The sequence below is a fragment of the Microbacterium cremeum genome (assembly GCF_015277855.1).
GTDB classification, from domain to species: domain Bacteria; phylum Actinomycetota; class Actinomycetes; order Actinomycetales; family Microbacteriaceae; genus Microbacterium; species Microbacterium cremeum.
This window is the reverse complement of sequence record NZ_CP063812.1, coordinates 343051-400721: the sequence shown is the minus strand read 5'-3', so window position 1 is coordinate 400721 and position 57671 is coordinate 343051. Positions and strand designations below refer to the sequence as shown.

At 70.4% G+C, this 57671-nt stretch carries 43 protein-coding genes (2 of these 43 only partly in view); 17 read left to right on the top strand and 26 right to left on the bottom strand.

Annotation, left to right across the window (positions count from 1 at the left end; all coding sequences use genetic code 11):
- Positions 1–1116 carry the 5' portion of an ABC transporter substrate-binding protein gene (locus IM778_RS01735; RefSeq protein ID WP_194410382.1) on the bottom strand. Its footprint begins 213 nt before the window's first position, so 1116 of the gene's 1329 nt are visible here — the first part of the coding sequence; the start codon lies at positions 1114–1116; its stop codon lies beyond the left edge, outside the window.
- Between the two features lie 156 nt (positions 1117–1272).
- On the opposite strand from IM778_RS01735, the gene IM778_RS01730 reads away from it, so the two are divergent.
- From IM778_RS01730 to IM778_RS01705, 6 genes are all read left to right on the top strand, one after another.
- Positions 1273–3282, top strand: coding sequence for a glycoside hydrolase family 127 protein (locus tag IM778_RS01730; RefSeq protein WP_194410381.1), 2010 nt, complete (start codon positions 1273–1275; stop codon positions 3280–3282).
- Positions 3283–3286: 4 nt separating this feature from the next.
- On the top strand, positions 3287–4543 hold the full coding sequence (locus tag IM778_RS01725) for a RuBisCO large subunit C-terminal-like domain-containing protein (protein WP_194410380.1): 1257 nt from the start codon (positions 3287–3289) through the stop codon (positions 4541–4543).
- 7 nt (positions 4544–4550) lie between these two features.
- On the top strand, positions 4551–5810 hold the full coding sequence (locus IM778_RS01720; protein WP_194410379.1) for a four-carbon acid sugar kinase family protein: 1260 nt from the start codon (positions 4551–4553) through the stop codon (positions 5808–5810).
- A gap of 38 nt (positions 5811–5848) precedes the next feature.
- Positions 5849–6301: an NUDIX hydrolase gene (locus tag IM778_RS01715; RefSeq protein ID WP_194410378.1), complete on the top strand. Its 453-nt coding sequence runs from the start codon at positions 5849–5851 to the stop codon at positions 6299–6301.
- A 48-nt stretch (positions 6302–6349) separates the two neighbouring features.
- On the top strand, positions 6350–7183 hold the full coding sequence (locus tag IM778_RS01710) for a MerR family transcriptional regulator (RefSeq protein WP_228484694.1): 834 nt from the start codon (positions 6350–6352) through the stop codon (positions 7181–7183).
- A gap of 540 nt (positions 7184–7723) precedes the next feature.
- A complete protein-coding gene (locus tag IM778_RS01705; RefSeq protein WP_194410376.1) occupies positions 7724–9895 on the top strand; it encodes an alpha/beta hydrolase-fold protein in 2172 nt (723 codons plus the stop codon).
- A gap of 125 nt (positions 9896–10020) precedes the next feature.
- Here the strand turns inward: IM778_RS01705 and IM778_RS01700 are convergent, their stop codons facing one another.
- Positions 10021–13134, bottom strand: a complete 3114-nt coding sequence (locus IM778_RS01700) for a glycoside hydrolase family 2 TIM barrel-domain containing protein (RefSeq protein ID WP_228484693.1) — start codon at positions 13132–13134, stop codon at positions 10021–10023.
- 115 nt (positions 13135–13249) lie between these two features.
- Here IM778_RS01700 and IM778_RS01695 point away from each other — a divergent pair, with 115 nt between their 5' ends.
- On the top strand, positions 13250–16123 hold the full coding sequence (locus IM778_RS01695) for an FAD-binding and (Fe-S)-binding domain-containing protein (RefSeq protein ID WP_194410374.1): 2874 nt from the start codon (positions 13250–13252) through the stop codon (positions 16121–16123).
- A gap of 314 nt (positions 16124–16437) precedes the next feature.
- On the opposite strand, the gene IM778_RS01690 is transcribed toward IM778_RS01695, so the two are convergent.
- Both IM778_RS01690 and IM778_RS01685 read right to left on the bottom strand, forming a co-directional pair.
- Entirely contained in the window at positions 16438–19251 is a 2814-nt protein-coding gene (locus IM778_RS01690; protein ID WP_194410372.1) for a family 78 glycoside hydrolase catalytic domain, read from the bottom strand.
- 71 nt (positions 19252–19322) lie between these two features.
- On the bottom strand, positions 19323–21995 hold the full coding sequence (locus tag IM778_RS01685) for an alpha-L-rhamnosidase (protein ID WP_194410370.1): 2673 nt from the start codon (positions 21993–21995) through the stop codon (positions 19323–19325).
- A 253-nt stretch (positions 21996–22248) separates the two neighbouring features.
- On the opposite strand from IM778_RS01685, the gene IM778_RS01680 reads away from it, so the two are divergent.
- The 3 genes from IM778_RS01680 to IM778_RS01670 all read left to right on the top strand — a co-directional run bounded on the left by IM778_RS01680 (position 22249) and on the right by IM778_RS01670 (position 25462).
- On the top strand, positions 22249–23553 hold the full coding sequence (locus IM778_RS01680; RefSeq protein WP_194410368.1) for an ABC transporter substrate-binding protein: 1305 nt from the start codon (positions 22249–22251) through the stop codon (positions 23551–23553).
- An 80-nt stretch (positions 23554–23633) separates the two neighbouring features.
- The gene (locus IM778_RS01675) at positions 23634–24557 is read left to right on the top strand and encodes a carbohydrate ABC transporter permease (RefSeq protein WP_194410367.1); all 924 of its coding nucleotides are present in this window, start codon (positions 23634–23636) and stop codon (positions 24555–24557) included.
- The gene (locus IM778_RS01670; RefSeq protein WP_194410366.1) at positions 24554–25462 is read left to right on the top strand and encodes a carbohydrate ABC transporter permease; all 909 of its coding nucleotides are present in this window, start codon (positions 24554–24556) and stop codon (positions 25460–25462) included. Before IM778_RS01675 ends, IM778_RS01670 begins: the two co-directional genes overlap by 4 nt.
- Before the next feature lie 15 nt (positions 25463–25477).
- On the opposite strand, the gene IM778_RS01665 is transcribed toward IM778_RS01670, so the two are convergent.
- Both IM778_RS01665 and IM778_RS01660 read right to left on the bottom strand, forming a co-directional pair.
- A complete protein-coding gene (locus IM778_RS01665; RefSeq protein ID WP_194410365.1) occupies positions 25478–26260 on the bottom strand; it encodes a nucleotidyltransferase domain-containing protein in 783 nt (260 codons plus the stop codon).
- 71 nt (positions 26261–26331) lie between these two features.
- Positions 26332–27342, bottom strand: a complete 1011-nt coding sequence (locus tag IM778_RS01660) for a LacI family DNA-binding transcriptional regulator (protein ID WP_194410364.1) — start codon at positions 27340–27342, stop codon at positions 26332–26334.
- A 166-nt stretch (positions 27343–27508) separates the two neighbouring features.
- Between IM778_RS01660 and IM778_RS01655 the strand changes: the two genes are divergently transcribed.
- Positions 27509–27655: a hypothetical protein gene (locus tag IM778_RS01655; RefSeq protein WP_194410363.1), complete on the top strand. Its 147-nt coding sequence runs from the start codon at positions 27509–27511 to the stop codon at positions 27653–27655.
- 18 nt (positions 27656–27673) lie between these two features.
- Here the strand turns inward: IM778_RS01655 and IM778_RS01650 are convergent, their stop codons facing one another.
- Genes IM778_RS01650 through IM778_RS01640 form a run of 3 tightly spaced genes read right to left on the bottom strand, consistent with a single transcriptional unit; the run spans position 27674 to position 30948 of the window.
- The gene (locus IM778_RS01650; RefSeq protein WP_228484691.1) at positions 27674–29053 is read right to left on the bottom strand and encodes a Gfo/Idh/MocA family protein; all 1380 of its coding nucleotides are present in this window, start codon (positions 29051–29053) and stop codon (positions 27674–27676) included.
- Positions 29050–29958 (bottom strand): carbohydrate ABC transporter permease, encoded by a 909-nt coding sequence (locus IM778_RS01645; protein ID WP_194410362.1) that lies wholly within the window; start codon positions 29956–29958, stop codon positions 29050–29052. Before IM778_RS01645 ends, IM778_RS01650 begins: the two co-directional genes overlap by 4 nt.
- Positions 29959–30003: 45 nt before the next feature.
- Complete coding sequence (locus tag IM778_RS01640; protein ID WP_420488841.1) at positions 30004–30948, bottom strand: carbohydrate ABC transporter permease; 945 nt, start codon at positions 30946–30948, stop codon at positions 30004–30006.
- Between the two features lie 303 nt (positions 30949–31251).
- Between IM778_RS01640 and IM778_RS01635 the strand changes: the two genes are divergently transcribed.
- Together IM778_RS01635 and IM778_RS01630 are read left to right on the top strand one after the other, a co-directional pair.
- A complete protein-coding gene (locus IM778_RS01635) occupies positions 31252–32568 on the top strand; it encodes an ABC transporter substrate-binding protein (protein WP_194410361.1) in 1317 nt (438 codons plus the stop codon).
- 84 nt (positions 32569–32652) lie between these two features.
- Positions 32653–34275: an MGH1-like glycoside hydrolase domain-containing protein gene (locus IM778_RS01630; protein WP_194410360.1), complete on the top strand. Its 1623-nt coding sequence runs from the start codon at positions 32653–32655 to the stop codon at positions 34273–34275.
- Positions 34276–34277: 2 nt separating this feature from the next.
- Here the strand turns inward: IM778_RS01630 and IM778_RS01625 are convergent, their stop codons facing one another.
- Positions 34278–35678 (bottom strand): glycoside hydrolase family 5 protein, encoded by a 1401-nt coding sequence (locus IM778_RS01625; protein WP_228484690.1) that lies wholly within the window; start codon positions 35676–35678, stop codon positions 34278–34280.
- Between the two features lie 161 nt (positions 35679–35839).
- On the opposite strand from IM778_RS01625, the gene IM778_RS01620 reads away from it, so the two are divergent.
- On the top strand, positions 35840–36844 hold the full coding sequence (locus tag IM778_RS01620; protein ID WP_228484689.1) for a LacI family DNA-binding transcriptional regulator: 1005 nt from the start codon (positions 35840–35842) through the stop codon (positions 36842–36844).
- A 302-nt stretch (positions 36845–37146) separates the two neighbouring features.
- Here IM778_RS01620 and IM778_RS01615 read toward each other — a convergent pair whose 3' ends face one another.
- The 3 genes from IM778_RS01615 to IM778_RS01605 form a co-directional block, all read right to left on the bottom strand.
- Positions 37147–37992 carry a transglutaminase family protein gene (locus IM778_RS01615; RefSeq protein ID WP_194410358.1) on the bottom strand — a complete coding sequence of 282 codons (846 nt, stop codon included), beginning with the start codon at positions 37990–37992 and terminating at the stop codon, positions 37147–37149.
- Between the two features lie 34 nt (positions 37993–38026).
- Positions 38027–38959 carry an alpha-E domain-containing protein gene (locus IM778_RS01610; RefSeq protein ID WP_194410357.1) on the bottom strand — a complete coding sequence of 311 codons (933 nt, stop codon included), beginning with the start codon at positions 38957–38959 and terminating at the stop codon, positions 38027–38029.
- Positions 38960–39035: 76 nt separating this feature from the next.
- A complete protein-coding gene (locus IM778_RS01605) occupies positions 39036–40793 on the bottom strand; it encodes a circularly permuted type 2 ATP-grasp protein (protein WP_228484688.1) in 1758 nt (585 codons plus the stop codon).
- Positions 40794–40930: 137 nt separating this feature from the next.
- On the opposite strand from IM778_RS01605, the gene IM778_RS01600 reads away from it, so the two are divergent.
- Together IM778_RS01600 and IM778_RS01595 are read left to right on the top strand one after the other, a co-directional pair.
- Positions 40931–42544: a molybdopterin-dependent oxidoreductase gene (locus IM778_RS01600; RefSeq protein ID WP_194410356.1), complete on the top strand. Its 1614-nt coding sequence runs from the start codon at positions 40931–40933 to the stop codon at positions 42542–42544.
- Between the two features lie 91 nt (positions 42545–42635).
- Complete coding sequence (locus IM778_RS01595; protein WP_228484687.1) at positions 42636–43325, top strand: FadR/GntR family transcriptional regulator; 690 nt, start codon at positions 42636–42638, stop codon at positions 43323–43325.
- A 45-nt stretch (positions 43326–43370) separates the two neighbouring features.
- Here the strand turns inward: IM778_RS01595 and IM778_RS01590 are convergent, their stop codons facing one another.
- From IM778_RS01590 to IM778_RS01545, 10 genes are all read right to left on the bottom strand, one after another.
- Positions 43371–44240 carry a PfkB family carbohydrate kinase gene (locus IM778_RS01590; protein ID WP_194410355.1) on the bottom strand — a complete coding sequence of 290 codons (870 nt, stop codon included), beginning with the start codon at positions 44238–44240 and terminating at the stop codon, positions 43371–43373.
- The gene (locus IM778_RS01585; RefSeq protein WP_194410354.1) at positions 44237–45067 is read right to left on the bottom strand and encodes a DeoR/GlpR family DNA-binding transcription regulator; all 831 of its coding nucleotides are present in this window, start codon (positions 45065–45067) and stop codon (positions 44237–44239) included. The genes IM778_RS01590 and IM778_RS01585 overlap by 4 nt, the downstream gene beginning before the upstream one ends.
- Positions 45068–45081: 14 nt before the next feature.
- Complete coding sequence (locus IM778_RS01580; RefSeq protein ID WP_194410353.1) at positions 45082–45873, bottom strand: triose-phosphate isomerase family protein; 792 nt, start codon at positions 45871–45873, stop codon at positions 45082–45084.
- Complete coding sequence (locus IM778_RS01575) at positions 45866–46339, bottom strand: ribose-5-phosphate isomerase (protein ID WP_194410352.1); 474 nt, start codon at positions 46337–46339, stop codon at positions 45866–45868. Before IM778_RS01575 ends, IM778_RS01580 begins: the two co-directional genes overlap by 8 nt.
- A gap of 15 nt (positions 46340–46354) precedes the next feature.
- The gene (locus IM778_RS01570) at positions 46355–48076 is read right to left on the bottom strand and encodes a dihydroxyacetone kinase family protein (RefSeq protein ID WP_194410351.1); all 1722 of its coding nucleotides are present in this window, start codon (positions 48074–48076) and stop codon (positions 46355–46357) included.
- A 92-nt stretch (positions 48077–48168) separates the two neighbouring features.
- Entirely contained in the window at positions 48169–49161 is a 993-nt protein-coding gene (locus tag IM778_RS01565; protein WP_194410350.1) for a D-ribose ABC transporter substrate-binding protein, read from the bottom strand.
- Between the two features lie 75 nt (positions 49162–49236).
- On the bottom strand, positions 49237–50349 hold the full coding sequence (locus IM778_RS01560; RefSeq protein WP_194410349.1) for an ABC transporter permease: 1113 nt from the start codon (positions 50347–50349) through the stop codon (positions 49237–49239).
- A gap of 20 nt (positions 50350–50369) precedes the next feature.
- Positions 50370–51899: a sugar ABC transporter ATP-binding protein gene (locus tag IM778_RS01555; RefSeq protein WP_194410348.1), complete on the bottom strand. Its 1530-nt coding sequence runs from the start codon at positions 51897–51899 to the stop codon at positions 50370–50372.
- Positions 51896–52561, bottom strand: coding sequence for a DUF2291 family protein (locus IM778_RS01550; protein ID WP_194410347.1), 666 nt, complete (start codon positions 52559–52561; stop codon positions 51896–51898). Before IM778_RS01550 ends, IM778_RS01555 begins: the two co-directional genes overlap by 4 nt.
- Positions 52558–53589: a zinc-dependent alcohol dehydrogenase family protein gene (locus IM778_RS01545; RefSeq protein WP_194410346.1), complete on the bottom strand. Its 1032-nt coding sequence runs from the start codon at positions 53587–53589 to the stop codon at positions 52558–52560. Before IM778_RS01545 ends, IM778_RS01550 begins: the two co-directional genes overlap by 4 nt.
- 221 nt (positions 53590–53810) lie before the next feature.
- Between IM778_RS01545 and IM778_RS01540 the strand changes: the two genes are divergently transcribed.
- Positions 53811–54863: an NAD(P)-dependent alcohol dehydrogenase gene (locus IM778_RS01540; RefSeq protein WP_228484686.1), complete on the top strand. Its 1053-nt coding sequence runs from the start codon at positions 53811–53813 to the stop codon at positions 54861–54863.
- Between the two features lie 68 nt (positions 54864–54931).
- On the opposite strand, the gene rocD is transcribed toward IM778_RS01540, so the two are convergent.
- The 3 genes from rocD to IM778_RS01525 form a co-directional block, all read right to left on the bottom strand.
- Complete coding sequence (gene rocD, locus IM778_RS01535) at positions 54932–56173, bottom strand: ornithine--oxo-acid transaminase (protein ID WP_194410345.1); 1242 nt, start codon at positions 56171–56173, stop codon at positions 54932–54934.
- 12 nt (positions 56174–56185) lie between these two features.
- A complete protein-coding gene (gene ddaH, locus IM778_RS01530) occupies positions 56186–57088 on the bottom strand; it encodes a dimethylargininase (protein ID WP_194410344.1) in 903 nt (300 codons plus the stop codon).
- 308 nt (positions 57089–57396) lie between these two features.
- A protein-coding gene (locus IM778_RS01525) for an NAD(P)-dependent alcohol dehydrogenase (protein WP_194410343.1) crosses the window boundary here: on the bottom strand, positions 57397–57671 show its 3' end. The gene runs 766 nt beyond the window's last position; 275 of the gene's 1041 nt are visible here — the last part of the coding sequence; the start codon falls outside the window, past its right edge; its stop codon occupies positions 57397–57399.

Below are 57671 nucleotides of genomic sequence, written 5' to 3'. Positions count from 1 at the left end.
CTTGAAGCCCGAGATGACGCCCGCGTCCTGCAGGGCCTGCTGGCCGTAGTTCTCGGCGATGCAGCTGATCCAGTCCACGACCTTGGGGCCGAACTGCTTGGCGTTGACGATCATCGGCGCGCCGGCGTTGGCCGGGTACTGGTCGATCGAACCGGCGCCGCCCTCGACCGCGGGGAACGGCATGAAGCCGATGTTCTCGCCGCCGACCTGGTTGCGCTCGGGGTCGTTGATCGCGCTCAGCAGCCACGTGCCGTCGTAGGTCATGGCGGCCTGGCCGGTGAGGAACATGTTCGACGACGTGTCGCCGTCGCGCGTCGAGAAGCCCTCGCCGAAGTAGCCGGCCCCGGCGTACTCGGCCAGCGCTTCGGCGCCCGCGACGTAGTCGGGGTCGGTGAGCTGAGCCTCGCCGTCGCGGATGGCGGCCATCGCGTCGGGTCCGACGTTGCGGAAGATGTACATGCCCATGATGCGGGTGAGCGGCCAGCCGTTTGCGCCCGCCTCGGTCATCGGGGTGATGCCGGCGTCGAGCAGCGTCGCCGAGGCGTCGAGCAGCTCGTCCCACGTCTGCGGCTCCTCGAGACCGTTGTCGGCGAAGATCTGCTTGTTGTAGAAGATGCCCTCGATGTTGTACTGGTACGGCATCGAGTACATGCCGCCGTAGACCTGCTCGACGGTGGACGCGGCTGCGGGCAGCACGTTGTCCCACGTACCGGCCTCTTCGAGGGCGGCCTGCAGGTCGCCGACGAGGCCGGCGGCGTTGAGGTCGCCGTCCGGGCGGATGAGGGCCGTGCCCGCGATCGTGTGGGTGGGCAGCGCGTCCTGGCTCGCGAGCAGCGTCACCTTCTGCACGGTGTCGGCCTGTGCGACCTTCTGGTGCTCGATGGGCAGCGCCTCGTTCTCGGCCTCGCAGGCGCCTGCGGCGAGCGCGTCGAGCTGCGCCTCGAGGACGGCGTTCTCGTTGGCCGTCATGACCGTGAAGGTGTCGGGATCGGTGCCGGCGGCACCGTCGTCACCGGAGGGCGCGCCGCTTCCGCCGGCGCATGCGGCCAGCGGCAGCACGGCCGCCAGGGTCAGTCCCAGGGCCGCGAAAGCGCGGCTGCGGGGTCGGGTGTTCATAGCGTCCTCCTTGACGAAGACCATGCGGGTGAAGGGTACGACCACGACAGTAGGCACGAAAGCGAAGTGTGTCAACACTCAGTGTTGAAATTCTATTCACTTCGTGCTCAAATCGTGGTTACAGTCAGGTGCACGCCCTCCGGAAGGACCCATCGCATGACCGCCACGACAGCGACCCGCGCCCATGCGCGGCTGCGCCCCCTCGGAGCCGAGAGCGCGCGGTGGAGCAGCGGCTTCTGGGGCGGCGTCCACGAACGCACCCGCGACGTCACCATCCCGCAGATCTGGTCGTCGCTGAGCGACCCCGCCGTCAGCCCGGGCCTGGCGAACTTCCGCATCGCCGCCGGCCTCGAAGAGGGCTCGCACCTCGGCCCGCCGTTCATGGACGGCGACTTCTACAAGTGGCTCGAGGCCGCGATCGCCCGCCTCGAGACCGACCCCGACCCCGAGCTCGCCGCCCGCGTCGAAGACCTCGCGGGGCTCATCGCGTCGGTGCAGCGCGAGGACGGGTACCTGCACACCCCGACCATCATCTCGACCCGCCACCAGGCCCTCCGAGAGACCCAGGGACCAGTGGAGGCGCTCGCCGACCGCTTCCACTTCGAGACGTACAACCTCGGCCACCTCATCACGGCGGGCGTCAAGCACTACGAGGTGACGGGTTCGACGACGCTGCTGGATGCCGCGAAGAAGGCGGCCGGATTCCTCGAGGACCTCGCGACCAACAAGCCGCTCGAGCTCGCGCGCAGCGCCATCTGCCCCTCGCACTACATGGCCGTCGTCGACCTGTACCGCGCCACGGGCGACGAGCGGTATCTGCGCCTGTCGGAGGCGTTCGTGCGTGTGCGCGACGACTTCCAGGGCGGCGACGACAACCAGGACCGCCTTCCGGTACGCGAGCAGACCGTGGTCGCCGGGCACGCCGTGCGCGCCAACTACCTGTACGCGGGTCTCGCCGACCTCGTCGCCGAGACGGGCGACGACGAACTCACCGCGGTGCTCGAGCGGCTGTGGCAGGACGTCGTCGACACGAAGCTCTACATCACCGGCGGCGCCGGCGCGCTCTACGACGGCGCCTCGCCCGACGGCTCGCCCTGGCAGGACCAGATCAGCCGCGTGCACCAGGCCTACGGCCGCGCCTACCAGCTGCCCCACACGACGGCGCACAACGAGTCGTGCGCGAACATCGGGCTCATCCTGTGGGGCGAGCGGATGCTGTCGCTCACGGGTGACGCGCGCTACGCCGACGTCATCGAACAGGTGGCCTTCAACAGCCTGCTGTCGAGCATCAGTCTCGCCGGGTCGGAGTACCTCTACACCAACCCGCTGCGCCAGGTGCGCGATCTGCCGTACCCGCTGCGCCGGCCGGGCGACACCGCGATCCACCCGACTCCCCCGCCGCCGCCCTCCGACGAGCGCCTGCGAGAGTCGTACCTCAGCTGCTTCTGCTGTCCGCCGAACATCGCGCGCACCCTGGCCCGGTTCCACGAGCGTGCCGCCTCACTCGGCGACGACGGCCTCTACCTGCACCTCTACGGAGGCTCGTCGGTCGACGTCACGACCGACGACGGTGGCCGGCTCGCCCTGCGCGAAGACAGCGACTACCCGTGGTCGGGTGAGCTGACGTTCACCGTGCAGGATGCCGCGGGCCCCGGCACCCCTCTTCACCTGCGCATCCCCGGCTGGTCGTCGGGCGCGACGCTCACGGTCAACGGCGACGAGGTCGCGGTCAGCGAGCCCGGAACCTACACGCGCGTCGAGCGCGAGTGGCGCGAGGGCGACGTGATCGCGCTGGCGCTGCCGATGCCGGTGCGGGTGCTGCGCGCCCACCGCCTCGCCGAGGAGGCCACCAACCAGGTCGCGGTGCGCCGCGGACCGGTCGTGTACTGCCTCGAGAGCACCGACCTCCCCGGGGGCGTCGCGCTCGAGCAGGCGGCGCTGCGCCGCGGCCAGGGGCTCACGCCCGTCGAAGCCGAGGTGACGGGCACCCGGATCGTCGCGCTCGAGACCGAGATCGCCGTGCTGCCGAAGCCCACCGACGACGCCCTGTACGACGACCTCGGCGAGGCCGAGCCGTCGACCGCCAAGACGCGGCTCGTGCCGTACTTCGCGTGGGGCAACCGCGGCGCCGGCGAGATGTCGGTCTGGCTCCCGCTGGCGTGGTGACCCGATGACCGCACAGCACGTCATCGCGACGTATCTCATCGAGACCTCGCTCCCGCTGCAGCATGCGGCCGAGGTGCTCGCCGGCGAGCAGTCCACCGGCACGTTCGTGCGGGTCGAACGCGAGTCCGACGACCTCCGTGCGCGCTTCGCGGCGCAGGTCGAATCGCTCGAGGAGGTGCCACTCACCGGCGCCTCACCGCTGCCGGGGTCTGTCGGCGACCCGGCGCGGCGCCGCCGTGCGCGGCTGCGCCTGCGTTTTCCGCTCGGCAACTTCGGGCCCTCACTCCCCAACCTGCTCGCCGCCGTCGCCGGCAACCTGTTCGAGATCAAAGAGCTGTCGGCGATCAAGCTGATCGACCTCGAGCTGCCGCCGGCGTTCGCCGAGCGCTACCCGGGCCCGGCGTTCGGCGTCGGGGGGACGCGGCGGCTCTTGGGCCGCCCGAGCGGCGCGATGATCGGCACGATCGTGAAGCCGAGCATCGGACTCTCGCCCGAAGACCTGGCCGAGGTCGTGGGCGAGCTGGCCGAGGCGGGCATCGACTTCATCAAAGACGACGAGTTGCAGGGCAACGGCCCGAGCGCGCCGCTGGCCGAGCGCGTGCGCGCGGTCATGCCCGTGCTCGAGCACTACGCCGACCGCACCGGCCGCAAGCCCATGTACGCGTTCAACATCACCGACGACATCGGCCGCCTCGAGGCCAACCACGACCTCGTCGTCGCCGCCGGCGGCACGTGCGTCATGGCGTGCATCAACCTCATCGGGCTGCCGGGCCTGGAGTTCCTGCGCCGCCATGCCGAGGTGCCGATCCACGGTCACCGCGCGATGCTCGGCGCGTTCAACCGCTCCGAGCAGGTCGGGATAGGGTTCCGAGCGTGGCAGAAGCTCGCCCGGCTCGCCGGCGCCGACCACCTGCACACCAACGGCATCAGCAACAAGTTCTACGAGACGGACGCCCAAGTGCTGGACTCGATCGCCGCGGTCCGCGAGCCGCTGCTCGGCCTCACGCCGACGGTGCCGGTGCTGTCGTCGGGCCAGTGGGGCGGTCTCGCGCACGCGACCTACTCGGCGGTCGGCACGACGGATCTTCTCGTGCTCGCCGGGGGCGGCATCCATGGTCATCCCGACGGGGCGGCCGCAGGCGTCGCGAGCATGCGCGAGGCGTGGGAGTCGGCCGCGACCGGCGAGGCGGTCGAGGTCGCGCTCGAGCGCTCCCCGGCGCTCCGCCGGGCGACCGAGCTGTTCGGGCCGGTCCGTGTCTAGCCGGTCCGTGTCTGGACTGGGCGCCGCGTTCTACGGCGACGACTTCACCGGCAGCGTCGACGCGCTGCTGCAGTTCACGCGGCGCGGGTGGACGGGGCGGCTGTTCACGGGCCTTCCGGATGCCGAGACCCTGCGCCGCACCGCGTCCGAGGTCGACGTGGTCGGGGTGGCGGGGATCTCGCGATCGCTCACCCCCGCCGCCATGGCAGAGGAGCTGCGTCCGGTGTTCGCGGCCTTCGCCGCGCTGGAGCCCGAGGTGGTGCAGTACAAGGCGTGCTCGACCGCGGACTCCGCGCCGACGATCGGGAGCCTCGGACGCGTGGTCGAGCTTGCGCGTGAAGTCTTCGGGGACGCGACCGTGCCGATGCTGTTCGCGCAGCCCGACTTCGGCCGCTACACGCTCTTCGGCCATCACTTCGCCGCCGAGCGCGGGGTGGTCTACCGCCTCGACCGGCAGCCGACGATGTCGACCCACCCGAGCACCCCGATGACCGAGGCCGACCTCGCGCTGCATGTCGGGCGGCAGACCGAGTTGCCGATCGGGGCGATCCCGATCGTGTCCTACGCCGACCTGGGCGCTCGTCTTCGCGGCGCGCCCGAAGCGGCGGTGGTGCTGGACGCGGTGACCGACGACGATCTCGCCACGGTCGGCGCCGCGCTGCACGGGCTGCCGCGCCCGGTGTTCGCGATCGGGTCGGGCGGGCTGTCGCATGGCCTCGCGGCGGCCGATCCCGGGTCGGCGCCGCCGATCGCTCGCTCGACCCCGAGCTCGGGACCTGTCCTCGTGGTCTCGGGCAGCCGTTCGGCGCAGACGCGTCGGCAGGCGGATGCCGCGGCCGCCGCGGGCTGGATGGTGCGGCCGCTCCCGCTCGCCGCCGATGCGGTAGGCGCTGCGATCGACGACGTGGTCGAAGCATTGAGAGCCGGGCGCGGAGTCGTGCTCACCTCGGACGACACCGACACCCGCGCGGCGGGCGAGCGACCCGTGCTCGAGTCGATCGCGGCGGCCGCGGCATCCGTCGTCTCATCGGTCGTGCGAGCAGGCGCGAGCCGGCGGGTGATCGTGTGCGGCGGAGACACGTCGAGCCGCATCACCAGGCTGCTCGGGGTCGAGGCGCTGTCGATCGCCGCGAACCCGTGGGGCAACGTCGTGCTGCTGCGCGCACACGCCGCCGACCCCGCTCTGGACGGAGCGGAACTGCTGCTGAAGGGCGGCCAGGTCGGCGCGGACTCTCTCTTCACCGACATCGCCGCCCTCGGCGCCTGACAGCCATCGATCGACGAGCCGGTAGGGTTTCTCGCGCCATGACTCGCGTGTCACTCGTTCCCGCTTCGTACGTCTTCCTCCGTCGTCACGGCGCGGTGCTGCTGCAGCTGCGGCACAACACCGGCTATATGGACGGCTACTGGACCGCGGGCGCAGCCGGTCACATCGAGCTCGGCGAGACAGCTGTCGACGCCGCGATCCGTGAGGCGCGCGAAGAGCTCGGGGTCGTCATCGAGCCCTCCGGCTTGAACCCGTCGACGGTGATGCAGCGCACCGACGGCACCGCCGAGCCGCGCGAGCAGCGGGTCGACTGGTTCTTCGTGTGCGATGCATGGTCGGGCGAGCCGACGATCCTCGAGCCGAGGAAGTGCGCCGAGCTGGCCTGGTTCGGCCTCGACGCGCTGCCCGAGCACGTGCCCGACTACGAGAGGCTCGCGCTCGACGCGGTCCGGGAGGGGCACGCGTCGAGCCTCTTGTCGTTCGGGTTCTGATCCTCGCGCGGCAGTGCGCTTGACCCTGACACTGTGTCAGGGTCGAACGTGGTCAGCACCATGTACACCATCGGAGAGTTCGCCGCCTTCGGGCGCGTCAGTGTGCGGATGCTGCGTCACTACGACGCGATCGGCCTGCTGGTTCCGGCGCACGTCGACTCGCACTCGGGGTATCGCAGGTACGCGAACACGCAGCTGCCGCGGCTGCTGCGCATCGTGGAGCTGCGAGAGCTGGGTGTCGGCCTCGACGAGATCGCCTCAGCGCTGGATTCGGACGACGAGAGCGTGCTTCGTCGCGTACTCGCGAATCGGCGGGCCGCGGTCGCCGCCTCGATCGACGCGGAGACCGCGCGACTGGAGCGGATCGATCGGCGTCTCTCCCTCCTGGAAGGAACCATCGCCATGACCGACAACGTGCAGTACCGCCCGGTCGACGCCGTCACCGTCTACGCCGCCTCGGGCATCGCCCCGGGAGGCGGCCCCGAGAACGTCGGTCCCGTCGTCGGGACGATCATCACGGGCCTGGATGCTTCGCTCTCGGCAGCCGGCCGCCGGATCATCGAACCGGGGGTCTTCTGGTACGCGCCCGTGCCGGACTCCGACGACCTCGCCGTCCACGTGTCGTACATCGCCGAACCGCAGCCGCAGCCCGGGGAGGGCTACGACATCGTCACGCTGCCGGCCGTCGAGACGATGGCGACGCTCATCCACCGCGGCGACATGACGGGCATCGGCGAATCGTGGTCCCGGCTGATGCAGCGCGTCGTCGACGAGGGCTATCGCATGACCGGGCCCTGCCGCGAGGTGTACCTCGAGGCGGATGGCCACGAGCCCGGCCCCGACTGGGTGACCGAGCTGCAGGTGCCGGTGGAGAAGGCGTAGCCGGGCGGCATCCCGCGGCGGGAGCCGTTCCGTCGGCGGGAGCGGCTCCCACCTCGCGACGGCATCCGCCACGGCAGCTTCCCCTTCGACGACGAAGGCGGCGCCTGGATCGATGCGATCATCGACACCGCCCTGCGCCCCCGCCGCGGCGGACCACGCTTCGTCGACCCGGACGAGAAAGCCCGCGCCGAGCGAAGGCGGCCGCACCGACATCGACCGCGGCAGCGAGCACGAGGACGCGCGCGATCGCGCACGTCCGCCGCGCCTGGATCAACGTGGGCGATATCCGAGGCACATCTATACAACGTTGCAATTTGCTCTTGACCTTTGCTTGCCGGGGACACAACGATGGGCCTGTAGGGAATTTACGACGTTGTAAACCTGCTGACGCGGGGCTTCGTCGCCCGCTCCGCCGGCTCGGTTCTTCCCGTCCGGCGGGCAAGGCTCCCGCATGACGCGGTGCGGGAGAGACACGAGAGGAAATCAAAGGTGATGTGGATAGATCAAGGGCGAGGTACTGAACGGCGCTCCCGTCGCGCAATGGTGGCGATGGCCACGGCGGCCGCGTTGGGAGTGTCCGCACTCCTCGCGGCCCAGCCGGCCGCAGCCGCCGAGGACTCGTGGGTCGCCGAGATCGACAACGTCGTCCCGGACGTCTACCGGTTCACGGTTCCCACCTCGGCGGTCCAGCCGGCGACCGGCATCGCCGGCTCGGTCGTGGCTGTCGAAGGAAACTTCGCGCCGGGCAAGACCTGGACGACCCTGAACATGGGGGCCAGCGGAGGCAACTGGACCTCGACCATCGGCCCGCTCGAGCCGGGTCTGTACTACTACCAGTACACGGCGCGGCCGTCGTGGGGTGAGGACGCCATCGCGTTCCGCAACCCGGCCAGCCCTCAGGAGGTGACATCGAAACCGACGTGGAACACGCTGTTCGTCGACGGCCCGGGCGCCGAGTGGCTCGCAGACGTGCCGGCGGGCGGGAGCCTCGAAGAGCTCAGCTACGACAGTTCCGTCGCGGGCGCCGAACGGTCGGCCCTGGTGTGGACGCCCCCGGGCTATGACGAGAATCGCGCGACACCGTACCCGGTGCTCTACCTCCTCCAGGACGAGGGGCAGAGCTATCGCGAATGGGTGGAGCTCGGGCGGCTGAAGCAGATCCTCGACAACCTGACGGTCGGCGGAGACGCCGAGCCGATGGTCGTCGTGATGGGTGACGGCGACACGGACGAGATCCGCGGCGAGGTGGTCAAGAACCTCCTCCCGGCCGCGGAGCAGGCGTTCAACATCTCGAGCGACGCCGAAGATCGAGCGATCGCCGGCATCGGGCGCGGGGCCTCGCAGGCCCTCAGCCTCCTGGTCAGCGCCACGGGAGAGTTCTCGAACGTGGGCTCCTTCTCGGGCGACCTCGAGCAGAACGTGGGCAAGGGCAAGGCGCGGCAGATCAACGACGCGACCGACCTCATCCGTCTGTACGTCGGAAACGTCACCGATCCGAACTACAACCCGACGGTGGCCCTCGCCGACAAGTTCAGCCGGGCCGGCGTCGAGTTCCAGTCGGACGGCTCCGACCCTGAGACCGGCGGCACGTGGGACACGTGGCAGAAGAGCCTGCACGACTTCGCGCAGCGCGTGTTCCAGACTCCGGGCGACACCGGTCCGAGTGAAGGCCACCTTCCGCTCGAACCGCACTCGCTCCCGGCCCCGGGCACCACTCCGACGCCGTGGATCGACGAGAACGGCGTCGTGACCTTCGAGACCGGGACGGACTTCGCCGACGCGAACCACGTGACGGTGTGGGGCAACTTCGGTCCTGCGGGCAGCTGGCCGCGCACACCCATGACCAAGCAGGATGACGGGCGCTGGCGGCTGACGATGCCGGTCGAAGCGGGTTCGTACTACTACAAGTTCGTCGTCGAAGGTGTCGACCACAAGGACGGGACCAACCCGACGACCGTGTTGTCCGAGCCCAACTGGAGTACGTTCCAGGTGCCCGGCGACGAGACGCTCCGTGGCGAGTACACGACCCCGGTCGCACCCGAAGCCCGCGGCGACGTCGAGGTCATGAACTACACGAGCACTGCGAACGGCAACCCGACTCGATCCGCCTACGTGTGGACACCGCCGGACTACGACGCCGACCGCGCCGAGCCCTACCCGGTGTTCTACCTCCAGCACGGCGGCGGACAGACGTGGACGGACTGGATCGAGGTCGGCTTCGCTGCCCAGATCCTGGACAACCACTACGCCAAGGGCAACATCGTGCCGATGGTGGTCGTCATGGCCAACGGCAACGGCGTGAACTTCCCCAACGAGATCACGCAGCGCATCACCGTGACGGCCGAGGCGCAGTACAACGTCAGCAGCGACGGTGACAACCGCGCACTGGCGGGACTGTCGATGGGCTCCGGGCACACCCTCAGCACGCTGTGGGCCCACCCGGGCGAGTTCGCCTACATCGGTGCGATGTCGGCGTTCGGCAACGTCCCCGCCAACGCGGACGTGGCGGCGATCAACGACGGGACCAAGCTCCTGCGGGTGTATTCCGGTGACGTCCAGGACTTCACCTATGGAGCGACGCTGACCCTGATCAGCAGCATGACGAACCGCGGTGTCGAGCACGAGTTCGCACCGATCATCCCCGGCCCGCACAGCTGGGACGTATGGCAGAAGTCGCTGATCGACTTGCTGCCGCGCCTGTTCCAGGGCTGACGCCTCCGGTCGGCATGACGGCCCGTGAGGGCGAGAACGCTGTTTCTCGCCCTCACGGGCCACCGGCTTCTGCTCGATCGCCGACACCCCGGCTCTGCCGACGCGTGACCCGTACGTGAGGTGGCTCAGCGCGTCCCGAGCCACACGCGCCACGACGTCCGCTCGCGCGGCACCCGGTACTGCTCGGGCAGGGCAGGGCCGACGGATGCCGACCCGAGACCTTGCTGCCGGCGGTCGATGTTGAGCCACACACGGCCCGAGTCGACCAGCTCGTGCGGCCTGGCGGCGCGCTCCAGGTCGTGCGATGTCCAGCGACGCGCGGTGAAGTCGAACTCGGGACGACCCTCGACCCGCAGCGTCGGCAGGCCGGCGCCGGCGACCTCCAGCCACCGTGTCTGCACATGGTTGCCGTTCTCCTGCGGCACCGGGTACGGCACCTGCAAGTCGTCGATCGACCGCGCGAAGCGCCCGACGCGCGACCCCTCGTACGAGTCGACGTAGGTCTCGCCGGGTCCGCGCCCGAACCATGTGACGCTCTCGGCGTCTCCGGGCATCGCGAACAGCAGCCCGAGGCGCGGCACCCAGATGTCGCGGTGCATGTAGGGCGTGTCCGACCACGGCCCGACGAAGTCCACGACCACGTCGAGGAGCAGGCCGCCGTCCCGTGGCTGCCAGGTCATGCTCCACGCGACGCCGTGCGGATGCGTCCGCGGCGCCGTCCGGCCGTTCACCCGCAGCGCGTCGCCCTCGACCGAGACCTCGTCGACCCGGTGCAGCAGACGATGAAGCATCGTCCTGTGCCACACCGCCGCGACGTTGTTGGTGTCACCTTGGCCGCGGTCGTTCTCGATCGGCGCGCGGTAGAGGTCGAGCACCGGCCCTTCGAGCTCGAGGTCGCCGAGCCGCACGAGACGCCCGGTGGCGGAGTCGAACACGCCTGGCCCGACCCGCACCGTCCCCGTCTCGGCTCCCACGCCCGTCGAGAAACCACGTCCACGTCGAGAAACCACGTCTGGCGTGGCTTCTCGTCCGGAATGTGGTTTCTCGAGGTCGGGCACAGGCCCGGGCGCCGCCGCCCCGGGCTCCACCGCCGCCCCGGGCTCCACCGCCGCCCCCGGCTCCTCCGCCGCCCCGGGCTCCACCGCCGCCCGTTGGGCCCACGCCACGACGTGGCCCGCCGGAGCCCACAGGGCATCGGCCGCGAGGACGGCTTCGATGGTGAGCACCACATCGGACCGCCCTGCTGCGGCGGCCGCGGCATCCGGAATCGAGACCTCCGCCGACGCGCCCGCCGCCACCTCGCCCACCGCGAGCACCCCGCCCGCGACGACCTCGCCGTCGGCCTCGAGGCTCCAGCGGAACTCCAGATCCGTCGTCGATACATAATGTCGGTTGTTCACTATGTACACGGCGCACGAGTCGTGGCCGCCCCGCACCTCGAGTGACACGGGCTCGTGCGCCTTGGCCAGCTCGACGAGCGCGGGGGTGGGCGTGCGGTCGCTGAACACCAGGCCGTGCAGGCTGAACCGTCCGCCCCGCGGCTCGTAGTCGACGTCGTCGCCGTGCATCGTGAACGGGATGCCGTCGGCCGTGGTCGCGGTGAACCCGTGGTCGATCCACTCCCACACGAAGGCGCCGCACAGCCGGTCGTGCGCATTGATGACGCGCCAGTAGTCCTGCAGCGAGCCCGGCCCGTTGCCCATCGCGTGCGCGTACTCGACGAGCAGGAACGGCAGCCCCCGCCGACGCTCCTCGTCTTCTTCGGTGACGCCGGCGGGCAGCGGGGCGAGCGCACCCGGCTCGTCGAACACCATGCCGTGCATGCTCAGCCGTCCGCCGCGCGGCTCCTCGCGCCGGCCGATCTGCGCGAGCAGCTCGAGCGACGGGTACATGATCGAGTAGAAGTCGGAGTCCCGGTAGCTCGGGTCGCGCTCGTACAGCACCGCGCGCGACGGATCGCGCTCGTCGAGCCAGCGTCGCATCTCGCCGAACCCGTCGCCGGTCATGCTCTCGTTGGCGAGCGACCACACCACGACGCTGGGTCGGTTCTTGTCGCGCTCGACCGTGCGCCGCAGGCGGTCCATGATCGCGTCGCGCCATTCCGGCAGCGCCGGCGGGTTGTGCTCCCACCCCTCGTAGATGAAGCCGTGCGTCTCGAGGTCGACCTCGACGACCACCCACAGTCCGTACTCGTCGCACAGCCTCAGGAACTCCGGATGCGGCGGATAGTGGCTCGTCCGCACCGCGTCGATGTTCGCCCGCTTCATCATCACGATGTCGCGGATCATCGTGTCGCGGTCGAGCGCCCGCCCGGTGCCGGGGTGGTGCTCGTGGCGGTTCACGCCGCGCAGCTTCACTGCGCGCCCGTTCACCGTGAACACGCCGTCGACGATCTCGACGTGCCGGAACCCGACCGCGAGCTCGACGGTCTCGCCGCGCGAGCGCAGCGTGCCGCGGTACAGGCGCGGGCGCTCCGCGCTCCACGGCTCGACCGGAACCATGACGGTGTCGCCGGCGGGCAGACGGATGCCGAGCTCGGGGATCTCGACGACGGCCGCGGTCGAGGCATCCACCCGCAACGTGCCCAGGCCCGTCGCGGCATCGAAGTCGGCGTGCACGAAGTGGTCGTCGATCGCACCGTCGGGGCGTGCGATCAGCTCGACGTCGCGGAAGATGCCGGGGAGCCACCACATGTCCTGGTCTTCGAGGTACGTGCCCGCCGACCAGCGGTGCACCCGCACGCACAGCACGTTGCGGCCCTCGCGCACCGGCGCATCGAACTCGAACGGCAGGCGGCTGCCCGTCGACCACCCCAGTTCGACGCCGTTGAGCCACGCCTTGGCGCACGAGTCGACGCCCTGGAATCGCGGCACCGCCGCGCCGAATCCTGCCGGCACGTCGAACACGAGCCGGTAGTCGCCGGTCGGGTTCTCGGTCGGCACGTGCGGCGGATCGAGCGGGATGGGGTACGCGGTGTTCGTGTAGAGCGGGCCCTCGTCGGTGCCCAGCATGCGGCGCGCGGGGCCGCCGGCGAGCGGCGTGAACTCCTCGAGCACCCAGTGCGACGGCACGCGCATCGAGTCCCACGCGGAGTCGTCGAAGTCGTCGGCGAGGAACGCATCGCCGGTGCCCTCGGCGGTGGGCGACAGGCGGAACCGCCAGGTGCCGTCCAGGCTCAGCACCGCGGCATCGCTCACGGCATCGGCGCGGGGGGCACGACGGCCTGCGCCCGGTGACATCCGCTCCCAGTACCTCGCGCCGCCACCTCCGATGGCGGAGACGGCGGTGGAGGGGACGGCGGTGGATCGGCTATTCTGCATATCCATGGCAGTGTGCATATCCATTCTTTGCTGAATGCGATTGCAGTCTAGCCCGAGGAGGAGTCCCGTGGCACGTACGGCACCGTCGACGCTGGCGCCCCCGCGCGTCCCCGACGCGATCGCGCGCGCCGTCACCGAGGCGTCCCGCGTGAAGACCCGCGCGATCGACCGCATCGCCTACGCGAGTGACGCATCGCACTTCCTCCTCACCCCCGAGGCGGTGGTGATCGCCGCCGACGCCGCCGAGGTCGCGCGGCTCATGCGCGCCGCGAGCTCCGCCGGATCACGGCTCACCTTCCGTTCGGGCGGTACGAGCCTGTCGGGCCAGGCCGTCACCGACGGGCTTCTGATCGACGTCCGCCGCCGCTTCCGCCGCATCGAGGTGCTCGACGACGGACGCCGCGTGCGAGTGCAGCCCGGCGCCACCGTCCGGCAGGTCAACGCGCGCCTCGCCAGGCACGGCTACCGCCTCGGCCCCGACCCGGCGAGCGAGATCGCCTGCACGATCGGCGGCGTCGTCAACAACAACTCCAGCGGCATGGCGTGCGGCGTCACCGAGAACACCTACCAGACGCTCGAATCGCTCGTTTTCGTCCTGCCGTCTGGCACCGTGGTCGACACCGCCGCTTCCGACGCCGACGCGGCGCTGCGGGCCGCCGAACCCGAGCTCGTCGACCGGCTCCTGCGACTGCGGGAGCGCGTCGTGTCGAACTCGCGGTCGGTCGAGACCATCCGGCGGCAGTTCGCGATGAAGAACACCATGGGCTACGGCGTCAACGCGTTCCTCGACTTCGACTCGCCCGCCGAACTGCTGGCCCACCTCGTCGTCGGCAGCGAAGGCACGCTCGCCTTCGTCGCCGAGGCGACGTACCGCACCGTGCCGGTGCGGCCGCGGGTCGCGACAGCGCTCACGGTCTTCCCCGATCTCGACACCGCGACCCGCGCGCTGCCCGAGCTCGTGGCGACCGGTGCCGCGACGCTGGAGCTGATGGATGCCACCTCCCTGCGCGTCGGGCAATCCCTCGCGGGCGCTCCGCCGCAGATCCTCGGGCTCGTCGTGCGCACGCAGGCCGCGCTGCTGGTGGAGTATCACGCCGACGCCGAGGAGGAGCTCGCCGGGCTCGTCGCCGGCGGTGCCCGCGCCCTCGCGTCCCAGCCCCTGGTGGCGCCGGCCGCCTTCTCGGCCGACGCGGCCGAGCGCGCCGCCGCGTGGAAGCTGCGCAAGGGGCTCTACGCCTCGGTCGCGGGTGCGCGACCCAGCGGCACGACCGCGCTGCTCGAAGACGTCGCGGTGCCCGTCGAGCGGCTCGCGGCCACGTGCGCGCGCCTGCAGACGCTCTTCGACCGCTACGCCTACCGCGACAGCGTGATCTTCGGGCATGCCAAGGACGGCAACATCCACTTCATGCTGACCGATCGCTTCGAATCGGCCGATCAGCTCGCGCGCTACTCGGACTTCACCGAAGACATGGCCGGACTCGTGCTGGACGCCGGCGGCACCCTCAAGGCCGAGCACGGCACCGGACGCGTCATGGCACCGTACGTGCGCCGCCAGTACGGCGACGAGCTCTACGGCGTGATGCGCGAGCTCAAGCATCTGTGCGATCCGCACGGCATCCTCAACCCCGGCGTGATCATCGACGACGACCCCGAGGCGCACCTCCAGCACATCAAGCTCGCCGACGCCATCGAACCGGAGGCCGACCGCTGCGTCGAGTGCGGGTACTGCGAGCCCGTGTGCCCGAGCAAGGACCTCACCCTCACGCCCCGGCAGCGGATCGTCACACGACGCGCGATCGCCCGGGCCGAGGCATCCGGCGATGACGCCCTCGTCGCCGAGCTGGAACGCGAGTACGACTACGCGGGAGTCGACACATGCGCCGTGGACGGCATGTGCCAGACCGCGTGCCCGGTGCTCATCAACACCGGCAGCCTCGTCAAGCGTCTCCGTCGGCAGGACGCCGGAGCCGTCGCCGGCGCCGCCTGGACCGCGGCCGCACAGGCGTGGGGTCCGGTCACCCGCGCCGCTGCGGCGGGCCTCGGGCTCGCCGACCGCATGCCGGCTCGTGTCGTGACGGCCGCCACCGACGCCGGCCGGGTCGTCTTCGGCGCCGACACGGTTCCCCGCTATTCCGCCGACCTGCCTCGTGGCGGGGCGGCCCGCGCCGGTCTCGGCGCGGAGGTCGGCACCGGTACCGACGCGCCGGTCGCGGTGTACCTCCCGGCGTGCGTCAACACGATGTTCGGCCCGGCCGGCGACGGCATCGGCGTCACCGAGGCGTTCCGACGCCTCGCGGAGCGGGCGGGAGTGCGGCTCGTCGTGCCCGACCGCGTCGACACGCTCTGCTGCAGCACGCCGTGGACGTCCAAGGGCTTCGCGCGAGGGCGCGAGGTCATGCTGCGCCGCGTCGCCGACGCGGTCGTCACGACGACGCGCGGCGGCGAGCTGACGGTGGTGACGGATGCCTCGAGCTGCACCGAGGGCTTCCTCCACCTGCTCGCCGAGGCCGGCGTCGACGCGCGCGTCGAGGATGCCGTCGCGTTCGCCGAGCGGGTGCTGCTTCCGCGCCTGGGCGCCGTGACCCCCGTGATCGCGACGCTCGCGCTGCACCCGACGTGCTCGTCGACGCAGCTCGGGCTCGACCCGTCGCTGCGCCGCGTGGCCGAGACCGTCGCGACCGAGGTCGTCGTGCCGGACGCGTGGGGCTGCTGCGCCTTCGCCGGGGATCGCGGGATGCTGCATCCCGAGCTCACCGCGTCGGCGACCGCGGCCGAGGCCGCCGAGGTGAGAGCCCTGGGCGCGGACGCCCACGCGTCGTGCAACCGCACGTGCGAGCTGGGCATGACGCGCGCGACCGGCGCGGATTACCGCCACGTCCTCGAACTGCTGGAGGAGGCGACCCGCTGAGCCCGGGTCGTCGGGCCCACGACGTTTCGTCTCGCTCGTACCTCGCTCGCTCAACGACCGGACCGCGGGATCACCGACCCCGGTCGTTGAGCGAAGGGCGCTCTAGCGCCCGAGACGAAACGCACCACACCCACCGCCCGCACCGGGCCCACGACGTCTCGTCTCGCTCGTACCTCGCTCGCTCAACGACCGGACCGCGGGATCACCGACCCCGGTCGTTGAGCGAAGGGCGCTCCAGCGCCCGAGACGAAACGCACCACACCCACCGCCCGCACCGGGCCCACGACGTTTCGTCTCGCTCGTACCTCGCTCGCTCAACGACCGGAGCGTGCGGCCGAGAGCGCGACGAGACGCTCCTGGATGTCACGCTGCAGGTCCGGCCCGGCGACCATGAACAGCGCGTCGCCCAGCTCCCGCCCCGGACCCCACTTCGTCGTCGAGCGGAACATCTCGGCGGCCTCGGGATTCTCCGCCCCGATCGCGTCCAGCACCGCACGGTACGCCTCGGGGTCGTCGATGACGTCGGCGAGACTCGAGTCGAGCCCGACGCGCTGCGGCGCCGTCGGCTGCGTGCTGTCGGCGACCTCCCACGCGTGCGTGCCCGATCCGACGTCGTGCGACTGCCCGTCCGGCAGCACGACGGTCGCCGTGGTGTTGGGCGGAATGACCGCCTCGATGCGGACCGTGCCGCCGGCCCGGCTCCACCCTGAGCGCGCCCGCCCGTACGGCGTGAGATGCTCGGCCGAGGCGTGGTCGAAACCGGCGAGGGGTCGCGGTTCGATCCGGATGCGGGCGTAGCCGGGCGCGTCCGGGGCGAGCCCCGCCACGACGCGGTGCAGCCAGTCGCCGATCGCGCCGAGCGCGTAGTGGTTGAACGACGTCATCTCGCCCGGGTTGATGGTGCCGTCGGGCAGCATCGAGTCCCACCGCTCCCAGATCGTGGTCGCGCCCATCGTGACCGGGTACAGCCACGACGGGTTCTCGGTCTGCACGAGCAGGCGCCGCGCCGTCTCGAGGTGTCCGGTGCGGGTGAGGGCGTCCTGGATGATCGGCGTTCCCACGAAGCCCGTGCCGATGCGGTAGCCCGACAGTCGCGTCAGCTCGGCGAGGCGCGCGCCCAGCGCCGCATGCTGCTCGGCCGGCGCGATGTCGAAGACGATCGCCAGCGCGTACGCCGTCTGCGCGTCCGACATCATTCGACCGGCGGGCGTCAGGTACTCGGCAGCGAAGGCGGCGCGGACCTCTTCGGCGATGCGCGCGTAGCCGGCGGCCTCCTCCGCACGGCCGAGGAGCTCGGCGGCGCGGGCGACCGCGTCGGCGGAGCGGTAGAAGTACGCCGACGCGACGATGTCGGCATCCGTCTTCGCGTTCGCGGGCAGATGCGGAGGGGCGTCCGGGTCGAGCCAGTCGCCGAACTGGAACATGCCCTCCCACAGCCGGCGGTCGCCGGCGAGGCCGACGAGGACGTCGGTCCAGGCCTTCATGCTCGGGTACTGACGCTCGATCGTCGCCGTGTCGGCGTAGCGCTCGTGCAGCACCCACGGCACGATGGTCGCGGCATCGCCCCACGCGGCGGCCGGACGCGCCGGCCCGAGCACGTTCGGCACGACGAACGGCACGACGCCGTCCTCCTGCTCGAGAGCGAGGTCGCGCAGCCACGAGTCGAGGAAGCCGCGCACGTCGTAGAGGAACGATGCCGTGGGCGCGAACACCTGGATGTCGCCGGTCCAGCCGAGGCGCTCGTCGCGCTGCGGGCAGTCCGTGGGCAGGTACAGGAAGTTGCCGCGCAGGCCCCACACGATGTTCTCGTGCAGTTGGTTGACCAGCGGGTCGGATGCCTCGAACCAGCCGGTGCGCTCCATGTCGCTGTGGATCACGACGGCGGTCACCGCCGACGGGTCGAACTCGCCCGGCCAGCCGGAGACCTCGGCGTAGCGGAACCCGTGGAAGGTGAACTCCGGCTCCCACTCCTCGACGCCGTCCCCGGCGAGTGTGTACCGGTCGGTGGCGTCCGCCGCGCGCAGCGGTCGTGTGCCGAGTTCGCCGTGCTCGAGCACCTCGGCGTGGCGCAGCGTCACGACGGTGCCCGCCGGTCCCTCGACCCGGATGCACAGCCGCCCGACGAGGTTCTGTCCGAAGTCCAGCACCGTCTTGCCCGCAGGCGTCGTGATCACCTCGCGCACGGGGAGTTCATCGAGCCGCCGCACGAACGGCGAGACGCGCGCCTCGGGTACGGCGACAGGATCGGGCTGAGCGACCGGACGCCACGCCGAATCGTCGTAGCCGGGCTCCGCGAAGCCCCGGCCGGCCGCATCGACGAGCGCACGGCGGGCGTCGAAGGCTTCTCCGGCATAGAGCCCGCTCTCGGTGAGCGGGCCGGTCGACCCCCGCCACGAGGCATCCGTCGCCACCCACTCGCTCGATCCGTCGGCGTACTCGACGAGCAGCTGCGCGGCGAATCGCGGCTGGTCGCCGTAGTGGCGGTGCGCGCTGTCGCGGAACCCGAACCTCTCGGTCGCCCATGCGCCTGCCAGCCGCACGCCGATGGCGTTCCGGCCCGGCACGAGCAGCGCAGTGACGTCGGTCGTCTCGTGGATGGTGCGCTGCCGGTACGGCGTCCAGCCGGGCTTCATCACCTGGTCGTCGACGTCCGCACCGTTGACGGCCATCTGGTACGCGCCCACCGCCGTCGCATACAGCGTCGCGCGCCGCACGGGCCGGGACGCCTCGAACTCGGTCCGCAGATACGCGGGCTGAGCTTCGTGCTCCGGGTCGGCGAGACCGACCGTCGCGGCCGTCCACTCGCCGTCGCCGAGGAAGCCGGCGACGATCCGCTGCGGCTCGCTCCAGGATCCCTCGACGGCATCCTCGCCCGTGACCCGCACGCGCAGCGTCACCTCCTCCCGGGGGCGGAGCGGCTCGAAGGGCCACTCGAGACCTTGGGAGTCACGCCCCGCGATGCGGTGCACGACCTGTTCGCCCGCGCGGCCGAGCTCGAGTTCGGCCCCGGTCTGGATCCAGCCCGGCGACTGCGTCTCGGTGCGCCAGCCGATGCGGGGCGTGGGCGTGGCGACGACGTCGCTGCGATACGGGGCTTCGACGACGATCTGGGCGGCCGGCTGACTCATGACACTCCTTCGTACGGGTCGTGCTGCGGATCGATGGGCTTGCGGGCGGGCGGGTGGACGGATGCCGGGGATCAGGCCCTCACGATCGCCTCCGGCCGCGCGACCACCGGCGACGTCACGACGATGCGGTGGGTGCCGTGGCCGAGTCCGCCTCGGTGCTCCGTGCCGTCGACGGTGACCCGGGAGTCGGCGGTCGTGGGCAGATCGAGTTCGGCGCGGCATCCGAACGGCACCTCCAGCACCGCCTCGAGACGCTCGCCCTCGAGCGTCCAGTCGATCGCGAGCCGGCCGTGCGGCGTGTCGATCGACGCCTTCGCCCGGTCCAGCCCGTCGGCCGGACGCGGCGCGACCCGCACGACGCGGTATCCGGGCTCGGCGGGGGCGAGCCCGGCGACAGTCCGGTACACCCAGTCGATCATCGCACCGTACGCGTAGTGATTGAACGAGAGCATGCCGGTCTCTTCGGGGCCGCCCTCGGTGGGCGCGGCGTCCATCGCACCGGAGTGGATCGAGCCGTCCGGGAGGATCGCGTCCCACCGCTCCCACACCGTCGTCGCCCCGCGGTCGACCTGGTAGAGCCACGACGGCGCCTCGCGACGGAGCACCATGAGATACGCCTCGTCGAGGTGCCCGAAGCGGGAGAGGGCGAACAGCACCAGCGGCGTGCCGAGGAACCCGGTCGCGATGCGCCCGTTCTCGCGGCGCACGTTCTCGGCGAGCGCGGCGGCGATCTCGGCGTGCCGCTCCTCGGGGGCGATGCCGAACTCGATCGCGATGGCCGCACCCGTCTGGGTCTGGATCGCGCCCTCACCCCACCTCGCGAACGCCTCGGTGCTGACATCGTCGGCCAGCCGGTCGTACTCCTCCGCCCGGGCGGCATCGCCGACCAGGCGCTCGGCCTGCGCCAGCAGGCGGGCCGACCGGGCGTAGAACGCGTTCGCGACGTAGTCGCTCGAGACCTTGGCCTCCCACGGCCTTTCGGCCGGCGCGTCGGGGTCGAGCCAGTCGCCGTACTGGAACGACGGCGGCAGCACGAGGTCGTCGCCCGCGCGCCGGCGGAGGTGTTCCACCCACCGACGCATGCTGTCGAGCTGCTGCGACAGGATCTCGGTCGACCCGTACGACTCGTACACGGCGAACGGCACGATGGTCGCGGCATCCGCCCACCCCGCCCGGCCCATGTTCTCGATCGGCCCGCCCTGCATCACGATGTCTTGCGGGCGGATGATGTCGGGCACCACCGATGGCACCCCGGCGTCGGTCTGGTCGATCGCGAGGTCGGTCAGCCACGACCGCCAGAACGCCTCCGAGTCGACGAGCGTGCACGCGGTCGCGGCGAATGCCTGGGCGTCGCCCGTCCAGCCGAGCCGCTCGTCGCGCTGCGGGCAGTCGGTCGGCACCGAGACGAAGTTGTCGCGCAGCGACCACTGCACGTTCGAGTGGAACCGGTCGAGGGCCGCATGCGACGACGAGAACGTGCTGCGCGGTGCGAGGTCGCTCGAGATCGCGACCGCGACCGCCGACACCACCTCCGCTCCCTCGACGTCGGCGTACTGGAAGCCGTGGAACGTGAACGCCGGCTCGAGCGAGTGCTCGCCGTCGCGGTCGAGCGTGTACACGTCGGTCGCCTTCGCCGAGCGCAGCGCCGTCAGGTGCAGATCGCCCGAGGGCTCGAGGACCTCCGCGTGCCGCACCGTGACGGTGTCGCCGGCGCGCCCGCGCACGACCACGCGCACCCATCCCGAGACGTTCTGCCCGCTGTCGAGGCGCACGCGCCCGGCGTGCGCCGACACCGACATCGGCAGCTCGGCGACGACGCGCACCGGCGGCGCCGACCGCGGCGCGAAGCGGGCCCGGTCGACGGGGATGACCGATGCCGCGACCCACCCGTCGCCGGCGAAGCCCGGCTCGTGGACCGCGGGGTCGTGCAGCCGCAGATCGGTGACGGTCCCGTCGTAGATGCCGGCACTGCGGATCGCCCCGAACCCGCCGCGCCACGCGGCATCCGTCTTCGCGACCACGCGGCCGTCGGCCTCGACCTGAGCCAGCGCCCCCAGCCGGTCGCCGTAGATCGCCGTGCGTCGCGCGAAGCCGAAGCTGCCGCGGTACCAGCCGTCGGCGACGGCGAGGACGACGACGTTCGTGCCCTCGTGGAGGAGGGCCGTCACGTCGAGCGTGTCGACGAGGATCCGCTCCTGGTACGAGGTCCAGCCGGGGGTGAGGTGTGCGTCAGTGGCGCGCACGCCGTTGATCCACGCGTCGACGAGGCCCAGCGCGCTCAGCCGCAGGCGACCGGACTCGGGACGGCGATCGAGCGCGAACTCGGTGCGCAGCAGCTGCACGGGCCCGTCGATCGCAGTGTCGATGCCGACGACGTCGGCCTCGAGGTCGGCGCCGTCCCGCCCTGCCTCGACGATCAGCGGATCGCTCCACCTCGTCCATCCGGCGGGGGTGGCCACCCGCACCGCGAACGCCCGACGCTCGCCCGCTCGGAGGTCGTCTGCGACGGCTGCGCCGACCGCACCGGGATCCGCGACGGGTGCGGACACGGCCGGCTCGCCCTGCTCGGGACCTTGCGCGAGCTGGTAGCCGAGCACGTGCGCGTCGGCATCGGCGCTCTCGACGCGCCACGACAGCCGCAGCCCCGACCGGGGAACGCCGACAAGCCCCGGGGCGTGCTGCGTACGGAGGTCGACCACCGTCGTGGCGAGGTCGAGCGCGGAGGGGAGGGGAAGCGCCGTCATGGCCGGAGTCCTTTCGGCGGACAGCTTCTTCGCCGTCCGCTCCTCCATCGTGAAACGATTCAGGTCTGGTTGTCAAACAAAGTGTAGACCGTTATACGATCGTAATCGGCGCTTTCGGGATCACTGTTGACGCCTCCCCCGGCGGGACGTACCGTACGAGAAGTTGAATGGTTTCAATAGCCCTTCGACGCAGCACCAGGGAAATCCGGCAGCGTGGGCGGATCGGCCGCTCGGCTTTACGAGGAGGTAAAGGATGAAGAGCATTCACACCCGCAGATTGCTCGTCGCGACGGCGGGCATCGCCGCGCTGGCGCTGCCGCTCGCGGCGTGCAGCGGCAGCGGCGACGACGGAACGGTCGAGATCTCGTTCCTCACCCAGAACACCGGCACCAACGTGGAGGTCGCCGAAGCGCTCATCGAGGCGTTCGAAGCCGAGAACCCCGACATCCGCGTGCGGCTCGAGACCCAGCCGGCCGGCACCGAAGGCGACAACCTCATGAAGACCAAGCTCGCCACAGGCGAGATGGAGGACGTCTTCTACTACAACTCGGGGTCGCTGTTCCAGGCGCTCAACCCCGACCAGAACCTCGTGCCGCTCGACGACCAGCCGTGGGTCGGCGACCTCATCGACACGATGGCGGCCGTCGTCTCCACCGACAACGGCATCTACGGCGCTCCCTTCGGTGCGACCCAGGCCGGCGCGGTCGTCTACAACAAGCAGGTCTACGCCGACCTCGGCCTCGATGTGCCCACGACGTGGGAGGAGTTCTCCGAGAACAACGAGGCGATCAAGGCCGCCGGGATCGCGCCCGTCATCCAGACGTACGGCGACACCTGGACCAGCCAACTGTTCGTACTGGGCGACTTCGGCAACGTGCTCGCGCAGGATCCCGACTGGGCGGAGGAGTACACCGCCGGCAACCGGAAGTACGTCGACGAGCCGGCCCTCCAGGGCTTCGCGAACCAACAGGACGGCTTCGACGCCGGATGGTGGAACGAGGACTTCGCCTCGGCCGTGTACGACGACGGGGCGCGCATGGTCGCCACCGGCGAGGGTGCGCACTACCCGATCCTCACCGGCATCGTCACCACCTTCCAGCAGAACTACCCGGACGAGATCGAGAACATCGGCGTGTTCCCGCTGCCGGCGCAGAACGCGGACGACACCAAGCTCACGGTGTGGCTGCCCAACGCGGTCTACATCCCCAAGACCACCGAGGGCGACAAGCTCGAGGCCGCCAAGACCTTCGTCGCCTTCCTCAACTCGGAGAGCGGCTGCGAGGTCCAGACCACGGTGATGGTGCCCAGCGGGCCGTTCGCGACCAGCGCGTGCACGCTCCCGGAGGACGTGCCGGGTCTGCTGAAGGACATGCAGCCGTACTTCGACGAGGGCGACACCAACCCCGCGCTCGAGTTCCTGTCGCCCATCAAGGGGCCGAACCTCGAGAACATCACGGTCGAGGTGGGTTCCGGCATCCGTCCCGCCGCCGCCGGCGCCGCCCTCTACGACGAGGATGTCGTCAAGCAGGCGCAGCAGCTGGGCCTGGAAGGCTGGTGAGGCGCCGGTCCTGAGACCTGTAGGAAGAGGGGGGCCGCGTCGCCCGCGCCGCGGCCTCCCTCCGCATCGATGGAGATGACATGACGACGATCGCGGAACGCCCGCGCGAGAAGACCGCCCCGCCGCCCCCGCCCGAGAAGCGGCGGCCGATGAGGAGCATGTACCCGACGTGGTTCTACATCCCGTCCGGGGTGCTCTATGTCGTGCTGTTCGCCGTGCCGACGTTCGCGTCGTTCTACTTCGCCCTCACCCGGTGGTCGCTGTTCGACGTCGAGTTCATCGGCCTGGACAACTTCGTCACGTTCTTCACCGAGCCGATGCTGTTCCAGGGCCTGGTCAACACCTTCGTCTACGGGTTCCTGACCTCTGCCCTGAAGGTCGTGCTCGGCCTCGCGCTGGCGGTGCTGCTCACCGGGTCCATCCTCGGCCGCGGCTACCTGCGTTCGACGATCTTCTTCCCGGTGCTCGTGTCGACCATCGGCGTCGGGATCACGTTCAAGGTGCTGATGGACCCGTTCGACGGCCTCATCAACAAGACGCTCGCGACGTTCGGCATCCAAGGGCCCGGCTGGCTCACCGATCCCGCATGGGCGCTGTTCTCGGTCGCGCTCGTCGACGTCTGGAAGGGCGTCGGGATCGCGACGCTCATCTACATCGCCGGCATCGTGGCGATCCCGCAGGAGTACTTCGAGGCCGCGAAGGTCGACGGCGCCGGGTCGTGGAAGAGCTTCTGGAACATCACGCTCCCGCTGGTGCGGCCGGCCACCGCGACCGTCGTCCTGCTCTCGCTCATCGGCGGCCTGCGGTCGTTCGAGCTCATCTGGGCCATGACACGCGGCGGACCGGGGTTCTCGTCCGACGTCATCGCCTCGGTCATCTACAAGCAGTACCAGGCCGGCTTCTACGGGCTCTCCACCGCCGGCAACGTCGTCCTGTTCGTCATCGTGACGGCGATCATCGTGCCCATCTCGTACTACCTCAACCGCCGGCAGGTGGAGTCATGACCCTCACGCGCACCCTCACCACCGCGGGGGCCAAGCCCTCCCGCACCCGCCAGGACCGCCGGCCGATGACGCTGCGGCGCTTCGTCCGCAAGTACCTGCTCGGCGTCATCGCGATCGTCGTGTCGATCATCGTGTTCATCGTGCCGTTCGCGTTCATCTTCCTCACGGCCGCGAAGAGCACCCAGGAGGCCTCGCTCTTCGAGTTCTCGCTGCCGCAGCAGGGCTGGCAGCTCTGGGAGAACTTCCTCACCGTGCTCCAGACCCGCGACTTCATCATCGTGCGCGCGTTCATCAACAGCACGATCCTCACGGTCGCCTCCGTCGCCATCATGGTGGTCTTCGCCGCGATGGTCGGCTACGTGCTGCAGCGACGCAAGTCGCGCTGGAACCACCTGATCAACTTCTTCGTGCTCGCCGGCCTCATCGTGCCGCCGGCCGTCGTCCCCACGATCTGGGTCATGCAGACGCTCGGGATCTTCAAGACCATGCCGGGCATGATCCTCATCGAAGCCACCTTCGGCCTCTCGTTCTGCATCCTGCTGTTCCGGGCGTTCGTCGCCACGATCCCCAAAGAGCTCGACGAGGCCGCGATCATCGACGGCGCCGGCCCGATGCGGCTGTTCTTCACCGTCGTGCTCCCGCTGCTGAAGCCGGTCGTCGTGACCGTGATCGTCGTCCAGGCCGTCGCGGTGTTCAACGACTTCACCGGCCCGCTGTACTTCCTCCCCGGCGACGCGAACGCGACCGTCCAGCTGACGCTCTACAACTTCCAGAGCCAGGCCGCGAGCCAGTGGAACCTGCTGTTCATGGACATCCTGCTCATCACGATCCCGCCGCTGATCATGTACATCTTCTTCAACCGGCAGATCGTGGCCGGCATGACCAGCGGCGCGGTCAAGGGCTGAGTCGCGGCATCCCGTTCACCAGTACTCGGCCGGGACCGTCCCGCGCAGCCACGCGAGCTCGTTGTCGCGGATGAAGATCGACAGCGTCTCGTCCTGACCGAGCCCTGCGCCGAGCCACGAGAACAGGATGTCGAGGAGGGTGCGGCCGGAAGCGATGCCGGGTTCCGCGACGACTCGCTCCCAGGCTTCGACGAAGCCCGCGGGCGTCGGCACCGAGCGGACGAGCTTCGAGACGTACTTCGGGCCGGGAAGCATCACGTGGGCCGCCGCCAGAGCTGCGCGCGCCGCCGCGAGCGCGAGGTGCGCGCCGGCGTGGGCCCGCAGGAACTGGTCGTCGCGCTCCACCGCCTGCCGCAGGAAGTAGCCGCCGTAGAGCCGCGCCTGCGAGAGATGCGACCGCACGCGCTCGTCCCACACGTCGTCGGGCAGCGACGTGATCCGCTCGATGAGCCCCTCGAGGCCGGGCAGCTCGCTCCACACCACCCGCGCGTCCTGGAACGAGGCCCTGGTGGGATCGTCTGCGCGCTCGGCGGCCGCTTCCAGGTACGAAGGGCTCGCGAGCTTGATGTCGATGTACGAGCCCGGGTAGTCGACGCCCTGACGCTCGATCCACGCGAAACGCCCCGCCGCGGTTTCGGCCGCGAACCGCTCCTCGTCGACGACGAAGTACACGTCGACGTCCGAGTCGTCGCGCTCCCTGCCCTGGGCGACAGATCCGACCAGCACGACGGCGAGCGCTCCGGGCTCCCCGCGCACGGATTCGACATAGGCGCTGAGCGCCCGTTCCTGCTGCTCCACGTCTGCTCCTTCGCAACGATCGTCGGCGTCCGGCGCCGGCCCGGATGGCGGGTCGACGGCGCCGGCTCCGGTCAGGCCGGCGGCCGGGCGGATGCCCGCACGATCAGCTCGGCATCGAAGATCTGGTGTGCGGCCTCGGCGCGACCGGCGAACCGCTCCAGCAGCATCTCGACGGCACGCGCCCCCATCGCCTCTCCCGGCTGGTGCACGGTCGTGAGCCCGAACGCGGGATGCGATGCCAGCGGGACGTCGTCGTAGCCCACGACCGCCAACGGCCCGCCCGCTTCGAGAACCGCGCGGAGGGCCCCGAACGCGAGCTCGTCGTGAGCGGCGAACACCGCCGTCACGTCGGTGCCCTCGGCGAGCCGCCGGCGCACGACGTCGTATGCGTGCGCATCGCCCTCGTCGGTCCGCCACACCTCGGCCGCCTCGGCACGCCCGGCCGCAGCCATCGCGCGCGAGTACTCCCGCAGCCGCACGCCGTGCGGGAACGGGTCGTCTTCGCGCGACTCGCCGAGGGTGAGATGCGCGATGCGGGTGTGCCCGAGTTCAAGGAGGTGGCGCATCGCGGCGCGCGCACCCGCGGCGTCGTCGCCGGCCACGACGTCGTAGCGGTCGGACGTGTCGTGGCGTCCGAACATCACGACGGGCACCGACGCGGCGATCCGCTCGAGCGCGGTCTCGTCGACGCGCGGCGACACCGCGATGACTCCGTCGACCTGCCGGTCGACCAGGGCCTCCAGCGCCCGGTACCCCCTGCGCGACCCGGCCTCTGCGGGCGCGATGATCAACTGGTACGGCGTGCCTTCGAGTGCGGCGCTCGCGCCCTGCACGATGCGCGTGAAGAACTGGTTCGACAGTCCGGGCAGCTCGATGCCGATCGTGTAGGTGCGGCCCCGCATCGCCCGCGCCGCGATCCGCGGACGGTAGTTGAGCTCGGTCATCGCGGCGGTGACCCGCTCGCGCATCGCGTCGCTCACGCCGTACGCGTTGCGCAGCACCTTCGACACCGCGGCCCGCGAGACGCCCGCGGCTTGCGCGACGTCTTCGATGGTGGCGGCACGCGGTCGCTGGTCAGTCATGACATGAGGGTAGTGGCGAGGGGGAGGCACGGCAGGCGGACGGGACGGCGGAGCAGATCGCCGTCCGCACGGATGTAGACCGCTCTACAGTGACACCGTCGCGCCGGAGAGTCAAGAGGAGCCTCGCGCTCACCCACGACACCGCCGCCGGGGCTACCGTGAACCCATGGACGAACGGCGAAGCGAGGACGGAACCCCCGAAGACGACAACCCGACAGGCGGCGACGCGACGACCGAGGAGCAGCTGGAGGCCGACAATCCCGTCGAGGAGGACACCCTCCAGACCCTCGACCCCGACAACCCGCCGGCCTGACGCGCCGCCGCAGCGGCATCAGCGCTGGCGGATGCCGGCCGCGAACGCCCTCGACGCCGCGCCCAGGCCCAGGTCGTCGATCGCGACCGCCTGGCCCGACTCGAGGGATCGGTTCCCGGCGAGCCCGACGGCCACCGAGCAGACGCCGTCGAGCCACGTCGCGGCGCGGCCGAGCCGGTCGTCGCCGGATCCTCGGAACAGTTCGGACAGCAGCCGGGCATCGCCACCGCCGTGACCGCCGTCCTCCTGGGGAATCGGAACCCCGCGCGCGGCGCCGAAGTGCCGCTGGACGACGAGGCGCTCCGACACCGGCCGGCCGTCCTCGTGCTCGACGTCGCCGGGGCGGGCGCTCGGGTCGACGACGGGCCGCCCGCTGTCGCCCAGCAGCACGGCCCCTCGCTCGACCACCGTGAGTTCCGCACGCCCGAGAGTGCCGTTGACCGCGACGGTGTATCCCTCCCACGGCGCATGGGCGTTGAGCGAGTACGACATCGAGGCGCCTCGAGCGAAGTCCACGACGAGCGAGAGGTTGTCTTCGATCGAGATGCCGGGATCGAAGACGTCGCGGTCGCGAAGATAGCCGTCGTGCGACTCCTGCTCGAAGTAGAGCTCGCGCAGGACCGGGTCCTCGCGCAGGTCGAGGCTGAATGCATCCCGCAGCGGCGAGTCCTCCGTGCCCCTGCGCGGCCGCGACCCCATGCCGCGCCTGCGGGCGTTCTCGGCGCCGTAGAACCGCAGCCCGCCACTGGCGAACACGCGGGCCGGCACGTCGTCGAGCCACCAGTTGACGAGATCGAAATGGTGCGAGGCCTTGTGGATCAGTAGGCCTCCCGAGCTCGCCTTGTCGCGATGCCACCGGCGGAAGTAGTCCGCCCCGTGCGACGTGTCGAGCACCCATTCGAAGTGGACCGAGGTGACCTCGCCGATCTCGCCCGCGTGGATCACGTCCTTCAGCGACGCGTTGCGGGGTGCATAGCGGTAGTTGAACGTCACCGTGACCGAGCGCCCGGTGCGGTCCACGGCGTCCGCGATCCGGCGCACGTCGTCCTCGGTGGTGGTGAGCGGCTTCTCGACGATGACGTCGGCGCCGGCCTCGAGCGCCGCCACCACGTGGTCCGCGTGCGTCCAGTCGGGTGAGGTGACGATGACGCGGTCGATCCGGTGCTCGGCGACGGCGGCGCCCAGCCCGTCCGGCGCGAACCGCGTGGGCGACGGGATGCCGGCTGTCGTGAGCCTGCGCTCGTGCCAGCCGATCCGGCCCGCGTTCGTGTCGGTCCACGCCACCAGCTCCGCGAGATCGGCGTGGGGACCGGCGATGGCGTCGACGTACATCTGCGCGCGGCTGCCGGTGCCGACGATCGCGTAGCGGATGCGGCGATCCGCGGCGGCGGCGCTCACTTGATGCCCGTCGTGGCGATGCCCTTGACCAGGTAGCGCTGACCCAGCAAGAAGGCGAGGAAGAGCGGGATGAGCGACACCACCGACATCGCGAACATCGCTCCGTAGTTCGACGAGGACTGCGCGTCCACGAAGCCCTTGAGGGCGACCGACACGGGGAAGTTCTCGCGCGTGCGTAGGTAGATCAGCGGGCCGAAGAAGTCGCCCCACGTCCAAATGAACGTGAAGATGGCCGTGGTCGCCAGCGCGGGCACCATGAGCGGAAGCGTGACCTGCCCGAAGATCCGGGCATGACCGGCGCCGTCGATGCGCGCCGCTTCGAAGATCTCCTTCGGAAGGCCGCGGATGAACTGGACCATCAGGAAGATGAAGAACGCGTCCAGCGCGAGGAACTTCGGAACGATCAGCGGCAGGAAGGTCTCGAGCCAGCCGAGCTCGCGGAAGATGACGAACTGCGGCACCAGCACGACGTGGAAGGGCAGCATGATCGTGCCGAGCATGATCGCGAAGTAGGCGTTGCGTCCCCAGAACCGCAGTCTTGCGAACGCGTATGCGGCCAGCGAGCACGACACCAGGTTGCCGATGATGGCACCGATGACGAGGAGCGTCGAGTTGCCGAGGAAGACACTGAACGGCAACTGCTGCGATGTCCACCCGTAGACGTAGTTGTCGAGGGTGAGATTCCCGCTGAAGATGCTCAGGTCGGTGAAGATCTCGTCGTTGGGCTTGAGCGAGGAGACGACGAGCCAGATCAGCGGATAGACCATCACGATCGACAGGATGATCAGGCCGATGTGCTTGAACACCGAGCGAGCGGAGTCGCGCGGGCTTCGCCGGCCTCGGCGGAGCGTACGGAGATCCTCGTCGGGCGGAGTGATGGCCGGAGCGTCGTGGAGTGCGGTCATGGGCGTGCCTCTTCGTCGAGCGGGTGGGATGCCGGGGTCCGGTGATCAGTCGTCATAGAAGACCCAGTACTTCGAGAGCCAGAAGTTGAACGCGGTGAATCCCGCGATGATGACGAGCAGGAACCAGGCCATCGCCGACGCGTAGCCCATGTTCAGCTCGGTGAACGCCTGCTTGTACAGGTAGAGCGTGAAGAACATGGTCGAGTCCGACGGCCCGCCGGTGCCGCCCGAGACGATGTAGGCCTGCGTGAACGACTGGAACGCGAAGATGATCTGCAGCACCAGGTTGAAGAAGATGATCGGCGTCAGTAGCGGGAACGTGATCGAGAAGAAGCGGCGCACGCGCCCGGCCCCGTCGACCTGCGCCGCCTCGTAGTACATCTCGGGGATCTGGCGGAGCCCTGCGAGGAAGATCACCATCGGCGAGCCGAACGTCCACACGTGGAGGATGATGATCGTCGCGAGGGCATAGTCGGGGTGCGAGATCCAGCCGGGACCCTCGATGCCGAACCAGGCGAGGAACCCGTTGACGATGCCCTCCTTGCCGAACACCTGGCGCCACAGGATGGCGATCGCGACCGACCCGCCCAGCAGACTCGGCAGGTAGAACACGGACCTGTAGAACGCGAGTCCTCGCATGCCCCGGTCGAGCAGCACGGCCACCGCGAGCGCGAGTGCCAGCTGCAGCGGCACCGACACGAGCACATACACGAGCGTGACGCGCAGCGAGTTCCACAGGCGCGCATCGCCCATCATGCGGGCGACGTTGTCGAGCCCGGACCACTCCGGCGGCTGCAAGAGGTTGTAGTCGGTGAACGCGAGGAACAACGACGCGAGCATCGGGCCGATGGTGAAGACGACAAGGCCGATCAGCCAGGGCGCGAGGAACAGATAGCCCGCTTTGTTGTCGGGGTAGGCGCTCTTGCTCGCCGCTCCTGCTGTGCCGCGCGGCCGGCGCGCGATCTTTCGCAGCTCGCCGATACTGCTCACGGAGACCTCCTCGTCTACGACTGAACCCTTCAGCGGAGAAACCGCTTTCACGTGGGTCGGTCAAGTATCACCCAACGGCGATCCGACGTCAAACCCCGTCATCGCGCCGAACTGGCGATGCCGCCGCCCGTCGACACGGTTCTGGCAGATAACGAGCCGACAACAACAATTGACAGGCAGTCACGGTCCTGCTACTTTCCGTGAAAGCGGTTTCTTGAGATACCGCGCAGCGAGCTGCCAGACCGCTCGCTGACTGTCCGTCGCCGACGACGACGGCATGCACTCGACACGAAGAGAGGCGCAATGACGCGTTCAGCACGATCCACCGCGGCCCGGACCGCCGTGATCACCACCCTCGCCGCCACGCTCGCCCTCGCCGGATGCTCCGCTGGAGGCGGCACGCCAGAGGCGTCCGACGGCTTCGACCCCGACGAGGAGATCGAGCTCCACATCGCGTGGTGGGGCAACGACGAGCGGGCCGCCATCATGGCCGAGGCCATCGACCTGTTCGAGGAGGAGTACCCGAACATCACGGTCGTCGAGGAGCCCGTCGGCGCGCCCGACGACCTCTTCAACCGGCTTGCCACCGACTTCGCGTCGGGTACGGCGCCCGATGTGTTCGCGCTCGGCGGCGCCAAGCCCCAGGAGTACGGCGACGCCGGCACCCTGCTCGACCTCGCCACGGTGAGCGAGTACCTCCCCACCGACGCCTACGCCGACTTCACACTGACCAGTGCCACCGTCGACGACACGCTCTACGGGCTTCCCACCGGCGGGAATGCAATCGGCGTGCTGGTCAACCCGGCCGTGTTCGAGCAGGCAGGCGTCGACCTGCCCGACGCCTCGTGGACCTGGGAGGACTTCGTCGAGATCGCGAACGAGATCTCGGCGAACGCGGGCGACGGGATCGTCGGACTCGACCTTCGCGTCCAGGACATCCTCGGCACGTACGTCGCGCAGTACACCGACACCGGGATCTACGACTGGGACGGCGACCTCGCGGTCGATGCCGACACCATCCAGCAGTGGTACGAGATGGAGCAGGAACTGGTCGCCGACGGCGGTCTGCCCGACCCGTCGGTGATCGTCGAGCATTGGAACGTCACGCCCGACCTCACGCTGTTCGGCACGGGCAAGGCGGGCATGACCTTCTCGTACAGCAACCAGATCGGGGCATACGAGGCCGGCACGGGGACCGAGGTCGAGATCCTCACGCCCCCCACCTCGACCGACCTCTCGGGTGTCGCGGTGCTGCCGTCGCAGTTCTGGTCCATCGCGGCCGAGACCGAGCACCCGGAAGCCGCGGCGCTGCTGGTCGACTGGCTGCTGAACCAGCCGGAGGCTGCCGAGATCATCCTCGCCAACCGCGGTCTGCCGTTCAACCCTGCCACGCTGGAGGTCGTCGAGCCGCTGCTCGCCCCCGCCGACGCCAAGGCGGCCGAGTACCTGCAGCGGGTCCTCGAGGTCGGCGTCGTCGCCCCGCCGCAGCCTGCCGGCGGCGCGATCCTCAACGAGCTGTCGCAGCGCATCGAGTCCGACATCCTGTTCGGCAGCACCTCGGCAGCCGACGGCGCGCAGCAGTGGGTCGACGAGTTGTCGGCCTCGCTCGAGAGCGACTGACACCACCCGAGCGTCGTGGGCGGCTCCCTCGGGGGCCGCCCACGACGTTCCCGCGGGCAGACTTTGCGGCAGGAGGAGCCCACGATGACCCCGATCGAGACCGCCCTCGCGCACCTGCGCACGGGACCCGGTCACACGAGGACGGCATCCGGCCCGCTACGCGACGCGCTCGCGGCGGGCGGCATCGGGTTCGCCGCCGTCGGGGGCACGCTGGAGCGCCGCTGGCACGACGCCGTCACCGAGCTGGAGGGGTGCGTGCGCACTCTCAGCGGCGCGGATCTGCCGGTACTCACCGAAGGGGGCGTGTACCCCGGCACGTGGATCGAGAGCACCGCGTCGATCAGCGCCGAGGTCCTGACGCGTTTCGCGCCGCCGATCGCCCGGGCGACGCAGGAGCAGTTCGCCGAGCTGCAGCGTGACGACGGGCTTCTCCCCTACAAGGTCACCGACGACGGACCCGGGTTCTCGCAGATCCAGCTGGTCACGCCGTTCGCGCGCACCGTCTGGAACCACTACCTGCTCACCGGTCGCGACCGCGGATTCCTCCAGCGGATGTACGACGCGATGTCGCGGGCCGACCGCTGGCTCGCCGCGTTCCGCGACACGCGCGGGACCGGCGCGGTGGAGGCGTTCGGCACGTTCGACACCGGCCATGACCTCTCGCCGCGGTTCTGGTTCGTGCCCGACCGCCCCCGGGGCGATGCCCGCTTCGTCGATGCGACGAATCCGCTCCTGCCGTTCGTCGCCCCCGACCTCACGGCCAACGTCGCCGCGCAGCGCTCGTACCTGGCGCGCATCGCCGAGGAGCTCGGCGAAGACGGCGCGCCGTGGCGGGCCGCAGCCGCGGCATCCGTCGACGCCCTCTTCGCCCAGTGCTGGGACGAGGCGGACGCCACGTTCTACGATCGCGACGGGCAAGGACAGCTGCGCCGCGTCCAGACCGACGTGCTGCTGCGGGTGCTGGAGTGCGAGATCGGCGACGACGAGTTCTTCGCGGCCGCGCTCGAGCGCTACCTGATGCACACGCGCAAGTTCCTCTCGCCGTACGGATTCACCTCGGTCGCCCTCGACGATCCGCGGTTCGACGCGGACGCGTCACGCAACTCGTGGGGCGGGCCGGTCAACTTCCTCAGCCTCCTGCGGGCGCCGCATCCGTTCGAGGTCCACGGCAGGGTGGCCGAGCTCGCACTCACGGCGAGCTCGGTGCTCGGCGCGCTCGCATCCGCCGATCGCTTTCCGCAGTGCCTCGACCCGTGGAGCGGCGCACCCGGCTTCACCGAGCAGTACTCCCCGGCGATCCTGTGGCTGCTCGACGCAGTCGAGCGTCACTTCGGCATCCTGCCGAGGCCCGACGGAGAGCTGTGGTTCAGCGGCATGTCTCCGACCAGGCTCGAACACGGCGCCTCGGCGATCGCCGTCGCGTACTCGCGCGAGGTGCACGGCGTGCGCTTCGAGCTCGCGGCCGACGACGAACGCGTGGTCGTGCTGCGCGACGGCTCACCACACGTGTCGTTCCCGCGGGGCTGGCGCGTGGTGACGGATGCCGCGGGCCGGCCGATCGCGGTGGTCGGGCTCGCGGGACGAACTGTCACGGGACGCCTCGAGACACCGGGCGGTGCGCGCGAGCTGTCACTCGGGCCGAACGAGCGGCTCGCGCTCGGCAGCGGCGTGCGGACGACGCCCGGGTTCATCCCGCCGCAGGCGTGACCCTATCCGCGCAGGTGCGTGCGCAACACCTCTGAGAGGCCGACGCGCTCGTCGCACCGGTCGAACCGGAACGACGCGGCGAGCTCTCCGGCCCGCGAGGGACTCACGCCGCGGAACCGGTCGGCGAACTGCTCGGCGAGGGGTTCGGCGAGCAGGATGTGACGCACGAGCACCGCGATGTGGGGTTGACGCCCCCACGGATACGGTGCGTAGTCCGGGAACTCCCGGTCGAAGAGGCCGTCGATGGGGTCGAGGATGCCGCGGATCCCGGCATCCGACCCGCCCCACGAGTCGACGCCGAGGCGCGCCTTCTTCTCGACGAGCTCGCCGACGAGCGCGAGGTATGGGCTGTCGTCAGCGGCGTGGACGAGCCCCTGCAATCCGATGTCCTTGTAGGTCCACAGCGCCCATCCGGCGCCGTGCTCGCGGTAGATTCCGAGCTGATCCTGCAGGAGCCGGAGGCGCCACGCGTCCTGCGACCGGTCGCGCGAGTACACCGGGCCGAACTCCCCGATCCAGATCGGCGTGCCCGTGCGTCGCATGTACTCGGTGCGGCGGAGGAAGGTCTGCTCCACGACCGACCGGTCGAAGTACTCGCCCCGCGTGACGCCCGGGTACGCGGTCGCGCGCGCGATTCCCGGCAGCGCGTAGTCGTGCGCGGTGTAGACGGTGTTGGGCAAGGGCTCGGGACGGGCGTCGAGGAACGCGAAGTCCGTCGAGTAGCGGTTGCCGTCGAGGAACAGCACATGCCGGGGGTCGACGGCGCGGATCGCGCGCTCGAGACGCTCGTAGAAGGCCGGAAGCACCTCGCCCGTCGGATCGCTCGGCTCGTTGACGGGGTTGTAGCCGGCGACCTCCGGGCGATCCTTGTAGCGGTCGGCGAGCGCCTCCCACAGGTGGACCACGCGGTCCTGGAAGTGGCGCTGATTCCAGAACTCTGCGACGTGCGTCGGGTTGTCGCTGTGCCAGTGCTGGTTCTGGCGCCCGGGCAGCGCATGCAGGTCGAGGATGGAGTAGATGCCGTGCCGCGCGAGCAGTGTGACGACGCGGTCCAATCGGGCGAAACCCTCCTCCTTCAGCTCGAACGGCGCGTGGTCGTCCTCGAAGTGGCGGTAGTTGAACGGGATGCGGACGCTGTTGATGCCGAGCGAGGCGAGATGTGCGGCATCCGCCTCGTCGAAGAAGTCGCGGAGGAACGCGTCGAAGAAGGCGTCGTACGCCTCGCGGCCCATCCGGTCGAGCAGCAGGCGGCGGATCGCCTCCTCGTTGCCGGGATACCCGGTGATGAAGTTCTCCATGTTCATCCAGCCGCCGAGGCCCACGCCGGCGAGTCGGACCGCGTTCCCGTCCTCGTCCACGAGGTCGGTTCCGCGGACGGTGAGAAGCTGGAGCTGCGTGGGCACGGGCTCGAGTGTACAAGAAATCGCTTTCTCACGAAGGGGCAGTCGCGAGCAGTCGGTGAAACTCTGGCCCCGGAAAGACGGCTGAAAGCGGTTTCGCGCCTCTAGGATGGGACCAGCCCGGATCGCACGGCGATGCCGACATCATGCATGAGGGGGTCCACGTGGTCAGACGCACCAAAGCGACGACGATCGCCGAGGTCGCGCAGCATGCCGGCGTCTCTCCGGCGACTGTTTCGCGCGTCATGAACGACCGTTTCCTCGGGGCGCCCGAGATCGCCGACCGGGTGCGCGCGTCGGCACGGCAGCTGGAGTACTCGCCGAACCATCTCGCCCGCAGCTTCGCGCTGGGGCAGACGAACGCCATCGGCTTCCTCGTGCCCGACCTCGCGAACCCGTCGTTCCAGGCCGTGCTCTCGGGCCTCAGCAAGGCCGCCGGCGCCGAAGGCTACCGCGTGCTCGTCGCCGACTCGGCCGAGTCCGCCGAGGACGAGCCGCTCCTCGCCGCCGAGATCCGCCGCCGCTGCGACGCGCTCGTGCTGTGCGCGCCGCGCATGGCCGAAGACTCCCTCGTGCACGCCACTGCGACGCTCGGTCCTGTGGTGCTGATGAACCGTTCGAGCTCGTCGGTGACGGCGCCCACGCTCTCGGTCGACTCGCGCAGCGGGTTCGAGGCGCTCGCCCGCCACCTCCACGGCCTCGGCCACCGCCGACTCGCCTATGTCGAGGGCCCAGCCGGCGTCGCGAACGAGCGACGGCTGCAGGGACTCGCCGACTTCCAGGGCTCGGTCGAGGGAGTCACGGTCGAACGCGTCGCCGGAGGCGCCGGCAGCGAGCACGGGCTGGAAGCCGTCGACGCGGTGATCCGCACGCGGGCGACCGCCGCGCTCGCCTTCAACGACCTGGTTGCGGTGGGCCTCGTGCACGGGCTCGTCGAAAGCGGGATCCGCGTTCCCGACGACATCTCGGTGACCGGGTTCGACGACATCCCGTTCGCACGGTTCATGTCGCCGTCGCTGACGACGGCGTCGGTGCCTCACGAGGTGCTGGGCACGCTGGCATGGGCACGCATGCGGGCGCTCATCGCGGGAACGACGCCCGAGCACGACGTCGTGTTCCAGCCGCGCCTCGAGGTGCGCCGATCGACCGCGGCGCCTCGCCGGGCCTGACGCCGTCCTCCCCGCGCGCGTTCACCGGATCCGGAAATCGGACATGCGCACAGTTTCCGGAGTTGGCCGAGCCCCAGCATCCGGAAACCCGCCAGATCTCCGATTTCCGGATCCGGCAAAGGGGCCCGGTCTCCGATTTCCGGATCCGGCGAAGGGACCCGGTCTCCGGTTTCCGGATCCGGCAAAGGGACCCGGTCTCCGATTTCCGGATCCGGTAAACGGACGAGATCTCCGATCTCCGGATCCGGCGAAGGGACGCACCGGTCGACCGTCGCGCGCGCCGCGCCGCCGGAACCCGGCCGCTACGCCTCGCGCGTGATGGTCACCTTCACGTGCAGGTTGCTCTTGAACGGTCCCGCGTACACACCGCGCAGGGGCGGCACGTCGCCGTAGTCACGGCCGCGGCCGACGAGCACGTGGCGGTCGCCGATCTCGATGTTGTTCGTCGGATCGAACCCCTGCCACTCGCCGGCGAACCACTCGACCCACGCGTGCGACTCGCCCGTGACGGCGACGCCCACCCCGGCGGACGGGCGCGGATGCAGGTACCCAGACACGTAACGCGCCGGGATGCCCACCTCGCGCAGGGCGCCGAGCGTGATGTGCGCGATGTCCTGGCACACGCCCTTGCGCGACTCCCACGCATCACTGGCGGTGGAGTGCACGCCGGTGATGCCGTGCATGTACTCGACGGCATCCCCCACCGCGACGGCGATGGCGTGCGCCGCCTGCCCGGGGCGGTCGTGCTGCGCCGCGATCGACCGGGCGAGGTCGGCCACCTCGGGGTGGGGTCGCGTTCGACCCGTCTGGGTGAGCTGCTCGACCGTCGAGACCGAGCGGTTCACCTCGCGAGCGAGCGCGTCCCAGGTGACGTCGACGTGCTCGAGCGGGCGTGGGCGCACCTCGACCAGCGAGCGCGCCGTGATCGTCAGTGCCGTGTGAGGCGACAGCACGTCGAACGCCGCGACACGGGTGCCGAAGTAGTCGACGTACTGATTGACGGAGGTCGAGGGCTCGATGTCGAGCGACGAGTTGAGCACGAACTGGCTGTCGGTCGACCCGGGCAGCATGCGCGCCTCGTTGTACGACGCGGTCACGTCGCCCTGGTAGCTGAAGCCGGTCCGGTGCTCGATGCGGAGTCTCTTCATGCGCGCCACCCCGGTCCCTGAGCCTGTCGAAGGGTCATGAGATCTCTCCGATCCAGCTGGGCTCGGCCTGCGTCGGGAAGAACCTGCCGCGGATCGCTTCGGATGCCTCGCGAGTGACCGTCTGCACACGCTGCATGTGCTGCGGCAGCTCGTTCAGGATCTCGGAGATCGGACGGTACTCGAGGTCGTTGCGGATCTGGCCCAGGGCACGCAGCACCGTGTTCGAGTGGCCGACACGGTCGGCCCGCGGGTCGATGGCGCTCATGCACTCCTCGGCGCGCTGGATCGAGTAGATGATCGAACGCGGGAACAGTCGGTCCAGCAGCAGGAACTCGGCGGCGTTGCGCGCACTCGGCATGCCGCGGTAGGTGCGCAGGTACGCCTCGTAGGCGCCGCACGAGCGCAGGATGGTCGTCCACGACGGGCCGGATGCCTCGGTCAGCGACCGCGTGGCCAGCAGGCGTGCCGTCATGTCGGTGCGCTCGATGCTGCGTCCGAGGGTGAAGAACTGCCACGCCTCGTCGCGGCTCGTCGAGGAGTCGACGATTCCGACGGCGAGCGCGGCGCGCTCGCGCACCCACTGGAAGAACTCGTGCACCCGGTCGTTCTGCAGCCGCCGCGGCATCCGTGCGTTCGTGGTGTTGAGGGTCTCCCACAGCTCGGTCGACACGATCTCGCGAGCCCGGCGCGCGTTCTCGCGAGACGCCGTGAGCGCGTACGCGATGCTCGACGGGTTCATGCGGTCGACGGCCAACCGGGCCAGGACGTCGCCCCGGCGCACGTGCTCGACGCCCTCGGGCGGCAGCGACCCCATGACGCTGAGCAGCGACCGGCACGCGGTGTCCTCATCGATCCAGGGGTCTTCGAGCAGGAGCTGCAGGTGCACGTCGAGGATGCGGGCCGTTCCGTCGGAGCGCTCGATGTAGCGCCCGATCCAGAACAGGCTTTCGGCGATGCGGCTCAGCACGTTGCCTCACACCCCGATCCGGGGCCGGTTGTCGAGCAGGTCGCTCTGCGACCGTATCGGAACACGGCGATGCGGCTCAGCACGTCGGCTCCTCGGGAGCTCGGCGCGTTTCGTCTCGCTCGCTGGCGCTCGCTCGCTCAACGACCGGGCGAGCGGAGCGAGACGAAACGTCCGTGCGGGCCTGCTGCTGCTGTTCGCGCTGCTCGACACGGGATCCGGGGGCGTCGTGCGGCGAGTGCGTCGGCTCGGCCTGCGGGTCGTAGACGATGGGGATCGCCGCGGTCACGGTGGCGGCCTGGTCGGCGACGAGCCCCGAGACGCCCTGGCCCTGCCCGTACTCGACGTGCGCGGGCGCGGATCCGCCGATCACCCACGTGTCCTTCGAGCCGCCGCCCTGGCTCGAGTTCACGACGAGCTGCCCCTCGGGCAGCGCGACACGGGTGAGGCCGCCGGGAAGCACCCAGACGTCCTCGCCGTCGTTCACCGCGAACGGGCGCAGGTCGGCGTGGCGGGGCCGCATCCCGTCCTCCACCAGGGTCGGGATCGTCGAGAGCATCACAACCGGCTGTGCGATCCAGCCCCGGGGGTCGGCGAGCAGGCGCTGCCGGAGGTTCGCGAGCTCGGCGGGCGAGGCATCCGGCCCCACCACCAGGCCCTTGCCGCCAGAGCCGTCGACCGGCTTGACCACGAGCTCGTCGAGCCGGTCGAGCACCTCTTCGAGGGACTCCGGATCTTCGAGCCGCCAGGTGTCGACGTTCTTGAGGATCGGCTCCTCGGCGAGGTAGTAGCGGACGAGGTCGGGCACGTAGGTGTAGAGCAGCTTGTCGTCGGCGACGCCGTTGCCGACGGCGTTCGCGATCGTCACGTTGCCCAGGCGCGCGGCGAGCATGAGGCCGGGCGCGCCGAGCATCGAGTCGGCGCGGAACTGCAGCGGGTCGAGGAAGTCGTCGTCGACGCGACGGTAGATGACGTCGACCCGCTTGGGTCCGCGCGTCGTGCGCATGAACACCTTGCCGCCGATGCACAGCAGGTCGCGGCCCTCGACCAGCTCGACGCCCATGAGCCGGGCCAGGAGCGTGTGCTCGAAGTACGCGGAGTTGTAGACGCCCGGCGTGAGCACGACGACGTTCGGGTCCTCGATGCCCGCGGGCGCCGACGCGCGCAGCGCCGCGAGGAGCTTGTTCGGGTAGTCGCCGACCGGCCGCACGCGCATCGAGACGAACAGCTCGGGCAGCGTCTGCGCCATGACACGGCGGTTCGAGATGACGTAGCTCACGCCCGACGGCACGCGCACGTTGTCTTCGAGCACGCGCATCTCGCCGTGTTCGTCACGGATGAGATCGATGCCCGACACCTGGATGCGCACGCCGTTGGCGGGCACGATGCCGGCTGCCTGCCGGTAGAAGTACTGCGAGCTGGAGATGAGCCGGGCGGGGAGCACCTCGTCGCGCACGCAGTGCTGATGCCCGTACGCATCGGCGAGGAACGCCTCCAGCGCGCGCACGCGCTGCTTCACTCCGGCCTCGATGCGCGACCACTCGTCGTAGGCGATGACGCGGGGCACGGCATCCAGCGGGAACGGACGCTCCTCGCCCGCGAAGTCGAAGGTGACCCCCTGCGCGAGGTATGAGCTCGCGAGCGAATCGGTTCGCCCGCGCAGCTCCTCCTGCGTCATCTGCGCGAGCGCCTGGTAGAGCTCCCGGTAGGCGGCTCGCGACTCGGCCGCGGCACCGGGATGGGCGGGGACCCCGAACATCTCGTCGAACGCGGGGATGCCCGACGGCGTCTTGCGCGGCGCCAGTGTGGAGCCGTAGCCGTCGAACAGATCACCCATGCGAAGAGCCTAATGCGGGCCGTGTTGCCGCGTTGTTTCGGGCTTCGCCACGCGCCACGCGCCGGCGCCGGGCGCGTGTAAGCATCCCGTAAGCTCTCGCCCGTCCCCGCCCCGACGCGGGCGCCTACCCTGGTGGCATGGCGGCCCATCCGGAGGATCGCGCCCCCGCCCCCCTGACGTGGGTGGCGGGAGCAGCCGCAGTCGTTCTCGGCGCCGGGGTGGGCGAGCTCGTCGCCGGCATCGTCGCCCCGGCATCGAGCCCCGTCGCCGCGATCGGGTCGGCGCTGATCGACATCGCGCCCACGTGGGCGAAGGATGCCGCGATCGCGCTCTTCGGCACCGCCGACAAGATCGCGCTCGTGGTCGGCATCGCCGTCGTGATGCTCGCCGCGGCGGCGCTCGCAGGGTGGCTGCAGGCGCGGTTCCCGCCGTGGGGTCTCGTGGTCGCGGCAGGCCTCGGCGCGGTCGGCGGGGTCGTCGCCGCCACGCGCCCGGGGGCGGGACCGCTGGCATGGGCGCCCGCGATCGTCGCAGGCGTCGTCGCCGCGACCGCGCTGTGGCTGCTGACGCGGCTGCTGCGGGCCCCGACCCCTCGGTTCGAGTCGCACACCGTGCCGCCCCAGGCGGCGATCCACGACGACGCGCGCGACTCGAACGACGCCGCGGCTCCGGCAGGCGCGCGCCCGAGCCGCCGCGCGTTCTTCGCGTGGGCGGGCACCGCGGCGGCGGCTGGCATCCTCACGGCGGCGATCGGCAGCGTCCGCAGCACGGCCTCGGCCACCGTCGCCGCGATCCGCCGCGGCCTGCGCCTGCCGGCGGCGGCGGTCGCGGCATCCGCGGTTCCCGAAGGGGCGGAGCTCGGCATCCCCGGGCTCGCCCGCGTGGTCACCGCGAACGACCGGTTCTATCGCATCGACACCGCCCTCATCGTGCCCGAGGTCGACCCCGGCGAATGGCGCCTGCGCGTGCACGGCATGGTCGCCGAGGAGTTCGAGCTCACGTGGGACGAGCTCATGACGCTGCCGCTCGAAGAGAGCTGGACGACGCTCGCGTGCGTTTCGAACGAGGTCGGCGGCACGCTGATCGGCAACGCGAGGTGGCTCGGCTACCCAGTGCGCCGCCTGCTGGAGCGGGCGCGGCCGACGGCCGACGCCGACATGGTGCTGTCGCGATCGGTCGACGGCTTCACGGCGTCCACCCCTCTCGAGGCGATGACCGACGGGCGCAATGCGGTCCTCGCGGTGGGGATGAACGACGAGCCGCTGCCGATCGAGCACGGCTTTCCGGCGCGGCTGGTCGTGCCGGGCCTGTACGGCTACGTGTCGGCGACCAAGTGGGTGGAGAGCCTCGAGGTCACCCGGTTCGATCGCGCCCGCGCGTACTGGACCGACCGCGGCTGGTCGGAGCGCGGGCCGATCAAGCTGCAGTCCCGCATCGACGTGCCGCGCAAAGGCCAGGGGCTTCGTGCGGGGGATGCCGTCATCGCCGGTGTCGCGTGGCATCAGGGCGTCGGCATCGCCGGGGTCGAGGTGCAGGTCGACGAGGGCCCCTGGCAGCAGGCGGCGCTCGCGACCGCGATCTCGGACGACACGTGGGTGCAGTGGAGCATTCCCTGGACGGCGACCGAGGGCGACCATCTGCTGCGCTGCCGGGCGACGGGCAAGGACGGGCAGCGGCAGACGCCCGATCGCGCGGCTCCCGCGCCCGACGGCGCGACCGGCTGGCACGAGAGATTCGTGCAGGTGTTCTGACCGATTGGTTCTACCAGACGCGTTCGGCCTGTAACATGCCCAGTGGCGAGGCCCACTGGGGAGCGGGTCCGCCGTGCCTGGGGAGGTTCTTGTGCCTGATCAGCTGGAGGCGCTCGTGGCGCGCCTGCGCGAGCTCGCGACGCTCGACGAAGATACGGGGAGACGACGACTGCCGCCGGAGCGCGTGCTCGGCGAGTCGCTCGGGATGAGCCGGGGCGCGCTGCGCGAACAGCTCGCGGTGCTCGAACGACTGGGGTTCATCGACCGCACGCAGGGCCGCGGGACGTACCTCGCCACTCCGTCGTACGACTTCGTCCGCACGTACTTCCGCATCTCACGCGATCTCGGGTACCTGACGGACGCCGAGTTCTCGGAGTCGCGCCTGCTGCTCGAGGAGGCGCTGTCCGAGGCAGCCGCCCGGCGGGCGACTCCGGAACAGGTCGCGCAACTGCGCGCCGACGTCGACCGGATGGTGGCCTCGCAGGAGTCCGGGGACTTCGACGACGCCCGCGAGGCCGACATCGCGTTCCACTGGCGGCTGCAGCACATCGTCGACAACCCGGTGCTGCGGTTCCTCCACGAGGGCCTCAGCCATGTGCTGCGCGACGACATCGCCGCGCGGCGCCAGGAGGTCGCCGAAGGCACGCGCGAACACGACGACCGCACCGACAGCGTGCACTACGAGATCGTGGACGCGATCGCCGCCGGCGACCCCGTCGGAGCACGCCTCGCGATGCGGCGCCACTTCGGCGGGGTCGCGCTGGGAATGCGAGCAGGCTGAACCCCCGGCCCGCGCGATGCGCGGCAGCCGCGCGAGCCTCGCGGCTCAGCGCCCCGGTCGGGCTACGGGGAGATACGCCTCGAGCGGGTCCAGATCGGGCTGAGACTGCGGGTCGGCGACGGCGGCCGCACCGACGGCGCACGCTGCGGCGAGTGCCGTGTGCACGTCCTGCCCGCGGAGAATGGCGACCGTGAGCGCGGCGGCGAAGGCGTCGCCGGCGCCCACCGAGCTGACCACCGAGGTGGCGGGCGCCTTGGCGCGCGCGATCTCGACCCCGTCGCGGAGCAGGATCGCACCCGCCGCCCCGAGCGTCACGGCGACGAGCGGCCGCGCGCGGAGCTCTGGGAGCTGCGCGTACTCGTGCTCGTTCACGATGAAGAGGTCGACGCGCTGGAGCAGGGCATCCGGCAGCGGCCGGACGGGCGAGACGTTGAGGGCGAAGAAGCCGTCCGTGCCGAACGCGACTCGCTCGACGACGGTGAGGTCGACCTCGAGCTGGGCCAGCGCCGCGGCGCGCGACACGTCCGGGATCCGCTGCGCGTCGATCGCGGTGTTGGCGCCGGGGCAGACCACGATCGAGTTCTCGCCCGAGTCGTCGACGACGATGAGCGCAGTTCCTGTCGCCTCCGCGGTCCGCTGGACCCCGGCGACATCGACCCCCGCGGCGGCCAGGTGCCGGCGCATCTCGTCGCCCGCGTCATCGGCCCCGACGGCCCCGATCAGGCGCACGCGCGCCCCGAGCTTCGCGGCGGCTGCGGCCTGATTGGCGCCCTTCCCGCCTGGCTGCCGGGAAAGGATGCCGCCGCTCACCGTCTCACCGCGTGCGGGGGCGCGCGGCACACGCGCGGTGAGGTCGACGTTGATCGCGCCGACGACCACCAGCGGTGGTCCGTCCGCCGCAGCCCGAACGGTCATCGCGTCTGGCCCGAGCGCTTGGCGACGACGACGTTCACGCCCGCCTTCCGCAGCCGCGCGACGTGACCGCGGTCGGTCGCGTAGTCGACGATGACCGCGTCGAATGCGGCGAGAGGCAGCATCGCGTGCAGGGCCCGCTTGGAGAACTTGGTGTGGTCGGCGAGGAGGATGCGCTTGCCGGCCGCGTCGAACATCGCCCGCTTCACGTCGACCGTCTCGAGCGTCTGGTGGAATGCGATGTCGTCCGAGATCGCGGATGTCGACATCACCAGCAGATCCGCGCGCAACGCCGAGATGGCGGTCGTCGTCATCCGCCCCATGTAGGCGCTGCACCAGTTGTAGTACTGCCCTCCGAGCCCGAGCAGCGTGATGCCGTTGGCCGACTTGAGCTCGTTCATGATCGTCAGCGTGTTGGTGATGACGGTGAGCGGCTTCTTGGTGTGCAGATGCGGCACGAGGTGCAGCGCCGTCGTCGAGTCGTCGAGGATGATGGCCTGTCCCGGCTCGATGAACTCCAGCGCCGCGTGCGCGATCGCCTCCTTCTCCGGCAGCTCGCGGCTCGCGCGGTAGACGTCGCTGGATTCCACGAGCGCGGTCGAGAGGGCGGTGGCGACGCCCCGGCTCTTGCGGAGCAGGCCGCGCGCCTCGAGCTCGTCGAGGTCGCGGTGGACCGTCATCTGGCTGATCCCGAAGCGCTCGGCGAGCTCGTCGATCCGCACGGCGCCGGCCGACATGACGGCCTCGGTGATGGCACGCTGGCGAGCGGCCTGCCGGTTCTGCCGCGATCCGTTGGACGCGTCGGTGGGGGGCACCGCCTGCGAAGTCATCTCTCTCCCTCGGTCTACCGAAGCGACGCCGCCTCGTCGATGATGCGTGCGAGGCTCGGGGTGTCGTGTGCGAACCGGCCGAGGAACAGCCCGTCGATCGCGCCACCCAGCTCGCTCAGCATCCCTCGCTGAGCGCTTCCCCCGTAGATTACCGAGGACGCCGTGACGCGATCGTCCGCCGCGAGGCGATCGCGCAATGCGGCGGCCACAGCCCGGATGTGATCGGTCGGCGCCGGCGCAGGCCGGCCGATCGCCCACACCGGCTCGTAAGCCACGATGAGGTCGTCGATGCGCATCCCGTCCAGGCCGGCGAGGGCAGACTCCAGTTCGTCCAGGCAGCGGGAGGCCGCGTCGGCCGCGGGTATCGGATCGTTCTCGCCGACGCACAGCACGGGGGTCAGCCCGTTTCGGACCGCAGCGGCGAGCTTGCGCCGCACCGTATCGTCGTCCTCGCCGAAGAGCTCGCGGCGCTCGGCGTGGCCGACCTCCACGAGGGTGCATCCGATCGTTCGGAGGTCCGTGCCGCTCACCTCGCCGGTGTACGGCCCCCGGTCCTCCCAATGCAGGTTCTGGGCCCCGACCTCGACGGACGTGCCGGCCGTCGCCTCCCTCACGCCGGCGAGGGCGGGAAGCGACGGCATCACGAACAGCCGCACCGCGCCGCCGCGAACCGCGGTGTGGCCGCGGGCGATCGTCGCGACCTTTCGCGCCCAGCCGACGGTCGTGGCGACATCGAGGTAGAGCTTGAGGCTGACGCCGAGCGTGACCGGCTGAGGTGCTGAGCGCGCGTCGGTGCCGTCAGCCACAACTGCCGGTCTGCTCGTAATCCGTCAGCACGGCGACCTTCTCCGCTGACGGCGAGCCCTGGTCGAACTCGTATCCCAGCCACTCCTTCGCCAGGCGACGGGCCAGCTCGAGGCCCACCACGCGCTGGCCGAACGTGAGGACCTGTGCGTTGTTGCTCAGCACGCTGCGCTCGACGCTGAAGCTGTCGTGCGCGGTCACCGCGCGGACCCCGGGCACCTTGTTCGCGGCGATCGCCACGCCCAGGCCGGTGCCGCAGACCAGCAGCGCCCGGTCCGCGTCGCCGTCGCGGACCTTCTCCGCCGCGGCGATGGCGACACGCGGGTATGCCGTGTGACCGTCGGCGCCGACCCCGACGTCGATGACCTCCGACACCCGTGGGTCGTTCTCGAGGTCGGCCTTGAGGGCTTCCTTGTACTGGTATCCGGCGTCGTCGCTGCCGACGACGATCCTCCACTGACGGCTCATGTCAGACTCCTGTTCCTAGTCGTTGGCCAAGACCGCGGCGGCCGCGGTCATCGCAAGAGCGAAGGAGATCGCTCCCGGGTCGGGGGTTCCGAGGCTCTTCTCCATGTGCGGACGGGCGCGTCCCATCCGCGGCAGCAGAGCTGCGGTCGCGTCCGCCGCCGCGGTGGCGTCGGCCGCTGCCGCCTTCCAGGCGTCGGGCAGCGCTTCGTCGGAGGACACCCGCCGCCGCAGCGATTCTTCGAACGGCACGAGCGCGTCGACGAGCGTCTTGTCGCCGACCTGCGCCTTGCCGAGTTCCTGCACCTTCGCGCGGGCCGCCTCGACCGCTTCGGCGACTGCGGTCGCGTCCGGCGCGCGGTCGTCGCCGATGCGCTCGCCGGCGGCGCGAAGACCCGCACCCCACAGGGCGCCGGAGGTGCCGCCGGCCTTCAGCGCCCACGCGTCGCCGGCCAGCGCGAGCACCGTGCCGGCGCCCGCGCCGAGGCCGACGGCGCGCGCAGCCTCGTCCGCGGCCGCCCGCGCGCCGCGCTGCATGCCGATGCCGTGATCGCCGTCGCCCGCGATGGAGTCCAGACGACCGAGCTCATCGACCTCCCGGTCGACGATGTCGCGGATCGCCTCGACGACGGCCTGCACACTGCGACCCGCGGCGACCGACTCGTCGCTCGCGGCGGGGACGTCGGCGGCGGCATCCGTCGCCGTCTCGCCGGCAGCCGCGCCCGTGACGTCGCGCGAGCCCTTGCGGTAGGCCGGGGTGTACGTCGGAGCCGCCCACGCCGCCTCGAGCTCGTCGTCCAGCCACAGCAGCGTCAGCGAGACGCCGGCCATCTCGAAGCTCGTCGCGTACTCGCCGACCTCTGGCTGGACGACGACGATGCCTGCGCTCTCGAGTTGCGCGGCCACGGTCCCGTAGACGACGAAGAGCTCTTCGGACTTGACCGACCCGAGGCCGTTGACGATCGCGGCGACGCGCGCACCGTCCGCCGAGGGGATGTCGTCCGGCCGCTCCTGCAGCAGCGCCTCGACGAAGAGCCGTCCCAGCTCCGAAGCGGTGGGAAGGGGACGGATGCCGATCCCCGGCTCGCCGTGGATGCCCATGCCGACCGCCATCTGACCGGGCGGCACGGTGAACAGCGGCTCGCTCGCACCAGGGAGGGTGCAGCCGGTGAAGGCCACGCCGAAGGAGCGGGTGCGGTCGTTGGCACGGGCGGCCACCTCGTGCACGCGGTCGAGGTCGAACCCCTGCTCCGCGGCCCACGCGGCAGCGCGGAACACGGCGAGATCGCCCGCGATCCCGCGGCGCTTGTCGCGCTCCTCGGGGGAGGCGCTGTAGATGTCGTCGGTGACGCGGACTGTGCGGCACGGGATGCCCTCGGCGTTGAGCCGCTCCTGTGCCTGGTCGAAGTTGAGCACGTCGCCGGCGTAGTTTCCATAGCTGAGGAGTACTCCGGCCTCGGTCGCGACGGACTTGGCGACGCTGTAGATCTGCTGCGCGCTGGGCGAGGCGAAGACGTTCCCCATCGCGGCGGCATGGGCCAGGCCCGGCCCCACGAGGCCCGCGAATGCCGGATAGTGCCCGGACCCGCCGCCGATGACGACGGCGACCTGTCCGGCGGGTGTCGCCGTGGCCCGGGCGACGCCGCCGGGAACCCGCCGCACGAGGTCGCGGTGCGCGGCGACGAATCCCATGGTGGACTCGTCGGCGAAATCGGCCGGATCGTTCAGAACGTAGCTCATGGTGCCTCTTGGAGTAGAAGTGGACGGGGGCGGATGCGAGTCGCACCCGCCCCCGTTCGGCCGCCCGGGAGCGCGCGGCCGGCTGGTCGTCGTCAGCCCTCGAAGGTGAAGGGAGCCGTCATGCTGCCGACGTTGTCCGTGGTGATGAGGATGCAGTCGAAGGACTGCTTCTCGGTCTCGGGTGCCTCACCCGTGCGGATGAACTCGTCGGCGAGGCGGACGGCCTCCTCCGAGAACGTGGCGACCGGCTGAAGCACCGTGTAGGCCAGTTCTCCGGCCACGATCGCGTCGACCGCGTCCGGGGAGCCGTCGAAGCCGCCGACGACGATGTCCTGCAGTCGGCCGGCCTCCTTCAGCGCGGCGATCGCACCGAGGGCCATCTCGTCGTTGCCGGCGATCACGCCGTTGATGGCGGAGTTCGCCTGCAGCAGGGACTGCATCTTGTCGTGACCCTTCGTGCGATCCCAGTCGGCGACCTCCTTGCCGACCTGGACGAGCTCGGGGTACTGGCTGATCACGGTGGTGTAGCCGTTCGAGCGGGTCTGGGCGTTGTTGTCGGAAGGTGCGCCGAAGAGCTCGACGTAGTCGCCCGCCTCTCCCATCAGCCGCACCCATTCCTGCGCACCGAGGGCGGCGCCCTGGGCGTTGTTCGAGACGAGCTGCGCCTTGGCGATGCCCGACTCGTTGATCTCCGCGTTGACGAGGAAGACCGGGATGCCGGCGGCATCGGCCTTCTTCACCGCGGCGATCGAACCGTCGGCGTTCGCCGGGTCGAGGATGATGGCCACCGACTTGTTCGAGATCGCCGTGTCGATCAGCGTGTTCTCGGTGTTGGCGTCGCCCTTGTGGGCGCCCACCGTGGTCTCGTAGCCGAGCTCCTCGGCGGTGGCCGCGGCGATGTCGCCCTCGGTCTTCCAGTAGGGGTTGGCCGGGTCGTTGACGATGATCGTGATGAGGCCGCCGGCCTCACCCGATCCTCCCGAGGTCTCGTCCGAGCCGGCGGTGTTCCCGCTGGAGCAGGCCGTCAGACCCAGAACCAGCGCGCCCGCGGCAGCGAGGGCGGCAAGCGCCTTGTTGCGCAGCATGTGATTGTCCTTTCTTGGTGGCTCGGCAGCGTTCTTCGATGCCGGGTTCGCGGTCAGGGCTTCGCGGCCGTGGGCCTAGGCGCCCTGTCCCGACGTGGAGGATCCCTGCGCCACCGGGGTGGGCGACGCGGGGGCGGACGGAGTGGTCGTCGCGGCGGGGCGACGACGGCGTCCGTACTGGAGGGTGTTGAGCAGGACCGCCACGACGATCACGGCGCCCATGAAGACCATCTGCCAGTAGGCCGATACGCCGACGATGACCAGTCCGTCGGAGAGGAAGCCGATGACGAACGCCCCCAGGAGCGTGCCGCGGATGTTGCCGCGTCCGCCGCTGAGCGCGGCACCGCCGATGACCACTGCGGCGATGGCGGTCAGCTCGTAGGTGTTGCCCGCGGTGGGGCTGGCGCTGGTGAGCGTCGATGCCAGGATCAGGCCCGCGATCGCGGCGCACACGCCCGAGATCACGTAGACGTAGACCTTGACCTTCTTGACCGGCACGCCAGACAGCTCGGCCGCGCGCTCGTTGCCGCCCGACGCGTACAGCCACCGGCCGAACTTGGTCCTGCCCAGGACGTAGCCGAGGATGACGGCGACGACGCCCATGATGATGACGCCGATCGGGATGTTGAGGATGCGGTTGAAGCCGAGCCACGCGAACCCGGTGTTGCCGAGCTCGGGCTCGCCCGCGAGATCGTTGATCGTCAGGCCGTTGGTCATGAGCAGCGCGAGGCCGCGCACGACGTACAGCATCCCGAGCGTCGCGACGAAGGGGGCGACCTTGAACTTCGACACCAGGATGCCGTTCACGAGCCCCACGAGCGCGCCCACGCCGCACGACAGCAGCACGACGACCGGCACGCTCGGGAAGAGCGTGATGCCGAAGATGTTGATGGGCACGCCTTGCAGCAGGAAGCCGGCGATGACGGCGGAGAAGCCGAGCGTCGAACCCACCGACAGGTCGATCCCGCCGTTGAGGATCACCATGAGCATGCCCATGCCGAGCAGGGCGTAGATGGCCACGTGCGAGGCCATGATCAGGAGGTTGTCGACCGTGAGGTAGTTCGGCGACAGGAGCGAGAACACCACGATGATGAGGATGAGCGCGAGGAACGCCCGTCCCTCCAGCAGGAGCTTCGCGATCGAGAACCTCTTCTTGTTCTCGATGATGGTGGTTGTCGTCGTCGTCATTGTGCGATCCGTTCTGGGCGTCAGGCGGCCACGGCTTCGCCGGAAGCGGCCATGATCATGTCTTTGGTGGCGTCCGGCGTGAACTCGGCCGAGATCCGGCCGCGGCGCATCACGACGATGCGGTGGGCGATGCTGAAGCACTCGCCCACTTCGGACGTGGAGTAGACGACCGCGAGGCCCTCGCGGGCGCGGTCGGCGAGCAGGCGGAACACCTCACCCTTGGCGCCGACGTCGATGCCCCGGCTCGGCTCGTCCAGCAGCATGACGCGCGGGTTCGTCGCGACGATCTTGCCGATCACGACCTTCTGCTGGTTTCCTCCCGAGAGCGCGCCGATCGCGAGTTCCGGACCCGGCGTCTTCACCGTGACGGCGCGGATCAGGTCCATCGCGCGCTTCTTCTCGACGCGTCGCGAGATCGCACCCCGGACGAGGCTCTGGTCGAGGCTCGCGAGGGTGAGGTTCGTGCCGACGTCGAAGGTCTGCACCAACCCGTCGCGCTGACGGTCCTCCGGGACCAGGCCGATTCCGTCGGCGATCCGCTGCGCGATGCTCTCCGACAGGATCGAGTCGCCGTCGAGCAGGATGTCTCCGGCGGCGACCGGCTCCTTGCCGGCGATCGCCTCCAGAAGCTCCGTCCGGCCGGCGCCCATGAGGCCGTAGATGCACACGATCTCGCCGGCGCGGACGTCGAGGCTCAGGCCGTTCACGATCGCGCGCTCCGGGTTCTCCCTGTCCACGACGGTGAGATTGCGGATGCTGAGCACCCTGTCGCCGAAGTCGTAGCCGGTCGGCGGCGACCCGAAGTCGAAGTTCTCGCCGACCATGTTCCGCACGATCCACTCCAGGTCGATCTCGTCCCGCTCGCCGCGCGCCGTCATCGTGCCGTCCCGCAGTACGACGGCGTGGTCGGTGAGCTCCAGAGCCTCTTCCAGGTGGTGCGAGATGTAGACGATCGCGACACCGCGGGCGAGGAGATCGCGGATGATGCCGAACAGCACCTCGACCTCGGCCGCGGCGAGAGCCGACGTCGGCTCGTCCATGATGAGGATCCGCGAGTTGACGGACAGCGCCCGGGCGATCTCCACGATCTGCTGCTGGCCGACGCGCAGATCGGCCACGAGCGTGTCGGGTTCGATCGGCAGCTCCAGCTCCTGCAGCAGGACCTTGGTCTGCCGGGCCTCCTCGGCGTAGTCGACGCCGAACGGACCCGTGATCTCACGACCCATGAAGATGTTGTCGCGCACCGACAGGTTCGGCGCGAGGCTCAGCTCCTGATGGATGATCGAGATGCCCCGTGCCTGCGCCTCGGTCGTCGAGCTGAAGACGACCGGCTCGCCGTCGAGGACGATCTCACCGGATGTCGGCTGCTCCACGCCCGACAGGATCTTCATGAGCGTCGACTTCCCGGCGCCGTTCTCGCCGAACAGAGTCGTGACCGTGCCCTGGCGGATCTCGAAGTTCACGCCCTTGAGCGCGCGGGTGCCGCCGTACGTCTTGACGATGTTCCGCGCCTCGAGGACGACGTCGTTGAAATGGGCGGTCTCGCTCATGAGACCTCGATCTCGGTCGGGGTGACCAGCCAGGCCGCCGGGTTGATGAGCGTGAACGCGCCCGTCACGGTGATCGTCCTGCCTTGGAGGGCAGCCGTGTCGACATCGGCGAGCACTTCCGCCTTGAGCTGCTCGTTCAGCGCAGCGGCGGCGTTCTGGTAGTCGATCTGGTTCGTGAACTGACCGAACGTGATCTCGCCGGTCGCATCGCGCAGCTCCGTGCCGTTGACGGCCGGACCGGTCTGCACCCGGATGAGCTGGCCCTCGGGGACGCCTTCGACGTGGACCTCGTAGATCCCGGACTGGCCCTCTCCGACCACACCCGTGAACGTGACGCTGTACACCGGTCCCCCGGAGCTGGCGACGGCGTACTCCTCTGCGGCGGCCGCCGGGTCCGCCGCGATCGCCTCCGCCAGCGTGGCGGCGTCGGTGGCGCGCTCGGCGACCGACTCCTGGATCTGCGGGAAGTTCTCCGCGCCGAAAGTGGCGGGGTCGAACTCCTGCGCGCCCTGGAGGCTTGCGTCGTCGTTGGCCACGGCCTTGGTCCCGAGCACCACGCCGAGGACGATCAGGGCGATGACGCCGATCCAGATGCCGCGCTTGGCGCCGGTCGAGAGCTTCTTGCGCGGCGTCGTCGTGGGGCCGGCAGTCGAGGCGCTCACAGGAGGACCCGCGATTCGGTGTCGTTCGGGCGGATCTGCAGCTTGCGACCTTCACCGCGGCGGAACATCTCGAGCGCGTCGGAGTAGTCGTCGAGCGTGAACGAGTGGCTGATCATCGCCGTCGCGTTGATCGCGCCCGCCTCGAAGAGCTCGACGGCCCGGCCGAAGGAGTTGAGCACGGCCATGGTGCCGACGATGGTGATCTCGTCGCGATAGACGCGGAAGGGCGAGAACTGCGCCGTCCGGTCCGCGGGAGCCACGCCGAAGTCCTGGAAGTAGCCGGCGGGCTTGACCCGCGCGAGGGCGTCCTCGATGGCCCGGATGTTGCCGGTGCAGTCGATGACGACGTCCCACTTCTCGCGGTCGGCGTCGTCGGCGCTGGTGTAGCGCAGCTCGATGCCGCACTCGGCGGCCGTCTGCAGCCGCGCCTCGTTGAGATCGACGATCGTGACGGTGGCCGCTCCGGCCTTCGTGGCCAGCTGCGCCATCATCAGGCCCATCGTGCCCGCGCCGTAGACGAGGACGTGGTCGCCCAGGCGCCGCGGGAGCACATCCCATCCGCGGATCGCGCACGCCAGCGGCTCGATGAGCGCGGCCTCGTACAGGTCGGTCTCGGGCTTGAGCTTGTAGACGTTGCCCGCGGGAGCGGTGAAGAACTGCTGCGATGCACCGTCGGACGCCACGACGCCGAGGCCGTTCCAGAACCGGCACAGGTTCTGGTGGCCGTTCTGACAGAACTCGCACTCGCCGCACGTCGTGCTGGGGTTGACGGCGACGCGGTCGCCGACGCGGAAGTCGAACACGCCGTCGTTCACGCCCTCGCCGAGCGCGACGATCGTCCCCGTCGCCTCGTGACCTGGCACCAGGGGGAACACCGTCCCCTCGAACTCGCCGTCGAGGACGTGCGTGTCGGTTCCGCAGATACCGACCGCAGCCGTCTCGATGAGGATCTCCTTGTAGCCGGGCGTCGGCCTGGGTCGCTCCTCGAGTGCCAGTTCGCCCTCCGCCGTGAATACAACTGCGCGCATCTTTGCTCCCGTTTTCGGCCATCGCCGTCGAAAACCGGGGGTACGGCGACGGTGGCGTTCCTGCTCTCCCCCGCGGCGGCGAACATGCCGTCGGCCGCTTGCGCGGGGCACAAGGCTCACAGACCTTGTGTTATCTTTCCTGTGATCTTGTCACAAGTTCACGTGAGATACACCATAAGATCATCACATATGCATGTCAATCCGGATCGAAGGAGACCCACATGAGCACACCCCGGGACGCGTCGACGGAGTCAGTCGGCATGACGGCGGCCGTGCTCGTCCGTGCCGGCGAGATCGTGCTGGAGAGGCGCCCCGTGCCGGCGCCCCGAGCCGATGAGGTGCTCGTCCGCGTGACCGCGGTCGGGGTGTGCGGCAGCGACGTGCACTTCTACAAGGACGGCCATCTGGGCGACTGGGTGGTCTCGGAGCCGCTGGTGCTCGGGCACGAGTCGGGCGGGACGATCGTCGCGGTCGGCGACGATGTGAGTCGTGAGCGGATCGGTGAGCGTGTCTCGATCGAGCCGCAGCATCCGTCGACCACGTCGGCCGAGACGCTGCGCGGCGACTACAACCTCGACCCCCACATGGAGTTCTACGCCGTGCCGGGAACCGACGGCGCGTTTCAGGAGTACGTGACGATCCAGAGCCACTTCGCGCACGCGATCCCCGACAGCGTGAGCGACCACGCCGCGGCGCTCATGGAGCCGCTCTCGGTCGCGATCGCGACAGCGCGCAAGGCGCGGTTCTCACCCGGCGATCGGGTCCTCGTAACGGGGGCCGGGCCTGTGGGCATCGCGATCGCACAGGTGGCGCGCGCGTACGGCGCCGCCGAAGTCATCGTGTCGGACATCGCCGACGATCGACGCGCGGCCGCGCTGTCGTTCGGGGCGACATCCGTGGTGGACCCGAGCAGCCCCGACTTCGAGACGCTCGTGGCCGGCGTCGACTCGTTCGCCGACGCATCGGGCGCGGCTTCGGCTGTTCGCGCCGGGATCCGGGCACTCCGGCCCGCCGGACGAGCGGTGCTCGTCGGCATGGGACTGCCCGAGGTGCCGCTGCCGATCACCGCGATCCAGAACAAGGAGCTCGTCGTGACCGGCGTCTTCCGCTACGCCAACACGTGGCCGACGGCGATCTCGCTCGTCGCGGCCGGTCGAGTCGACCTGGACCGGATGGTCACCGGCACGTTCGGCCTGGGTCAGGTGCGCGAGGCCCTGGAGTCCACCGCGGACCCGTCGACGATCAAGTCCGTGGTCGTTCCCACCCGGGCCTGACGCGGGCCCGCGCCCGCTGCCGCCGGCCGCGGCCGCCTCGGCGGTGCGGGTAGGGCCCGCGCCCCGGGTCAGCCCGCGAGCACCACCCGCAGCTGCTCGATCGCCCAGTCCAGCTCGGTCCCGCGCACCACGAGCGGCGGCGCGATGCGGATCGTCTGGCCGTGGGTGTCTTTCACGAGCACGCCGCGCGCGATGAGCCGCTCGGCGACGTCGCGGCCGGTCCCCACGGCCGGGTCGATGTCGACGCCCGCCCACAGCCCCGCCGCGCGCACCCCCGTCACGCCGTGGCCGACGAGCTCGCCGAGCTTCGCCTCGAGGTGCTCGCCCAGCAGCTTCGCGCGACGCTGGAACTCGCCCGACTGCAGCATCTCGACGACCCGCAGCCCGACGGCCGCCGCGAGCGGGTTTCCGCCGAACGTCGAGCCGTGCTCGCCGGGGCGGATGACGCCCAGCACGTCGCGGTCCGCGACGACGGCCGAGACGGGGAGGATGCCGCCGCCCAGCGCCTTGCCGAGCAGGTACACGTCGGGAACCACGCCCTCGCGGTCGCATGCGAACGTCTCGCCGACGCGGCCGAGGCCGGACTGGATCTCGTCGGCGATGAACAGGACGCCGTGCTTCGTGCAGATCTCGCGCACCGCGCGCAGGTACCCGTCGGGCGGGAGGACCACGCCGGCCTCGCCCTGGATCGGCTCGATGAGGACCGCCGCCGTCTCGGGGGTGATCGCCGCCTCGATGGCGGACGCGTCGCCGAACGGCACCGGCACGAACCCGGGCGCGAACGGCCCGAAGTCGCCCCGCGCGTCCGGGTCGTCGCTGAAGCCCACGATCGTGGTCGTGCGGCCGTGGAAGTTGCCGTGCGCGACGACGATGGTCGCGGCATCCGGGGCGATCCCCTTCGTGCGGTAACCCCACGCGCGCGCGACCTTGATTCCCGTCTCGACGGCCTCGGCGCCGGTGTTCATCGGCAGCACGAGCTCCTTGCCGCACAGCTCGGCCAGCGCCGCGGCGAACGGACCCAGACGGTCGTTGTGGTACGCGCGGCTGGTGAGCGTGAGGCGGTTCAGCTGCTCCTGCGCGGCGGCGAGGAGAGCCGGATGCCCGTGCCCGAAGTTCAACGCGGAGTACGCCGACAGCAGGTCGAGGTAACGCTTGCCCTCGACATCCGTCACCCACGCGCCTTCACCGCGCGAGATGACGACCGGAAGCGGGTGGTAGTTGTGCGCGACGTGCTCGCCTTCGTCCGCGATGATGCGGGCGATGGCGGTGTCGTCCTTCGACGGGCTCAGGAACGGGGAGACCGAGGTCATGTGGTCCTTCTCTCAGCGCCGCAGCTCGAGCGTGCAGCACTTGATGCCGCCGCCGCCGAGCAGCAGCTCCGACAGGTCGACGAGCACCGGGTTGTAGCCGCGCTCGCGCAGCTGCGCCTCGAAGCCCTTCGCGCGCGGCGAGATGATGACGTTGAGTCCGTCGCTGGCCGAGTTGAGGCCGAACACGGCTCCGTCGGCGTCGGCGACACGGATCGCGTCGGGGTAGCGCTCGGCGAGGATCGACTGGCTGCGCTCGTCGAAGGCGCCGGGGAGGTAGGCGATGTTGGCGCGGTCGACGCCGCCGGGGCCCTGGATCGGGTCGAGCACCGAGATCGCGGTGTCGAGGTGGTAGAAGCGGGGGTCGACCAGGTTCAGGCTCACGACCTCCTTGCCGAACACGTCGGCGAGCTCGCGGTGGCTGTCGCCGGTCGAGCGGAAGCCGGTGCCGGCGAGGATCGTGTCGCCGACGAGGAGGAAGTCGCCCTCGCCCTCGTTGACCTCGACCGGATCGACGACCTCGAAGCCGTTCGCGCGGAACCACTCCATGAACGCAGGCCCCTCGGGCACGCGCTCCTGGAAGCGGAACTTCGCGCCGTAGGCCACGCCGTCGATGATGAAGCCGCCGTTGGCGGTGTAGACCATGTCGGGCAGGCCCTCGATCGGGTCGATCAGGTGCACCTCGTGGCCGAGCTCGAGGTAGGTGTCGTAGAGCGCCTGCCACTGCTGCACGGCGAGCGCCGTGTCGGTCGGGTTCGCCGGCTCCATCCAGGGGTTGATCTTGTAGCTCACCGTGAAGTGCTCGGGGCGGCACATGAGGTAGCGGCGGTGCTGCTGGATGCGGGTGGCCGGGGCCTCGGTGCTCACCTCGACCGCTGAGTTCGTCGAAGGGGCCGGCGCGGTGTCGTGCGTGGACATCTGTCTCCTTGCGAAGGTGCGGCGGACGCTGTCCAGAGGCCCGGCGGCTCCGATGCGCTGGGGCCGAGCTGCTGCATCGGTCCTCTGCTGGTCGAAGGGCGGTCCGGGCACGCCGCCACCCATTCTCTCACGGACGCTGAGCGTGGCCTGGGAACGGCAGTGCGTGCGCTCTCGCCGTGCTGCGAAAACACCAGTCGGTCACGCGACACGCCGGGCCGCGGCATCCGTCGTCGGCGCGTGACCGACCCGTGTTTTCGCACGCCCAGCCTTTCGCACTCCCGGCGACGAAGACGACGGATGCCGCAGCCTCAGCCGGCGACCACCACGACCTTGCCGAGGGTGTGGCCGGCGTCGACGTGCGCGATCGCGTCGCCGGCCTGCGACAGCGGCCAGGTGCGCTCGATGAGAGGCGCGAGGTCCCCCGCGGCCGCCAGGGCGATCAGCTCGCCGGTCAGGGCGGCCGTGGTCGTCGCGACGACGGGGACGAAGCGCCGCGTGGATCCGATCGAGCGCAGCGCACCGCCGAGGATGCGGCGCATCGGTCCCAGGATGCTGCCGCCTTCGCCGCCGACGAGCGCGATCC

What these genes read in the sequence shown, in the direction of transcription:
- IM778_RS01730 (WP_194410381.1), top strand. Translation starts at nt 1,273, where the DNA reads ATGACCGCCACGACAGCGACCCGCGCCCATGCGCGGCTGCGCCCCCTC.
- IM778_RS01725 (WP_194410380.1), top strand. Translation starts at nt 3,287, where the DNA reads ATGACCGCACAGCACGTCATCGCGACGTATCTCATCGAGACCTCGCTC.
- IM778_RS01715 (WP_194410378.1), top strand. Translation starts at nt 5,849, where the DNA reads ATGACTCGCGTGTCACTCGTTCCCGCTTCGTACGTCTTCCTCCGTCGT.
- IM778_RS01705 (WP_194410376.1), top strand. Translation starts at nt 7,724, where the DNA reads ATGGTGGCGATGGCCACGGCGGCCGCGTTGGGAGTGTCCGCACTCCTC.
- IM778_RS01700 (WP_228484693.1), bottom strand. Translation starts at nt 13,134, where the DNA reads ATGTCACCGGGCGCAGGCCGTCGTGCCCCCCGCGCCGATGCCGTGAGC.
- IM778_RS01695 (WP_194410374.1), top strand. Translation starts at nt 13,250, where the DNA reads ATGCGATTGCAGTCTAGCCCGAGGAGGAGTCCCGTGGCACGTACGGCA.
- IM778_RS01690 (WP_194410372.1), bottom strand. Translation starts at nt 19,251, where the DNA reads ATGAGTCAGCCGGCCGCCCAGATCGTCGTCGAAGCCCCGTATCGCAGC.
- IM778_RS01685 (WP_194410370.1), bottom strand. Translation starts at nt 21,995, where the DNA reads ATGACGGCGCTTCCCCTCCCCTCCGCGCTCGACCTCGCCACGACGGTG.
- IM778_RS01680 (WP_194410368.1), top strand. Translation starts at nt 22,249, where the DNA reads ATGAAGAGCATTCACACCCGCAGATTGCTCGTCGCGACGGCGGGCATC.
- IM778_RS01675 (WP_194410367.1), top strand. Translation starts at nt 23,634, where the DNA reads ATGACGACGATCGCGGAACGCCCGCGCGAGAAGACCGCCCCGCCGCCC.
- IM778_RS01670 (WP_194410366.1), top strand. Translation starts at nt 24,554, where the DNA reads ATGACCCTCACGCGCACCCTCACCACCGCGGGGGCCAAGCCCTCCCGC.
- IM778_RS01660 (WP_194410364.1), bottom strand. Translation starts at nt 27,342, where the DNA reads ATGACTGACCAGCGACCGCGTGCCGCCACCATCGAAGACGTCGCGCAA.
- IM778_RS01655 (WP_194410363.1), top strand. Translation starts at nt 27,509, where the DNA reads ATGGACGAACGGCGAAGCGAGGACGGAACCCCCGAAGACGACAACCCG.
- IM778_RS01645 (WP_194410362.1), bottom strand. Translation starts at nt 29,958, where the DNA reads ATGACCGCACTCCACGACGCTCCGGCCATCACTCCGCCCGACGAGGAT.
- IM778_RS01635 (WP_194410361.1), top strand. Translation starts at nt 31,252, where the DNA reads ATGACGCGTTCAGCACGATCCACCGCGGCCCGGACCGCCGTGATCACC.
- IM778_RS01630 (WP_194410360.1), top strand. Translation starts at nt 32,653, where the DNA reads ATGACCCCGATCGAGACCGCCCTCGCGCACCTGCGCACGGGACCCGGT.
- IM778_RS01615 (WP_194410358.1), bottom strand. Translation starts at nt 37,992, where the DNA reads ATGAAGAGACTCCGCATCGAGCACCGGACCGGCTTCAGCTACCAGGGC.
- IM778_RS01605 (WP_228484688.1), bottom strand. Translation starts at nt 40,793, where the DNA reads ATGGGTGATCTGTTCGACGGCTACGGCTCCACACTGGCGCCGCGCAAG.
- IM778_RS01600 (WP_194410356.1), top strand. Translation starts at nt 40,931, where the DNA reads ATGGCGGCCCATCCGGAGGATCGCGCCCCCGCCCCCCTGACGTGGGTG.
- IM778_RS01590 (WP_194410355.1), bottom strand. Translation starts at nt 44,240, where the DNA reads ATGACCGTTCGGGCTGCGGCGGACGGACCACCGCTGGTGGTCGTCGGC.
- IM778_RS01585 (WP_194410354.1), bottom strand. Translation starts at nt 45,067, where the DNA reads ATGACTTCGCAGGCGGTGCCCCCCACCGACGCGTCCAACGGATCGCGG.
- IM778_RS01575 (WP_194410352.1), bottom strand. Translation starts at nt 46,339, where the DNA reads ATGAGCCGTCAGTGGAGGATCGTCGTCGGCAGCGACGACGCCGGATAC.
- IM778_RS01570 (WP_194410351.1), bottom strand. Translation starts at nt 48,076, where the DNA reads ATGAGCTACGTTCTGAACGATCCGGCCGATTTCGCCGACGAGTCCACC.
- IM778_RS01565 (WP_194410350.1), bottom strand. Translation starts at nt 49,161, where the DNA reads ATGCTGCGCAACAAGGCGCTTGCCGCCCTCGCTGCCGCGGGCGCGCTG.
- IM778_RS01560 (WP_194410349.1), bottom strand. Translation starts at nt 50,349, where the DNA reads ATGACGACGACGACAACCACCATCATCGAGAACAAGAAGAGGTTCTCG.
- IM778_RS01555 (WP_194410348.1), bottom strand. Translation starts at nt 51,899, where the DNA reads ATGAGCGAGACCGCCCATTTCAACGACGTCGTCCTCGAGGCGCGGAAC.
- IM778_RS01545 (WP_194410346.1), bottom strand. Translation starts at nt 53,589, where the DNA reads ATGCGCGCAGTTGTATTCACGGCGGAGGGCGAACTGGCACTCGAGGAG.
- IM778_RS01540 (WP_228484686.1), top strand. Translation starts at nt 53,811, where the DNA reads ATGAGCACACCCCGGGACGCGTCGACGGAGTCAGTCGGCATGACGGCG.
- rocD (WP_194410345.1), bottom strand. Translation starts at nt 56,173, where the DNA reads ATGACCTCGGTCTCCCCGTTCCTGAGCCCGTCGAAGGACGACACCGCC.
- ddaH (WP_194410344.1), bottom strand. Translation starts at nt 57,088, where the DNA reads ATGTCCACGCACGACACCGCGCCGGCCCCTTCGACGAACTCAGCGGTC.